The sequence below is a fragment of the Sulfobacillus sp. TH-112 genome (genome assembly GCF_057473405.1).
Genome location: NZ_JBYCKN010000108.1, coordinates 1 through 41179, shown reverse-complemented (window position 1 = coordinate 41179; position 41179 = coordinate 1). Strand labels below are relative to the sequence as shown.

Genomic DNA, 41179 nt, shown 5'->3' with positions numbered 1-41179 from the left:
GGGGGGGGGTACCCCCCATGGTTTTTTCCCCGTGTTCCCCCCATTTGTGTCGGGGGGGGGTGGGGGGGGCAACGGTACCATTACCGGACTCTTCACGGTGCTGCTGGATGGCGACGATCCGACCGACCCCATCGGAGACGCCGTGCGAGGCATCTTGGACGGGAACCTTTACCTCTCTCGGTATTTGGCAGAACGGGCGCATTTTCCCGCTATTGATGTTCTAAAAAGCTTGTCGCGGGTCATGCCGTTGGTGGTGAATGAGGAGCATCAAGGGTTGGCACGGCGTACGCGGCGGATTCTCTCTCGATTAGAGAAGAATGCGGACCTCGTGGCGCTGGGGGCCTATCACCCGGGAGCCGATCCTATCCTCGATGCCTCCTTGCGGGTTGAACAGCCGCTCAATCATTGGCTTCAGCAAGGGGTAGATGAATTTTTTGACCCATCGGACGCCTTGCAGTCGTTGGCGGAACTGCTCGCCAGTGAGCCCGGATTGGAACTGGCATGATAGGGAATTGGCATGATTGAAGCATTGGTTGACCTCATTAATCGTGATATGGATGAGTTATTGCGTCAACTGGCCGACTTATTGGAAGAACGTCATCGTTACGAAATGCAAGTGCAGTATTGGCATGAGCATTTGCATGGAAGAAATAGTGCGTTCGGATTTGCACAAGGGGAGCAAATTGCGGCATGGTTGCAATATGGGGAGCGTGCACAACGTGAACTGAAAATCTTGGAAGAAAAGGATTTTCTTGTTGTAGAGCGAATATCTGATTGTCGAGATTTGTTGCTCAGCCTGACGCGCCGAAAGGAGGCGTTGACGGAAGTCCTCAATCGCCGTCGCCTAGCAGCAGAGCGATTGGCTCAGCGCAGGCAGATGAGAGACATGATGCAGCGGAATGCAGCCCAGCGCATGTTGCAAGAGGGGGAAGAACCATGGGCCTAGAGCCGAACCAAATCATCCACATTGTGTACCAAAATCGGCTCGTCACCAGCCGGGTGATTCGCAGCGTACGCAATGAGGTCTACATCGATGCTCTGCATGACGCCGAGACGGAGCTGACTCCGATGCCCGGTCAAAAGGTTCCTTTTCGATGGAGCGAGGATGACGCTTTATATGAGCAAGAGGGGCTGATTACCGATGTTCTCGACCCTATTCCGATTATGGTTGTGCACATGGAAGGAAAGCCTCGGGTGGTGGAATTGCGTAAATCCTATCGCATCAAGGCGGTTTTGCCAGTCGAGTACGGTCTTTTGCGACCGGATTCGGAGCTTTTGGTGACTACCACCCTGGATATTTCATTGACGGGACTGCGATTTCGCAGTGGCGTGAAATTATGGAACGGGCTCGAAATGAAAATGAGAGTACGTATTGAACAACGGACTATCGAAATGGCTGCTAAGGTGGTGCGGGTTGCACCCAAACCCCGTGAAATACGGGGACGGGAAAGTTGGGAAACCGCTGTCCATTACCTACACATGAGTGCCAATGACAGGGCCTGGCTTGAACAGTATTTGCGCCGTCAGCATGCCCGCTCGCAAGTCACAGGTTAAGATTTTTTATCACGGCATTGAAAGGAGGTGAAAAAATGCTAGTAAGTCTCGTGTCCATTGATACTCCTACAACCAGTGCAGCAACATCGCTGCCATCCAGCGAGAGCGGTCAGTCGACGACCGCAAGATTTCATAAGACGCTCAAAGGTGCAACCGAGGCAGCGTCTGAAAAGGTTGGATCCTCAGACAAAAAGCCTGTCACAACGTCTAGGCAGAAGACAACAAAGGCGTCTAAGAAACAGCAGAAGAACACACCTCAGGATGCCATGGTTTTAGGTGGTGTACTCAATGTGTCCTCGAACCATACCCTATCCGCCCTTAACGAGGACACGGCGTCGGTGAAAACCACGCAGTCCCAAGTGACAGTGTCCACGATGTCCGGTTCGCGCTTAATATCTCGGTCCCCCAAGGGGGTAAAAACATCTAAAGGAACGGGCGTGTCTCTTTCCAAGATGACATTGGCAGAAAAACAGCCATCGCTGAAGTCGCCCGTGACCATCATGAAGAGTACCGTGAATGGCGTTCTAAAAGGGGCATCAAAGGGATCTGTTCCGACCTCTTCATCGAAACCTGCTGCGACGTCCATGACGCCACCAATCGAGGACACGCCTTCTCAGGATGCCGCAATGAGGGCCAAAATGATGTCAGAAACCCCAGATAAGAAGGCTCGCGCTGAGACGGTATCCCCAAAGAAGCCGTCGCTAGATAAAGGGAATGCGTCCACAACCAATAGTGGCACTCCGTCTACGTCGGGATCGCAAACCGTTACGGCACCATCGGGTAGTGGGACGCCAGTGGGGTCCTCGTTGGGACACGTGGGTAGTGTCGTGTCGCGCAGTCGATCGACGCAGGTGTCATCGGATCCCACGAAAGATGCCACTGCCGCGACATCGAAGCCTCCAGGTTGGACCATCCAATCGACGGGGGGGAGCAATCAAGGGGGAATTAAGCAGTCAACCTGGACAATTCGGCCGCCTTTGGCGATGGGACCGGCGATGAAAATGGATCTGACTCAACAAGGATCCAACCTCAAAGCGAATCTTACGGTCAATTCGGAAAGCCTCGGGATGTTCAATATGAGTCCGACAGCGCTTCCGCACCAGGCGGTTCATCTACCGGAGGGCGTTTCGACATTGCAGTTCTCGTTGACGGCACAGGGAGGCTCATCCCAGATGTCAGGAAATGGTTATACGCCATCGGGCGGTGGGTATTCGGGAGAGGGATCCGCCTATGGACAATCGGGATCGTCGAGTAGCGTGACCGATACGGTGGCCGGGAGTGGGGCGTTGCTGCAAGGCATCGACTATCGGGTGTAAAAGATTTTTAAGAGAAAGGAGAGAGTGTAGTGAGTGTGAGTCCTCTTTCAGCGAGTACCGTGAATAGCGTGAATACTACCCCATCGACCACCAGCCTTTTGAGCGGTTTGACGAGTACGAGCACGACGACTAGTAGTCAGTCTTCAACCAGTGCGACGTCGCAGTTGGGGGAGTCAGCATTTTTGACGTTACTGTCAGCGGAACTTCAATACCAAAATCCTCTACAACCCATGGACAATACCCAGTTTGTGGCCGAGTTGGCGCAGTTCTCGCAGCTATCAGCCACGACCAGCCAGACTTCGACGTTGAACAATATTTTAACGTCACTGCAAGGAAATTCCTTGGTGAATGCTAGTCAAATGATTGGAAAAACCGTCACCACTAGCTCCGGTACCGGAACCGTGACCGCGGTCACCTCGACGTCCGGAGGCCTTTCCTATGAAGTGAAAGGCATCGGTTCGGTGACATCAAGCGACATCACGGGAATCAGTGAAGCCTCGTCATGAGCACGATTAACAGCATTGGCGCGATTAGTGGGTCGAGCCCGGTCAATACCGAGCCAAAGGCGGCTTCGGGATTTCAGGAACTGGTGCAGCAGAAGGTGACATTTAGTCGTCACGCGGCAGCTCGAATGCAGGAACGTCACATTAATCTTTCGCAGAAGGACATGGCACTTTTAGAAGAGGCGATGGGTAAGGCACGGACCACTGGGGCGAATAAGGCAGCCATTGTGATGGATTCGGGGATTTTTATTGTCGCTCCGGGGAGCAATACGGTGATTACCACAGTACCGAAAGAGAGTGCACAACCGATGCAAGTGATTTCCGAAGTGGACGCGATGGTCTTAGTAGGCGGGGCCTCATCTGAGGGCGCTTCGTCCCCCCGACCGACCGACGGGGGACAACCAACGCCAGTCCACTGGAGTCTTATACAGAATACGGACCAATAACCAGAGGAGGCCAATATCATGGCAGGTAGTATGTACGCAGCGATTTCTGGATTAAATGCCAACCAATCGCTACTGGGTGTGGTGGCAGAAAATATCGCCAACTCGGAGACTGTGGGGTATAAAGCGAGTTCGATGAACTTTTCGCAGGCACTGCAGCAAACCGTGTCTGGCGCCTCGGCGCCGACAGCCAATCTCGGTGGTATTGATCCGGAACAGTTGGCCGCAGGAGGGGCCGTCAATGTGGCCGATGTGCAAGTGAATACTAGTGAAGGGACATTGCAGTCGACCGGCATTAACACCAATCTGGCGGTGCAAGGGAACGGATATTTTGTGGTCCAAACCTCCGGTGGGGGACTCGCCTATACCCGAGCAGGCGATTTTAGTATGGATGCGAACGGAAATATGGTGGACCCCTCAGGCGACAAGGTGCTGGGATGGAGTCCCACCACCGTCGCGAGTAACGGACAGACGGCGACGAACATGGTCCCGATTACGATTACACCCAATGAAACGCAGGCCGCTACCGCGACTAATGCCGGTACTGCCGCCGCACCGGCCGTGCCCATCGCCCTGTCGGGCAACCTGGATAGTCAGGACGCCAGTGATACGGTGCCAGTGACCATTTACGATTCCCAAGGGAATGAGATTCCGGTGACACTGACCTTTACCAATGCTAATCCTACGAGTGGGGGCACGAGTTGGTCGGTCAGTTATAGCTATCAGCTACCCGGTTCGAGTACCGCAACTAACGGTGGCCAGATTGGGACATTGAGTTTTGCCAGCACCCCGCCTACGTATACGAGTTCAGGTAACATCAGCATTACCCCTACAGATGGTTCAGCCGCTATTTCATTCCCTTTGGCGAGTTCGAGTTTCGCGAACCTCACCGGATTTGCGATGTCGACCAGCATCCAAGCGACAGCGAATGGCAACCCAGCCGGTACGCTTGAGAATTTTACCATTGGTTCTGATGGAACTATTACCGGGAGTTTTTCCAATGGCCAGACCCAGGTTTTAGGACAAGTGGCGCTAGCCAACTTTACCAATCCGGGAGGGTTACTCAATATTGGTAATACCTTGTGGCAACAATCTCCGGACTCCGGGAATCCGCAAGTCGGTACGGCGTCGACGGGCCAATTGGGGAGTATTGCGGCCGGGGAGTTGGAGGGATCTAACGTGAGCCTCGCCAATGAGTTTGTGAATATGATCATTGCCCAGCAAGGCTATCAAGCTAATTCTAAAGTTATTTCGGTCGCGCAAACCCTAGATAGTACCTTGGTGAACGCGATTCAAGCATAAGCACTTCATCACAAGCGGCCTCAAAGCCTTTTTGGGGCCGTTTTTTATTGCGTTTATCACCATGGGATAGTATGTAGCCCTATTGCAGGGTATTGGTAAAGGGCATTTGGCTATACGTTTCCGCTTTGTTTCCTTGGATATATTGACTGACCCACAGGGTATGAGCATTAATCGGCTGCAGAGAAAGATGCATTGGAATGGACTTGGTGGTTCCCGACAGCGTTCCTTCCTCGAGAGAACCACGAAGTTGTAACTTCTTAGGAGACGTGCGCGTGCCTCGCAATATGCCTTCATTAAGAGTGCCAAATTCGCTGACATAGACATCAATGGAAATGCGTGCTCCGTCAATCGACTCGATACTAAATTCTTCTCGGGGAGCACCTGAGCCTGGGCTATTGAGCTGCCAAGCGACGTTGGTTGATAACACGGTGGGCCCTAAAGAGAGAGTGTTGTGATGCGATTCGACACGCGTTTTGGCCGAATGGCGTGACACCGCCACAGGTGATGCTCCGCAACCCGCAATTAATACCGTTAAAGTCGTTAATGGAATCATCCACGACAGACGTCTCGTGTTCACGATGAAGTCACTATCCTTTCCACGCCCCATCATATCATGTTCGCTCCGAGGTGCTGTGCACAAAAATTTGCCGTGCTGTCATAGGAATAACTTATGACGATTAGTTACATGCTTCTTTTGCAGGGAGGCATGACGGGTGTCATACACGGCAAGTTTTTATTACGATGCACTGCTTTGGGCAGCCATCTTGTATGGCGCGGGTGTCGTCTTTAAGTTTGGCAGCGTATTTCTCTATGAAGCGCTCATGCCGTGGTTCTCAGACCACCCGAGTCAGAAAAAGGCCAAGCCTCAATTGTCGAAATCTCAAACCATTTTATGGTGGGGGCTCGGGGGATACCTCTTACTCTCCGGTTTGGTACAGATTCCACCCCAACTGGCACTAGAACACAAAGAGACTCTTCTAAAGATGCTAGGGATCATGCATGCCCCGGGAATCGGGGCAGGCTTAGAAAGGGCGTGGGTCGGTTTTTTTGCCCTTCATCCCATTACCTACAACATTTTAAGTTTCATGATTCAAGCGGTCTTGGGGATATTTCTCCTCACCGAGCGCGCAACCCTGCTCGGAAAAGTCACCATGGTCGCCACGGCACTCTGGGGGCTTATCATAGCCATATTTCCGGAAGGGCTGGGTTTTTTACTCGGTTCCCGCAATGCCATGGTGTCGGGGATTCCGGGAGGATTTTTGGTTGCGGCCGTCGCGATTTTGCTATTAATCCCGTACGACCGCTTTAGCGAGAGGATGTTCTTACGCCGCGGACGGCTGGTGTGGGGACTCATGTGGGGAGTCGGGTGTGTTTGGCAGGTCCTCTTTTTTCGTTCCCACCGGCAGGCAGCGCTTTATATGGTATCGCCCTCCTTTCCGCAGCCCGCGGTGATTACTAGAGTGATTGAGGGCATCGGACGATGGGCGACATTCGATCCGGTGTTAGCGAACTTGTGTTTGATGGTAGGCATTGCGGTGGTGGGCGTCACAGTCTTCTTTGGCGTGACGGGGAGCCGCTACTTTGTACTGGTGATTTTATTTTTATTTTGGTGGATTAATCAAGACTTTGGCCTTCTACCCCAATTCGGCCTGATGCTTAATACCGCGCCGCTTTGGATTCTGGTGGCGTGGGCGCTGGATGAGAGCTCCATCGCTAGAGCGGCTGCGGTGTAACTTCCACTGTCCAAGGCGCGAGGTTGTCTTCGCGGGGAAAGGAGATTCGTTGAAAAAGCCATCCAAGTCCTCTACGTTCAACCAAAAGGGCACAGCCTATAACGAAACATTAAAGGATTTGACGCAATCCAGTCAAAGCATGGTTCAGTGGCTTGATGCCCTATTAGAAGAAGAGGCCCAGACCGGATCGGTGGCATCTTATAGTGGTTCGCTTGATGAGGCGTATAATCTCCTTAAATCCACCCTAGGAGAGTCACCGGACATCATCATACGACGTTTTCAACTCGGGCAAGGCCGATGGCCGGCCATGATTGTCTTTGACGATGGCCAGGTGGATAACGCGATTGTTGATCGTGATACGCTCATGATGATGGAACTTGCCACTCCTCAAGAAGTGAGTCCAAAGGCGCTGTTTGACGCTATTCATTATCACTTTCTCGCCGTAGGTCACGTCAAAATCGGGACCAAATGGGCGGACATTATGCCCTCGATGCTATTAGGGATGACCCTTCTCTTCATTGATGGTGTGGCCAATGCTTAATGCTGGATTCCGTCAAATTTCCTTCTCGCAACATTGGTCGCTCGGAATCGGAGCCATCCATTAAAGGACCTCAAGAAGCCTTCACCGAAGTGCTGCTCACGCAGATGAATCAATTGCGAAGGCGGTTACCGGCACCTAGTCTGCAATTTGAACCCTTCACGATTGGTACGGAGAGTCATACCACCGTGTTAGTTTGCTATGTCAGGAATGTGGCCAATCCTGCCATCGTGGATGCCATCAAAAAGCGCATGGGCGCGATATCCCGGGCTTCGGTTCAAACCAGCAATGAAGTCGGGGAATATCTTGCGGATCGGCGCATCACCATTTTTCCGCAATTGCGGATGAGCGATCGGGTGGACTTAGTCGCTCGAAACCTCTCACAGGGCAAAGTTGCCATCTTAACGGCCAACGATCCGACGGCGTTGGTTTTGCCCAATACGCTGATGGATTTTTATCAGACCACCCAAGATTATGCGTTCCCCTTTTGGGATGCGACCTTGGTACGTATCGTACGACTGGCGGGACTATTAGTGGGCCTTTATTTGATGCCACTTTATATTGCCTTGAGTTCGGTGAATCCGGATCTCTTTTCATTAAAGCTGCTCCTAACAGTGACTGGGGCCCGTCAAGGGATGCCGTTTCCTCCCGTCATTGAAGTGATGATTATGTGGTTTATTATCGAAATTCTGCGAGAAGCCGCGAACCGCTTACCCCAGCAAATGGCGACCACGATTGGGACTGTGGGAGCGGTAGTCGTGGGGACGGCGATTGTGAAAGCGGGACTCATTGATGCCATAATGATTATCATTGTCACGATTACCGCCTTAGGACTTTATACCGTGCCCGCCATCGAATTAGCGTCGACCTGGCGGTGGCTGTTTTGGTTTTATATCGGTGCGTCGTGGCTCTTTGGGATTTATGGGATCGTGCTTTTTAGCGTGGTACTCATTACCCACCTCAATTCCTTAGAGAATTTTGGCGTCCCCTATTTCGCGCCGCTGGCTCCGATTCGCCTACGAGATTTGAAGGATTCTTGGATTCGATTGCCCTTCCCGGACCTTCTTTTACGCCCACGAACTCTGAGGACGTTGGACCCTCGGCAAGGGGTTTCTGATCCAGTGCACTCCAATTTTGACTTGCATCGTGTGCAACAGAGGTATCGGCGGTGAGGTGGCCCTCGAAGCTTGTCATAGTGTCTATGCTTTCATTGATGATGTCTCTTCTTTCGGGTTGCTGGAGTGATCGGCCCGTAGAGTATCGCGCACTGGCGCTGGCCATGGGATTTTCTCCGGCGCCCCAAGCGAAGATTCGCGTCACCCTGCAGTTTCCGACCCGATCCGGGCTCACCACTCTCACGGGTGCAGGAGCGTCTTCCGGGTCTAGTGGATCCACTAGTCCGCCGAGCTATAGCGTATCCGCTACTGGAATGACGCCCGGGAGTGCTCTCGCCCGCATTCAAGGACAGGTGCAAAGCGAAGTATACTTAGGACAAATTCAGATTTTGGCCTTTTCCCCGCGACTCAGCCAGAGTCAAATGGGGACTATCGACGATTTTTTGACCCGCATGGGACCGATGGATAAGACCGCCTATGTGGTGGGGACTCCTTCTGTGAAGGCACTCTTTTCGGTAAATCCCAGTAACGGGGCATTACCGGTCATGGATTTGGTGCAAGGATTCAGCTGTAATAATTGTGAAACCGTGACATATCGTCAGCACCAATGGGATCTGGAGGTGGCGCTTCCGACCCCTGGGGATAGTGCATGGATGCCATACGTCACGATAGGGCCCAAAGGGTTTGTGACCGATCAGATTATGGTGTATCGCGGACTCATTCCGGCCGAAATTCTTCCTCCAAGACAAAGCATGTTATTGGGATATACTCTTGGGCGCACCGGAAGGGGTTACGTGAGCTATATGGCGGGGGGCGATCGCATTGGCGTTCGCACGATGACGGCGTCACCGAGTGAAAAGGCCACTCTGGACAATGGGAAACTCACCCTCTGCATGAATCTAAATATCACGGGCACACTGGATACTTGGACCGGACCTGCGCTGACACCGGCGCTGGTGCAATGGATCCAGAGCCACACCAATCAATTTCTCTCGCAGCAAATTCTCTCGGCCTTGGTGAGTGTTCAGCAACATGGATCGGATCCCACGGACTTTCTTGGGCCGCTCATTTGGCGAAAGGAACCCCAGTGGCGGTATCTTCCAGTATGGGAAAAGGTCTATCGTACCGCAGACGTGGTAGTGCACGTGAATTTTCATTTGCGTAACGTCGGTGATTCGAACTAGGAGGCGCTCGTGGAAACCATTAACGCATGGCAATTTGCGACGGCCATGATTGCGAGCTATATTGGACTCGGAGTCTTTCAATTTCCACGGGAATTGATGGACTTTTCGGATGGCGAGGCGCTGTGGTCATTGCTTCTCTTGAGTTTGGTCTTCTTCGGCATCTTAAAGCTCTATATGCACCTCGCGTTGCAAATGGGAGACCAGCCGATTGGACCCCTGTTAAGTGACTTGTTTACTCCCGTGGGAGCCCTTCCCTTGCGACTGATCCGATTTAGCATTGGGGTGCTTTTGGCAGCCTCGGCACTGGCCAACTTCGGCCAGGTCATGCGTACCTTTTTTTTGCCGGGAACTCCCATATGGGCAATTGAAGCGGCGCTGATGCTCACGGCAGGGTACATGGCCTGGTATGGCGCTGCCGTTGTGGCTCGGACCATCGAGACGGTCTTTTTACCCAGTCTGGTAGGCTCGATCATGATCGGCTTCTTGGTCGTCCATGAACTGCACTTTCTTTGGGCGCTTGTTCCTTCGACTCATATCAAGGTCGATGCGCTGGCACTCGGCGCCTACCATAGTTCCTATATCTATTTCTCGTTTGATACCATTCTCGGTCTCTATCCCGTGGTACGACCGGAGCGTCGACAAGCCGCACTCACCTATGCTACCCGGATGTATCTTGGAACGGTTGGTGTTTTTCTTTTTGGGCTCGCGATTGTGGTCGGGACGGAAGGCCCATCTGCGGTGTCATTGATGCAATGGCCACCAGTTTCGGCGTTGCGCCTCGCTAATGCGCGGGGATTTTTCATTAGTAAATTGGGGCTTCTGGTGGTGGTCTTATGGGGGCTTTTCATCCTCGCATTTATCGGTCTTCGTCTTTGGTATGTCGCCTACGAGGTGTCTCTTCCGTCCAAACAACATGTGTTAGTCGGACGCTATCATTGGGTCGTCATCGCGGTGAGCGTTGCCATTTTCATTGTGGCACAAACCTTTGGCAATGTGGTGGTGCTAGTACACGTATTTCAAACCTGGGGCATCTTTGCCGTGACATGCTATCTTGTGATCTTTCCGTTGTTGGTACTTATGGCACTCGGCCTGCGTCGCCGCCACCAACGGCATTCGCCGGGATTATCGACGGACACTTAGTATCTTAAAACCAGAATCTTTAGCTCCCCGCATCAGCAGTGCGAGGCTTGGCTGTCCATTTAGGAAAAATCCTGGTGTCGGTGGCGAGGTGAATTGCTCCTGAGCCATGGTATAGAACCCGCGGGGTGATATCAAGAGGGACTACGGTGTACCAATGCTTTTTGGCAGGACATGCATTTTACTCATATTTCATAAACTACCACGGCCCTTCTTGGTAACTGTGCAAAGCGTGTTTCACATACCGAATCACGTTATCGGGGAGAGCTGACATGGCCTACCATGGCAACTGGTCACCTTGATGCAGCTCCTCAATGACGGTTCGCCTCCGTCAATGTGACCCGCTGGTACACGCTAGTAGCGGTCTTCGTATCCCGTATTCGATCGCAAGACGAGCAATGCGTCACGGTCGTGAACGAGAAAAATGTGAACTCTGGCCATCACTTTCAATCCTGTGATGGGTCGATCCTTCTCGATAAAATGCGAGGGAGTACCATGCGACGACACGGCTGCTGCTATTATACGGGCCGAGAAGACGCTGCTCTTGCGTCCGCCATGGCTTTCCTATTCAGGGTCAAATGGTGTTTTAAAGGGTATTCAACGCGGCCAGGGCTATTAAGTGAACGGACCTTAAGAGCGTCGTCAATTCTAAAAGCAGGAGATTTCTTGTTGATGGCGAATTGTCTCCTTCGAAGCGATTTGTATTATAACTATGGTAAATAGGACTTCGCAGAAAAGCATCACAATTACCGGAATTTGAGAGCGGTTTTTTTGAGATTTGGCCGATGGAGTGACAGGAATTATCCCGCCTGATCGCGAATACAGTGACATGCTTTAGGAAGGAAAAGAACTACTGTATCACTTCTTTTCGCGAAGACGTTGATGGTTTGACGGCCACCCGGACCAACTTGGTCCGGCGTGTTGATTCTTATACTAGGAGGGCGGTTATGGCGACAGCTGAGTTGAAACCCAGTCCCCCATCTTCGAAACTTATGGAGCGCCGTAGCGCTTCACGAGAATGGCGAACATTTTGGAAGAATCCTTTGGCGTGGTTCGGGGTTATTGTTCTTGTAATCCTCATTCTTTTTTCCTTTGCAGGCCCTATCTTCTACCATGTGAGTGCCTATGCGCCCAATCTCAATGATGCCTTGGCCGCACCGAGCGCTAAACATCTCTTGGGGACCGATAGTTTGGGACGAGATGTTCTGATCCGTCTCATGATTGGTGGCCAGCTCTCGCTCGAGGTGGGATTTGCTGCGGCTTTTGTGACCATGTTGATTGGTGTGGTCTTCGGGCTTACTAGCGGATTTTTGGGTGGCGCCACTGATGTCATTATGATGCGTGTGGTGGATGTCTTGTACGCTATCCCGAGTCTTTTCTTATTGCTCTTCCTGGATTCGGTCTTTCGACCGAGCGCGCTGTTATTGGTCTTCGTAATTGCCGCCGTGTCCTGGTTTGGTGTCGCCCGTCTAGTGCGGGGAGAAGTACTCTCTCTGAAGAACCGGGAGTATGTTGAAGCGGCTCGGGCGCTCGGTTCGGGTAATTTTCGTATTATGTTGCGGCATTTATTGCCGAACGTGCTAGGGGTAGTGATGGTGGCGACCACCTTGCAGGTGGCGAACGCTATTTTGACTGTCGCCGGACTGAGCTTCTTAGGGCTGGGACTTCCTCCGCCGACACCGAACTGGGGAGAGATGCTCTCCGATAGTATGACCTACATGTTTCAAAATGCCTGGTGGCTCATCTATCCACCGGGGATCGCTATATTATTGGTCGAACTTTGCGTGAACTTTATCGGGGTGTCTCTGCGGCAGGCCTACGATCCGCGTCTACGGAAGTAAGGAGGGATATCGTGGCACGATTTATCATCTACCGTTTCATTCAAGCCATACCGGCGATGATAGGTATTACCATCATCGGATTCTTTTTAGTCCACATTGTCCCTGGTGGGCCGGCGCAGGCAATGCTCGGCGCCCGGGCTACACCGCAGAAGATTGCGGAAGTGAATCGTATCTATGGGTTAAACAAACCGATTTTTGAACAGTATGTCATTTGGCTTAGCCAGATTATCCGTGGAAACTTTGGAGAGTCCTATTTTTATAACGAGCCGGTGTTAAAGCTTATTGCCATTAACATGCCGCGGACGCTCGCGATTGTAGGGATTGGGGTGCTGGTCGCTCACTTGGGATCGGTGATTCTCGGAAGTATTCAAGCCTACTACCACAACAGTTGGTTTGACTACGCGATGACCGCCGTCACCTATTTCTTTTATGCGATGCCGATTTTTTGGTTGGGCATTATCCTCATTTTGCTGTTCTCGGTCCACTTCAGTTGGTTCCCCTCGGGAGGGTTGAGTAATCCCATGAATCCCAATCCGGGAATTGGCTCATGGATTGCCCATACCACTCTTCCCGTCATTACCATTGTTATTGGGACCATTGCGGGATGGGCGCAGTATATGCGTAGTTCGATGGAAGAAGTGTTGGTTCAGGATTACATTCGCACTGCCCGTTCAAAAGGGGTCAAAGAGTCGCTGGTGTTGATGAAGCATGGGCTAAGAAATTCCATCTTGCCGCTTATTACGCTCTTAGGATTTTCACTGCCGAATCTCTTCGCGGGCGCTCTCTATGTGGAAGTGGTGTTTAATTATCCCGGAATGGGCCTCTTGTTCTGGAATGCGGCGAACCAACGCGACTACCCGATTATTCTCGGGATTGTGGTCATTACCGGTGTTCTTACGATTCTCGGCAACCTATTTGCCGACTTGCTCTACGGTCTCATTGATCCGCGCATTAAATATAATTAGCAACGACATCCGGGGAGGACAGCGGCCCTCCCCTTTGGTGTATCTTTCGGGGACTTGGGAAAAGGGGATTAGCTATGGAATTCGACCAGCATTTATGGGACGAGATTGAGCCTTGGATGATTGAGATTCGACGGACAATCCATCGGCATCCTGAGATGGGACTCGAGACCATGCAAACACAGCTCACAGTAGAAGCGGCATTGGATACAATCGGGGTTTTGCATTCGCGTCCAATTGCCTATGGCGTGAAGGCCGTGATCGGGCAAGAGAAAAAGGGGCCAGCGTTGTTGTTACGCGCCGACATGGACGCACTTCCGATTGCCGAAGAGAATGATTTGCCCTTTAAGTCTTTAGTACCTGGGGTGATGCATGCGTGTGGACACGATTGCCATACGGCCATGTTGCTAGGGGCGGCCCGTTACATTGCAGCCCATCGGAAGGAACTCAAGCGCCCAGTGGTACTCATGTTTCAACCCGCCGAAGAAGGACCCGGTGGCGCGGTTCCGATGATTGAGCAAGGCATCTTATCTGACCCGCCAGTCTCCGAGGCGGCCATGGTTCATGTCAGTTCCGAACTGCCTTATGGGGTGATTGGTCTTCGCGAGGGGCCGAGTATGGGAGCTTGTGATGATTTTGAACTCACTATTATTGGACGCGGTGGCCATGGATCGACGCCGCACGTCGGCGTCGATGCGATTTTTGTGGCGGCATCCGTGATTCAAGCCATACAAGCGATTGTCAGCCGTGAGCAAGACCCATTTGATGCCTTGGTAATTAGTGTGGGTACGATTCATGGAGGATATCGGGAAAACATCATTGCCGATCGGGTGACGTTGACCGGGACCATCCGTACCATGACGCCTCAGTCGCGGCAACGGGCAGTATCGCGCTTTCAAGAAGTGGTCCGTGGGGTTGTTGCCATGTACGGGGCACAGGTTGCACTGCATATTGAAGCGGGCTATCCACCTTTGGTGGCCGACGTTCCCTGGGCTCGGAGAGTCCGCCACACGGTGAGCACTCTTTTGGGGGAGGACGCGGTGCAAGAAATCCCGCCCACACTTGGGGTGGAAGACTTTGCGTATGTCGCTGAAAAGGTCCCGGGTGTGTGCTTGAATGTCGGAATCCAGGGGGAAGCGTTTACGACGGGCCTGCACTCAGCGGGGCTCATTGTGGATGAGCGTGGCTTAGCGGCAGGCGCTAAGGGGTTCATTGCACTGGCATTAGACGCCTAATCAGATCGTTTGGCCGTTCATCGCACCGGAGAACGGGGGGGCTGACCGTGCAGTTCTCGCATGACGTCATCTAACACCAGGTGGGTTGTGCGTTCCATGGCTTCTTGAGTGAGGCCCGCGATATGGGGCGTGAGGTAGACTTCTGGAAAAGCGGCTAGCGGGTCAGGTTGAAGCGGAGGTTCGATTTCTCGAACATCGAGAAACACCGCTTTGAGGACGTGGGCCATGAGGGCCTCTCGCAGAGCATTTTCATCAATGAGCGCCCCTCGGGCGGTATTAATGACCACCATTCCTGATTTCATTAACGGGATGGTGGTTTTGTTTAATAGATGATAGGTGTCAGACCGTAATGGGGCGTGCAGACTGAGGACGTCAACCGTGGCCAAGAGCGCTTCTAAGGTCAAAGAGGCTTGTACTGTGCCGTCAACAATGAGGGGATGAAATGGTGCGACGTGAGGATCATAGCACTGCACTCTCATCCCCAAGAAGCGAGCCATGCGCGCAATTCGGCTTCCGATGTCCCCGAGGCCCACAATACCGAGAGACTTCCCGTAGAGTTCTCGACCCCCGAGACTACGCTGCCAGTTCCCGGCTTTGGTATCGTCTGACCAGCGCAGCCATGGACGAACGCTGTACAGCAGGGCTCCCATTACGTATTCCACCACGGCAATGGCATTGGCAGAGCGCGCATAGACGACATGGATGCCGCGAGCATGGCAGGCGGCAAGGTCAATATTATCGAGACCGACACCAAGGCGCCCGATCACCCGGAGGTGGGGAGCTTGATCCAGGAGATCAGACGTGATGGCGGTGCGATTGCGGATCACGAGAGCGGTGGCCTTCCTGAGCATAGCCCCGAGGGCGTCCTGGTGCTGCCAAAGGTCCGGCGCATAGAGGCTTTCATAATGCAGCATTCGGAGCCTCTCTTGCCCGATTTGATCCATCCATTCCGTGGCGATGATCATGAATTCACCTCTTTGTCAAGTTTATTGGAAGAATAAACCTGCGCTTTTCTGCTTTAAAATAGCCCTTGAAGTTTCCTATTCCACAGGGACAGTTTTTATAATGGCCAAGAAAGATTGGGGGCTTTTCTCAATGTCGTCCGTTGGACTTTTCCTGCGGTTTCTTTGGGCCATGTTGTTGGTACTGGCCTTAGCGTATGTTGCTGTGCGCATGCTGAAGAAGATTGGCTTCGGCAAGTCGAGTCCATCTCGGTATATAAATCAGATTGACTACCTCAGTATGGGACCTAAACGGGGGATTGCTTTGGTACAAGTGGTCGATCGCACGGTGGTGCTGGGGGTCACTGATAACGGGATTTCCCTCCTTATGGAGGTGGAGCCGGGTGCCATGGCGGAACGAGCTTCTGCAGTGGCCGATCCGATGGCGTCTCCTCCCTCGATTTCCCAATTTGCTGAAGAGATGATTAAGCGATTGAGACGGGATGGAAAGCAATGAAGCGTCGCATCTTGCGTTGGTCTGTTCCATTTTTGGCCGTGGCGATGGTGTTCTTGGCGTCTTCTCCCGTTTGGGCACAGAGTATTGGAATTCCGTCGATCTCCATTAATTCGGGGCATAGTTCATCGCCCAGTCAAACGATTGGGGTGTTGGCGCTTCTCACTATCATTTCGTTCGTGCCGGCGATTTTGCTCACCATGACCGCCTTTACACGGGTCATTACGGTGCTATCCTTTGTGCAAAGTGCCCTCGGACTACAGTCCACACCCCCCAGTCAGGTGCTAGTGGGGCTAGCATTATTTTTGACCTTTTTTATTATGGCGCCAACTTTTTCAGCGATTAATCACCAAGCACTCCATCCCTACCTTGCGGGGCATATTTCCCTCACGGCTGCGGGCACTCGGGCGCTGAATCCCTTGAGGGTGTTTATGTATCATGAAACGCGAACATCGGATTTAGCCATGTTTTTGAGTATGGACCATGTGAAGCCGCCGCATAGTCTCAAGGGCGTTCCGACCATTGCGTTAATTCCGGCGTTTATCATTTCGGAGTTGAAGACGGCATTTGAAATTGGGGTCTATATTTACATTCCGTTTGTGGTCATTGATATGGTAGTGGCGACCATCTTGATGTCGATGGGCATGATGATGGTACCGCCGACCTTGATTTCTTTGCCCCTTAAATTGTTGCTTTTCGTCCTAGCGAATGGCTGGGCATTAGTGGTTCAGTCATTAGTGTTGTCCTTTCACGGAGGTTAATGATGTTCGATCATGTGTTGCAATTAAGCCAAGAAGCGATGGTGACGGCCGGCATTGTGTTGCTACCCCTTCTGGCGGTGTCGCTTATCGTTGGGCTCCTAGTGGGGATATTCCAAGCCACCACGCAAATTCAAGAAATGACGCTGTCGTTCTTACCCAAATTGGCGGCGCTCGGCATTATTCTTTATATCGGGGGCCCATGGTTTTTGAGGATTTTAGTGAGCTTTATGCATCAAGACCTGGCGAATTTTTGGCAGCCTGGCTTTCTTCCATGAGCATTTTCGGCATTAAAATGCGAAAGCGCCGCAATTTGTCTCGTACAATACACATACATCCTCCCATAGGGATGGATAGGGATGGTTGGGTTTGACACTCTCTTTACAACTGACCGCCTTGACAACGGCATTTTTTCTGGTCGCGTCACGGGTGGCAGGTATCGTGGTCGCAGCGCCGTTTTTCGGGTCAAGCTACATCCCGGCCAAGATTCGGGTGGCGATGGTTTTTGTGTTAGCCCTCATCTTGACTCCGGGGCTACATGTGGCCTCGGGAATGACGTTTGGGCTAACCATGGTGGTGGGCGTGTTAATCCAATTTGCGATTGGGACCATGATGGGGCTGGTACTAGCCCTCTTCTTGAGCCTTTTTGGGATGGCCGGAGAAATTATCACCTATCAGTTAGGGGTAGGATTGGCCGTGTCGGCCAACCCGGGGTTGCTCTCGGAGGGATCTTTTTTAGCGGAATGGGACACCTTGTTGGCCACCTACGTATTTGTGGTCGCGGGGGGCCCTGAGCTCGCCATCACGGCGTTACACGCGAGCTTTCAAGCCATCTCCATTAATGCGCTAGTGATTCCCGGTGCTTCGTTTGGGTTCATTGCCGGGCTTTTTCAAACCATTTTAGAAATTGCACTGTTGATTGCAGCGCCCTTAGTGATCACGGGGCTGGTTGTGAATTTAAGTGTGGGGATTTTATCGCGAGCGTTTCCGCAGTTAAATGCCTTCTTTTTCGCATTGCCGATTAATTTTGGGTTAAGTCTATTAATTTTTGTGGCAATCTTACCATTGATGTTGTCGGTGATGCCGAATATTTGGCAAGAAGCGTGGACCGACGTGAGTCGGTTGTTGGTGTATTTGGAAGGGCGCGGGTAAATGAGTCAAGCACAGCTATGGTCGATATCGGGTCCGTGGTTCATGGCCGAGCGCACGCATGCTCCCACCCCTCGTCGACGGGAGCGAGCCCGTCGCGAAGGGCAGGGATGGTTTTCTCCAGATTTCCAGGGGGCTGTGGCACTGGTGGTGGCGGTGCTGGTTTTGCGATGGTATTTGCCATTTGCTGGCCGTGACCTCGCTCACATGGAATCGGCCATTTTGGCTTTGAACATTGGTCCTGACTTTTCCGTGACCTGGTATAGTGCGGCGAGCGTGGCCGCCAAGACATTACTCAGTGTGCTCATGCCGATTGTCCTGCCGATTACTGGCGTGGGATTGCTCGCTGCGGTGGCTCAGCGAGGATTGCGATTCAATTTTACCAAGCTCGCCCCTGACTTTACACGCTTAGATCCCATCGCCGGACTCACCCGTCTTTTTTCGGTTCAGGGACTCTGGCTCTTGGCGAAAGGGCTACTCAAAATGGCCATTATTGGGGTGGCTGTGGGATTGAGCATTGCTGGGCAATTGGGTACTTATGCACAGATGTTGGTAATGCCGCTTGGCACGGCCTTAAAGGAGTCGAGTACGCTTTTAACCGGTGTCATGTTGCGAGCGGCAGCGGCGTTTTTCGTCATTGGAGTGATTGACATGGGCTATCAATACCGTTCATATCAGCAAAGTTTGAAAATGTCCACCGAAGAAGTGCGCGATGAAGCGAAAGAGTCCGAGGGAGATCCGAAAATTCGTAGCCGTCGACGCCAATTGCATCGCAAGTTCATCCAAACCGGGATGCGCGAGGTGAAGAACGCGTCGGTGATCGTGACCAATCCTACCCATTATGCGGTGGCCCTTAAATGGGATGAAAAGGCGATGGGAGCTCCCCAAGTGGCCGCCAAGGGCACCGATGAGATTGCGTTGGCCATGCGCGAAGTCGCGTATGAATATAGCATTCCGATTGTGGAAAATCCTCCCTTAGCCCGATCGCTGTATTTGGTACCCCTGGGCGATTCTATTCGTGAAGAGCACTATCAGGCGGTGGCCGATATTCTGGCCTTTATCATACGCCGACGAACGGGAGGCCGCGCCCGATGAAATTTAATCCGCAGGCCATCCTTAAAGAAGGGTTTGTCCCTCTTGCTGCTATCGTGGCGATTTTAATGTTGGTCATCCCGGTGCCCCCGTGGATTTTAGATTTCTTTCTTTTGGTGAACATCGCACTTTCGATCACGGTACTGGTGTCGACCATGTTTATCGATCAAGTCCTGGAATTATCGGTGTTCCCTTCGCTCTTGCTCTTAACCACGCTATTTCGCCTCGCGCTCGAGGTGACCGCCACCCGTCTTATCCTTTTAGAGGGGAATCCAGGGTCGGTAATTACCACCTTTGGTCGCTTAGTGGTGGGAAACAATGTGATTGTCGGGATTATCATTTTTATTATCTTGATTGTGATTCAGTTCATGGTGATTACGCGAGGTGCCGAGCGCGTGTCTGAAGTCGCGGCGCGCTTTACCTTGGATGCGATGCCGGGAAAGCAGATGGCGGTTGATGCGGAATTGAATGCCGGCCTTATTCGTGAGGCGGAAGCCAAGCGACGGCGCCAAGATATTGAACGCGAAGCCGATTTTTATGGCGCGATGGATGGAGCGTCGAAGTTTGTTCGCGGGGATGCCATGGCCGGTATTGTGATTGTCGTGATTAATATTGTCGGCGGCCTTATCATTGGCATGGTGCAACGTCATCTCTCGATCGGGGCGGCCGCCAGCACCTATACCATTCTGACCATTGGAGAAGGGTTGACCACACAAATCCCTGCCCTGTTATTGTCGACTTCAACCGGAATTTTGGTGACGCGGTCAGGATCGGCGGGATCGACCCTCAATAAGGATGTGTTGTCGCAACTGACAGCCCTTCCCAAGGTGCTCTACATTGTCGCGATTGTCCTCGGGTTGCTGGCAATTTTGGGCATTCCGCCCCTTGTTCCCTTGATTTTGGGGGGGACGGCATTTTACTTAGCCTGGCGATTAGATAACGACCAAAAGAAGGAAAAGGTGAACGAGGCGGAGAAACAGCGTATAGAGACCGAAAGCCAGAAAAATCGACCGGAATCGGCACTCAATTTGATTGGCAGTGATGCGGTGGAATTAGAGGTCGGTGTGGGACTGGTGCCTCTGGTCGGTGGACAAGCGGGGAAGGATTTGCGTGAGAGGATCTCGGCGTTGCGTCGGCAAGTGACCGTAGAAATGGGGTTGGTGATTCCACCTATTCGGGTGCGCGATAATTTGGAACTGCAGTTAAACCAGTATCGCATTCGTGTCCGGGGAGCCGAAGTGGCGCTCAATGAGGTGAGACCCGATCGATTTCTCGCCATGGGAGGTGGAGAATTGGGTATTGAGACCGCTGTGCCTACAACCGATCCGGTCTTCGGGTTGTCGGCATTTTGGATCCGTGAAGACTCTCGGGAACGGGCAGAAATGGCTGGCGCCACGGTGATCGATCCTGGTTCGGTGATGGTCACTCACTTGGCTGAAGTGATTCGCCGACATGCCTACGAAATTATTGGTCGACAAGATGTCAAACTTTTAATTGACCATGTCCGACAGAGCCATCCGGTCGTGGTGCAAGAATTGATTCCGGATTTACTCAGTCTGGGCGAGGTACAACGCGTGTTGTCCAATTTACTTCGCGAGCGCGTTTCTATACGGGATTTGCCCACCATTCTCGAAGCCTTGGCGGACCGCGCTCGGGTGAACCGGGATGTGGATGTGCTGACTGAGTCGGCGCGTCAGGCCGTGGGACGGCATATCACGCGGGGCTTGATGCGGCAAGGGGTGTTGCATGCGTTAGTATTGTCTCCCGAGGTGGAGGCTGAACTACGCGGATCGATTGAGCATACCGATCAAGGTAACTATCTGAATCTGGACCCGGCCAAGGCGCAGCAAATTTTTCAGAGTATCCGTGATTCCCTGGGCAATATGCCTCAGGGGGCACCGGCGACCATTATTACCTCACCCATCATCCGGGTGTACTTAAAACGACTCACAGAACGAATGTGGAAAGATATGGCGGTTCTGTCCTATGCAGAGTTAGGTAGCGATATTGCGGTGAAGACGGTTGGGGTGGTGTCATTATGATAGTGAAACGATTTACGGCACGGACAGCCGAGGAAGCATTGGCGATGGCCAAGTGGGAATTGGGTGAGGATGCCATCATTCTCTCTTCAGGGAAGGCCCGGGATCCCTGGTGGCGATTTTGGCAAAGTGGGTTTCAAGTGCTGGTCGCCACCGACTATACCCGGCGTTCAGCGGCCACCGCTGCCCAAGAGGCGGCTCCGACCATGACGGCAAGCGCCGAGGCCATCCCAGTCATTCAAGTGGGAAGCGTTTCACCCGTGCCGAGTCATCGCGAACCCGCCATCTCCAACGAAGCGGCGGACTATCGCATGGATGATGTCATTCATATGTTGGAGGGCTTAGGCGAGCGTCTGGATCGGATGCAGGGCATTGACGACCCTGAGGTGGAAGATACCTACCAATGGTTGCTTGAGCGCCACGTACAAGATGGCTGGGCAAGAAAACTGGCGGATTCCGTGCAAACCATGATGCAAGAAGGGGAATTCGGTCGTGACGAAGCTTTGAGTGAGGTGCTTGAAGAACGGCTAGGGCCTCCGCAACCGATCGCCTTGGCGGATCCGGCAACGGTCCTATTTGTGGGCCCCACCGGTTCCGGGAAGACCACCACTATCGCTAAGTTAGCCGCCTATTGCCACTTGGAACGAAAGAAGTCGGTGCTATTAATTTCCACAGACACCTTTCGGGTGGCGGCAGTGGAACAATTGAAAACCTATTCCGAAATTATCGGGATTCCTTTTCAGGTGGCACTGCGACCGCAAGACATTCCTCACATTTTGAAAGACCGCAAAGCGGATGTGGTGCTGATTGATACTGCAGGGCATAGTCTGAACCATGCGCTTTATATGTCCGAAATTCGTACCGTGGCGGAACTGTCTCGGGCCAATGATATCCAACTCGTTCTTCCAGCAAGCATGGATTCCTCATTGATGCAGGAAACCGCTCGCCGTTTTGCGGACGGGTTAAGTCCCAAAGTATGTTTTACCAAGGTTGATGAAGTCCAACACATTGGCGGCCTTCTCTCATGTGCTTTGACGCTAGGATGGCCTCTTTCCTATCTCACCGATGGTCAAAATGTGCCTGATGATATCCAAGTGGCGTTTGCAAAAACACTAGCCATGCTCTTGAAGGGCGGTGCCTAACATGGCCAAGCAAGGTGATAGCTTGCGGAGTTGGGTGAGGTCAAAGGCGGACGAAGCGACTCGAGAAGTTCTGCATGACCGGCTCGAGGGAGCGCGTGTCATGGCGGTCACCTCCGGGAAAGGGGGCGTGGGGAAGTCTAGTCTGGTGTTAAATTTGGCGATGGCCCTCTCGGATCGCGGCCAGCGGGTGGTTATTCTCGACGCAGATTTGGGTTTGGCCAATATCAATATTATGCTAGGATATGAACCCATTTATACTTTGTGGGATGTTGTGGAAAAGCGAGTAGCCTTAAGGGATACTTTGCAAAATGGGCCTAAGGGGATTCGGATTATTCCCGGTGGTTCCGGTATTACCGAGCTTGCGCGTATTGATAGCATTGAAGTCGGTCATATCGTAGAGAGCTTTCAAGAGCTCGAAGGAGAGTGTGATTGGCTCATTATTGATACCTCTGCCGGCATTTCCGAGGCGGTGTTGTCGTTCGTTCTGGCAGCGGATGAGGCGTTGGTGGTGACCAATCCTGAGCCGACGGCGCTGGCGGATGCCTATGGTCTGATCAAGGCGGTGTGGGAACAAAATGGCCGTGTTGCACTCAAATTGGTGATGAATCGAGTTCACTCCAGGGAGCAGGGGGAGCGACTGGGGCAACGGCTTAGTGATTTAGCCGATAAAGCCTTGGGCCAAGGTGTCGAATTTATTGGGCAGGTGAGCGAGGACGCTATGGTATCGCGATCAGTACTGCGACAAAACCCCTTCTATTTAGCCTATCCTAATGCCGCGGCTTCGTTCGACATCGGAGATATTGCGGACCGATTGTTGCATCGGGTGCCTCCGCCGCGACGCGGTGGATGGGGAGGATTTGTGAGACGACTCGTGGAAAACTGGCCTCGGGAAATCGATCGTGATCCCATTTGACAGGGAGTGAAGGAGGGTAGATATGGACGCATTATATATTAGTGCTGCAGGAATGATTGCCCAAAATCAGTCGCTCGGACTGATTGCCGGCAATATCGCGAACAGTCAGTCGGCGGGATATCTCGCGCAACAGGGCACGTTTACGGCGTTTCCTACCGGAAGCTTGGAGGATACCGGATCAGGCAAAGTACTGGGGCAAACCTCCAATGGTGTGGCGTTTAGTTCCAGCATTGCCACCGGGGGCGGTGGGGTCTCATCAACCACCAATCCGAATGACTTAGCCATTGTAGGACAAGGGTATTTTGTGGTGAGGACACCTCAGGGGTTAGCCTATACCCGGGATGGCCAATTTTCCGTGGACGGTAAGGGAAATTTAGTGACAGCTGAAGGAGACTTTGTCCTTAACCAGGCGGGAAAGCCCATTCAGTTGCAGTCCGGCCAGTCGTTTAGTGTTAGTCCGACAGGCGTCATTACGCAAGGGAATGCCACGATCGGTACCTTGGCACTGACGAATCTCTCGGCCACCGGCTTAGCCGCTCTAGGCAATAATCTCTATACTAGCCCGACTCGAACTCCATTCACGGGCCAAGTGATTCAGTCTTCCTTAAATACCTCGAATGTAAATGTCGAAAATTCTATGGTGGACATGATTGATGCTCAGTCTTGGTACCAGTCGCTGACCCAAGTGGTCAATGAAGAAAGTAAGCGCCTCGCCACGGCGGCCACGCTCGGGGAATTAACCTAGCATGAACCTCAATGAAGAAGGGGGATCATATGTTTAATGTTTTAGGAATTGGGGCGAATGGGCTTAATGCTCAAAATGATGTTCTTAATGCGGTGGCGGCTAACATTGCTAACGCCAATACGCCAGGTTATGGGAGTCGCGAAACGGCATTGGCCAGCACCGGAAACGCAGTGCAGCGTCAGCCGGGAGCCACCCTGTTGGGGCAAACGCTGAGTTCGGGTCTCGCGATGAATACCGGGGCGAGCCTGGTCTCCGATACGCCAACGTTTTCTCAGGGAATCCAGCCTACCAATAGTGCATCCAATATTGCGATTGACGGCAATGGGTTTTTTATGGTCTCGTCTCCGAATGGAATTTCTTATACGAGGGCAGGGTTGTTTCAAATTGATTCCGGGGGGGAACTGGTCCTTCCTGGAGGTGCCAAACTTTACCCGCCGGTGAATCTTCCCGTGGGTGAGAACTTCACCATTGCAGCGGATGGCGTGGTTACGGTGAGTGGCGTCAATGGTCCTCAGACGGTCGGTCAGGTCAAGATCGCCTCCATCCCCAATCCCCAAGGATTGGTGGCGCAAGGTAATAATCTTTATGGACTCTCAGCCAACTCTGGAACCCCAACGGTGACCGTTCCTGGTCAGGGTGGTACGGGTACCTTACAGTCATCAGCTGTGAATCAAAGTGGCACCAGCCTCGCCAGTAACATGGTGGATTTGGTCCAGGCGGAGACAGCATATAGCCTCAATGCCAAGGTGATATCTGTCGACCAGCAAGTGATTCAGTCCACCACAAACCTTCAGGCCTAGGAGATCTTTAGATCGTCTCGCAGGTGGGGAGTCGCGACTGAACAGATTGCTGGGGCTGTTGGTTGGGGAGACTTCTCCATATTAATGATCGGAAGCGGCCCGGCTTTCTACGCGGCTAAGACTAGGGAAAGATTCGAGCCAAGAGGGCGCATATAAGGGGTTCAAATATTTGATCTCGTCCAACACGGTTTGAGAGAGTGTGTGAGCATGGATGCGGCAGTCCTTGGCAGGAGAGCCTTGGGACCGAGATCCGAATCACCGGTGGCGACTAAGATATAGCGCCCGATGAGAGGGACTATGCACATCGGATGCAGTGGAATCTTCGACAATGGGTAATTCAGCGTCGGGGGCAGCGATCGCCTTAGTTTTGGAAGATATCTGAGGCGTCAGCACTTTTTGGCATGGAGTATTGGCGCAAGATCAAGACATGGATTCATTCCCTCACCGCCTGACTTTGAGTGTAGCGGAGCGGACGATGAACAATCAATTCTGAGCGGTACCACTGGGACGCTCTTGAAGAGGGGACTCATTTGAAGAAAATTCTTTTGTTTGTCATCATTTTTATCGTTGGTGCGGGGATCGGTGCGGGCGGTATTGTCTTTTTAGAACCGTCCCTCTTAAGTCATACGCCCGCACCGGTGATCGAGTCGACCCCCTTTTCGGCGAAGACAGCGGTCGCAGTAACGGAGTCTAGTATTGAAAGTAATTTGCAGGGAGACACGCACTACGTGAGTTTGGATTTAGAGTTTGAGGTCATGCCCGCCGCGTTGATTTCTGCCGGAGGCACGGTCGCTGGGGCCGCCGGGGGGTCGGGTACGGGCTCAGCCGAATTGGACGCGAAGATTCGCAATCAAATTATTGCGTTGGCGCGGTCGACCCCCTATAGTGAATTGACCAGTTCAGGTGGGTTGACCATATTCAAGGATCAGGTCTCCTATATTTTGCAATCGATTTTTGGGCCAGGCACCGTAGGGGGCATATACTTCTCTAACTTGCTCACGCAATAGGGAATTTGTTGTTGAGGAGAACAGGAGTTCTGGTCTCACGAGCCGAATATGGTCTCATTGATAGAACCGGATCTATAGCGCAAGAGGGGATGCCGCATGGGCTTAGTGCGAGATTATGAAGGCGTTCGAGCCTATGACTTTCAACGGTCACACCAGTTAAGTCGAGCTCAGCTCGACGCCGTGATGGCCACGATGACGATGTTTTGGCGGAACACCGCCAACTTTTTGTCATCGTATCTGCGAACGCCATTGCAGTTGCAGCACTTGTCAGTGGAGCAAGTGATGTATGAAGATATGATTCAAACCATCAAGGCCCCTACTGTATTGGGCATATTCACGAGTTCTCCCAATGTCGGTAACTCTCTATTTGAATGTTCACCGATTATTGCATTGGCTATGATTGATCGTGCCTTGGGAGGGCCGGGCGTGGGAGACTGGCCGGGCCGCCGCTTGACCCAGATCGAACAAAGCATCGTACGCCATTTGCTGAACCGCATGCTGCGTATTTATGCGGATGTCTGGAATCCGATGATGGCGATTGAACCGGTGGTGACCTCCATGGAACACAGTCCAGCATTTTCGCAAATTGCTGGTGAGGGGGACCTGGTTGTCGTGGCACGGCAGCAAGTCACCCTGGACGGGCACCGTGGTCAATTAACGATGGTTTGGCCATATACGAGCATTATGCCTCTGGCAGAAGCGAGCATCAAATTTCAACTCACCCGGGATGGATCGTTAGATAACGTGCAGGTCATGACCAAAGAGATGAAGCGCCACGTAGAAATGGCACCGATTCGAGCCGCGGTGGTGCTGGGTAAAACCGATATCACGGTATCGGAGTTCAGTCAACTGAAGGTCGGGGATGCGTTAGTCCTCAAGAATCGTTATGATCAACCGCTCACATTGCGTATGGGCAACCGCAATAAGTTCCAGGTATTGCCGGGAAAGAGTCGAGGACATTTAGCGGTGCGTGTGATATCACGAACGGGGGATGAATGAAATATGCCAAAGAAGGCCTCACGACTGACGGCTGAAGAGATTGAAGCGCTGGTGGATGCCTCGGACGAGGCCGACACCGAGGTGGACGAATCGGGCGTGGAAGTGAAGAAAGTGGAGTTTATGGAATTGGAAGATCCTGCCGCGCGCAGTAGTCTGCCGGATTCGGTCAACTTTGTGCTGGATGTGCCGATGACGGTCGAGGCGGTATTAGGCACGACTGACCTGACCGTCAAAGATGTACTGGAAATTGGCCCCGGATCGGTCATTGAGCTTGAGCGCGCCTATGGTGAACCGGTAGATTTGTTTCTCAATGGGCGGTTGGTCGCCCGTGGTGATGTCGTGATTATCGGCGAACAGTTTGGGGTAAAAATCACCGAGATTTTGGTGTCCGAGGCGGAAGTGGAGTCGTTGTCGGATTCTCCGCCAGTTTCGTGAGGGCATCAGGAGAAATGGCGTGTGAGGCTTCTTGGTTCTGAGCCTCTGCTTGGACAATTTCTTCACGCATAATGGTAATACTCTTCGGCGCCTCGATTCCCAATTTTACTTGGTCCCCTTGCACCGAGAGGACCACAATGCGGATTTCACCCTCGCCAATCAAGAGGGCTTCATTGACTTTACGGGTGAGTACCAGCATGACTGGGAGCCTCCGACGTTGTTCCCGAGGGCGAGAACAAGGGATATTGAAGCGAATACGGCAAGGATAGCACAAATTGCCCCCCATGGCGGGTTTGCCGATTAAAAATGAGGGGACTCTTGAGATTCATGCTGGGCGGTGCCCCCGTGCCAATGGTGCACAACACTAAAACGGCCCAGTCTTTCGGATCCCCGAGGGCATCCGGTAATTCGTGTACCGGTAATTGATAGTCTTTCACCCGTAATAGCGGATCAATACAAATGAAGGCCAAATCGACGGTACGGATTGACTGCAGATAGAGAAAGGGACTATCGGCTTGGTGCGGCAAAAGAACAAACTGCCGTTCCTGCGGGAATCCTAAAATTTCGTGATCGGCACGGAGAATATCCTGTGGGTGAATCTCGATAGAGCCGTGAAACCGTGTGTCTATTGTGCTCATGTTGTCCCTCTTTACGGATTAATGAAATTCAATAATGACAGTGAGAGAATTTGCGATCCGCTTTGCAAGGCGGCTTGATAGCTATCTTCTTCTTGGGCCAACTGGGTAGTGACTTGCGCCATATTCGCTCCCGACACACTAGCCACACTGGTGCTGAGGTCCGACGACGCATTTTGTAGCTGGGTTATGGAATCTTGTATGCGATTGAGGCGTCCTCCAATGAGGCCTTGGGCACTAGTAAGATTGGTATAGTCTTGCTGGATATTGCTCATCGCTGACTGAATAGAAGACGAGTTTCCCGACTGTAGCGCCGAGGACAGTGCGCCTAAGTCGTTATAGGCCGTTTCGAGATAATTGGTGCCAGAAGCTTGTCCTACTGACTCATAGCCCGTTAAATTCACCGTAATCGTTGTTCCGGCATTAATCGTGTAGGTTTGATTTTGGGATGCGGTAGCATTCCACGAGGAGAGCGTGGTGGGATAGGTGCCATCACTATTGGTGGGGACAGGGGGGGTCTCGTTGTCATACCCTCCAAACAAATAGCTGCCTTCATATTCCGTATTCAACATCTGTCCCAAATTAGTTTGATCCGACGTAATGCTTTGCGCCAGTTCATTCAGATCACTTTGATTGTTAGTGCTATTTTCAGCTTGGGTCCCCGTTTGGATCACTTGATCAAAGAGGCTAATCATATTAGTGAGAACGCCATTGGTCTGGTTGAGCGCGGCTTGTGCGCTATTAGCAGAAGTGGTGTATTGGCTCACCGCCGAGAGGCTGGTATTCAACGAAAGCGTGGTCTCTGCGGCAATGGGATTATTCTCAGGCACGCTGAAGGACTGGCCCGTTGACTCCTCTTGCTGCAAGGTTTGAATCTCCGACTCTTGGTTTTGAATGTTTTGTAATAAGGTGTTAGACAAAATGGTGGGCGTAATCTGCATGGAAAAGGACTCCTTTCAATTAGTTTACCGCTGCTAAGAGACTCGAAATGACAGACTGTTGGGTGGTGATCAGTTTCGCCGCAGCCTCATAACTTTGTTCTTCCTGAATCATGTCGATCGATTGCTGGTTCACATCCACCCCGGTCACTGATTGTAGCTCATTATTCAATGAGGTCAGCGTGTTTTGTCCATTCGTTTCGGAGTTGGTGGCATTTTGGCCGTCTAACCCCACTTGACCGACGAGTGATTCGTAGTATCCCGAAAATGACGTGTTGGACGACGAACCAATGGTTAAGTTCGAGTCATTCGTCAGGGTATTGTAAAGGCTCTGCGCGTTACTGCCGTCGCCAGGGGAGTTCGCCGTGCTTCCGGCGGCAATGTCATCGGGGGTCAAGGCGGGATTAACGGTAATGGTGCCGGCGGTGATGGTGCCAGAACCACTGGATCCCCCCGCGGTAAAAAAGGGGGTGGTGCCCGCTGCCGAGCCGGAGAGCGTATAGCCTGATTCCTGGGCAGTATTGACTTGTTGGGCCAATTGCGACGCCAAGGAGTCCAAGCTCTGCCCGTAACTGGTGAGGTACCCCGGGCTGGTGCTGACGACGGAACTGCCACTTGTGGTCTGCTGATATAAGAGGGCGATATTTCCCGCGAGGGAGCCGGATTGCGACTCCACCGGACTTCCGGTATCCGCCCACGTAGGCTCATTGGCGGTCAGGGTACTCACCCCAGAGGCATTAGTCACGGGGACCTGTTGAACGTTAATTTGATAGGTGGTCTCACCAGTGACGAGCGGATGGGAGCCAATATACACGTCGAGCGAATCCGCCGACCCGGTGGTGTAACTGACATTGGTCAGTTGGCTTAACTCATCGAGCAATTCGCCCCGTTGATCGAGAAGGTCATTCGGTTGCTGTCCTGACGTGCTTACGGTGGCAATCTGCTGATTCAGTTGACTAATCTGAGAGGCATATTGATTAATTTGACTCACGTTGGTGCTAATGTTTTGGTTGATTTGTGTTTCCTCATTCGCCAACGTGGAGGACATACTATTAAATGTGGACGCTAGGGTTTGCCCATCTTGAATGACCGACTCACGCGCGGATTGATCCTCCGGGCTTTCTGATAGCGCAAGTATGCTTTGGCTAAATTGATCCATCATCTCCGCGAGACCGCCCGACTGAGGCTCTTGAAAAATACTCTGCACTTGATTTAGCCCTTGGCTGAGTGCCGTGGCATATCCGACCGCGCTGGTTTGATTGCGAACGCTAGATGACAAAAAGGTGTTGCTAGCTCGAGTCACCGCAGTGACGGTGACCCCATCGCCAATCAATGTGGACGGCATGCTGGCATTAGGAGCTGCAGCGTTTTCAGTGAGGTCGACCGATTCCACATTATATCCAGGCGTTGTCGCATTGGCCATGTTGTTGCCGGTAACTTGTAAAGCTAGTTCTTGAGCCGCAATGGATTGGGCTGCGATACCAAGGATTTCAGATGACATGGTATGCCCTCCTTTCTAGAGATCTATACTGAGCCCCGTGCGCTCGGGCCCGATGCCAAGGAGAGATTTAAGGTAGGAGATATACCCTAAATTTTTCTCTATCAGATCACTCAAATATTTCTCTCGATTGTTCCACAGCACGATGTGACTCTTCAAATCTTGTTTTTCCGCGTCACTCAGCAAACTTAACTCCAAGGTATGCGTTTGCAACCGATTCATCGGGTCAATTTGTTTTTGTAGCAACTCTACCAGATAGGGGGCGTCGCGGCGAATTACGGCACCGATCTTTTCTTCGGTCAATCCTTCTAGTTCGATAAGGTCACCTTTGACCTTAGAGAATATCGTGTTAGCCATGGTGGTCTTCACATCCATAAGTCGACCAACAGGCCACGTATCGCATCAAGACGGCGCGCAATGTGCGTTGCCGGATGCTGCAGCCGAATATCGGTCAAGAGGTCATCCAAGGCCCGATTGACCTGAACAATGTGGACCATCTGTCGAAATCGTCCCTTCGGTGACCAGTACGTTGACGACTTGGCTTGATGACGCTTCAGGGCTTGATTCAACAAATCACGCACGGTATCTAAATATTGGGTGATGAACGAGTCGGTAGGATTATCTAAAACCGCACTCTCTACCGACGATAGCCGATCCCAGAGCAGTTGATCGCTTTGCAAAAGGGTCGACGCCGTGGATTTGACACTGCTCTTATTTAGAGTGATCGCTGGCGTTTCTCTTGTTGTGCTTTCACGTAATGAATTGAGTTCGATCGACATATAAACGCACCACCTTATCCATATTTTACGGTAGGGGTGCGCTTTTTAGGGACTATTAGCGTTGATTTATCCACTTTTTGTCACCCTGTTTGGGTGCTTGCACACGGATTTTTAATCCAATACTGTTGAACGGAGACGATATATTCGTCAATATCCTGACTTATGCGAATGACATCGGGGTCAAGGTTGCCCTTGTGCTGGGCGAGAGCCCACATCTGATACTTCAGCAAGCGGATCTGTTCGATGCGATGTTGGTATTCGGATAGAGTATGAATTGGCGCCATAATAACATGTCCCTCCTTTATGACAGCAGAGACAGTTTATCGTACTTTTAGCTGAAAATACAACAATTTCCATAAAAGGAAGTTTCGACTATTTTCGGGGTGATGTCCACCGTTTCACCCGGTGGCCAACCCAATGCGCGAGGATTTCTGGACTGGAGACTCCGGTGCGCCGCGCTTCGGTTCGAAGTTCGTCGAAGAGCGCGAAAACTTGTTCGCGAGCCGCATCATGTTCGGGGGTGCTTTCGACGCGCAATTGGTATCCGCGATCGGTTCTATCAAGGGCAAATTCGAATCCTGCTAGTCGTGCCTTGCGTTCCATTTAACGACCTCCTCGAACAACTCAAGAGAATGACGATTCTCTATTTAGTGTATCATAGCCGTACGGGCAAATGTGTCGGCAAGAAATCGCCAATGGAGAATTTTTGTTCTTGACACCATCTAGCCAGCCCGATATCATATCTAATGTTCCCAATGACGAGAACATCGCGGGGTAGAGCAGCCAGGTAGCTCGTCGGGCTCATAACCCGGAGGTCGCAGGTTCAAATCCTGTCCCCGCAACCAATGGCGGCGTAGCTCAGTTGGTTAGAGCACACGGTTCATACCCGTGATGTCGGTGGTTCGAGTCCACCCGCCGCTACCACGTAATTTCACAACATGGGCCATTAGCTCAACTGGCAGAGCAGGGGACTCTTAATCCCAAGGTTGCGGGTTCGATTCCCGCGTGGCCCACCATTTGAACCCCGCACCGCACAAGCGATTGCGGGTCTTTTCGTTTTCTGAGGTTATATGGGGAATATGAGGCCATTTTGAGGCCAAACCCTCCATCTTCTGTCTTGCCCTTCCTCCCGGGAGGCTTACTATCTCAGATAGGCAAGATGTTGCAGTGCGTTACGACTCCACCGAGGCATGCACATAGGTTTGCAAAGCAAGGCTGACTTGGTTTGACTCAGCACGTCGGCGATAGCCAGGATGCTGGATCCCGACTCCAGCATGACGATCGCGTGAGTGTGTTGCAAGCTCTGAAGCGGTATATGCTGAAACTCGGCGGCCGCGATCCCTCTCTTGAAATCGCATAGGTTTCGGGGCCGCACCGGGCGGTCCTGCTACGTCGCGACCACCAAGTCCAGGTCTTCTGTATGTAGTCAAACAGAAGTGGTTCACTTTCGCTGACCAAGAATAATATGGTATTTCCATAAGCGAACGTCTGTGGCGCGGATTACCGGTTCGCATGGAACTCGAGGTTCCGGCTTTCGCTGTCGCAATCTGTTCTCCGACTGCTAGATTTTTTGCGAACGGTTGGATCCATGGGTAGGGCTCCCCTTTTGAGGATAGCCACGAGTTCCTGGAAGCGTATAAAATCCCATGGTTGTAGTGCGTGACCATGCGCTCGCCATGCCCCGCTCTTTTTGAAGGACACCGGGAGGATTACGGTCGATATCTACGTGGCGCTTGTACTGTGGCAATGCATGCAGGCCGTGATGCGCCAGAATCAGGCCCGATTGGGGAACAGCCTCCCCTATCCCAATAAGGGGCTGCAGCCCGCTCAGACCACCAAACGCCTGAAAGAAATCCTCACGCCGATTCAAATTCTCCATTGGCGGGACACCCATGGCGAGAAGCACTACAGTCGGAGCGAATTCACCCTCACGCAGCGCCAAGCGCTATTACTTTTAGGCATGGACAGCCGCCAATTTGCACAGGTACCCTGTGGCTAGCAAGCCCAGAATCAGAGGTGCGAAACGTGGGGTGATGGAAATGCCTGAAGCTTCGTGCTGTGATGTGTGGGTAGCAGTACGTCGCAGATGTTCGCGCTGTTAGAGTTGATTACCCGAGTGTGTGGTGTATGGTAGTGAGGAGGAGCGTAATGGTAAGGGTGAATATTATTGGGAGGGAACAGGATGTCCATCTATTGGGCTCACTCGGCTCCTGAGGGTGGAGGAGAACGACAACCGTTGGCAGACCATCTGCGGACAGTGAGTGCCTTGGCGCGTCAGTTTGCCGAGGTTCTCAGCTATGGAGACGAAGCGTCATTGGCGGGCCTCCTGCACGATTGCGGTAAATACGGCGACTTATTTCAAATGAGGTTGGAAGGCAAGGCCCGCAAGGTGGATCATTGGTCGACCGGCGCCTATATTGCGGGTCAGGCCGGAGCGGCCGCGGCGGCGGCTGCCATAAAGGGTCATCACGTGGGTTTGCCCAGCCTTTCCCATCAATTTTTTGCGAGTCTTAAAGATTCCGTCGAGGAACGGGTGGCCCTCCCCGATGGGCGGAAACTGGCTGGACCCCTTATAGACACTATGGACAGGTTTCAAAGCGATGGACTGCATTGGGAGCCGCTGGTGGAAAGCCGACGGGTAATCAATTCGAGTCTTCATCCAATGCAACAAATGCTCGGTATTCGCTTTCTGTATTCTTGTCTCGTTGACGCGGACTTTCTTGACACGGAAGCTCACTTTCTCCAAGACAGGCAAGGTAACAAACAGTTCCGAAATCCGGCACCGTCTTTGGACCCTGACTACTTGTTGACATTGTTAGAGAAGTATGTGGCGAAGCTGGCCCAAGAAGACCAGTCCAGTGCCCAGATGAAGGAACTGCGGCGGACTGTCTATGAAAAAGCAGTGGATGCAGCGGGCTCAGAGAGTCGATTGCGAACCCTGACGGCTACTACAGGGTCGGGGAAGACAATGGCGATGCTGGCGTTTGCGCTCCATCATGCCAAGAAATACGGAAAACGGCGGATTGTGGTCGCCTTGCCGTACTTAAACATTATTGAAGAGACTGTGAAAGCATATCGGGAGGCACTGCCCGGGTTGCCGTGTCAATATATCCTTGAGCATCACTCGCTCGCTGAACGCGACACGGTAGATGACGACGGTAACGCCCGCCTAGCCATGGAAAATTGGGATGCCCCTATTGTCGTGACGACATCAGTTCAACTCCTTGAATCACTCTTTTCGAATCGACCAGGGCGGGCGCGCAAGTTGCACCAGCTGGCAGACAGCGTGATGATTTTGGACGAAATTCAAACCTTGCCGCTACATCTGGTGGTCCCTACGGTCGCCATGCTGGCTGCGATAGGAGACCGGTACCACGCGACTGTGGTATTGGGCACGGCTACCCAGCCTGCATTTGACCTTCTAAGCGGCTCTATCAAACCGTTAACCGGCATTGGATACCAGTCCCATGAGATTGTGCCGACCATTCTCGCACCACCGCTCCGGGTCAACTATTCGTTTCGTGATGCGCCGCAGTCATGGGAAGAGTTAGCCGATGAGCTCTCTCTGCAGCCCACATGGCTTGCCATCGTCAATTTGAAACGCCATGCCCGGGACCTTTCGGAAGCGGTGCAGCACCGCGACCAAGGCCCTCTGTTTCATCTTTCCACCAACCTTTGCTCTAAGCACCGCAGTAAAGTCCTAGAGACGGTAAAAGTCCGCTTCGCCTGCCATCAGCCGGTGCGGTTGGTGGCGACTCAGTGTGTGGAAGCTGGGGTGAATCTTGACTTCCCGGTGCTCTATCGGGCATGGGGACCGCTGGACTCGATCATTCAGGCGGCAGGGCGCTGCAATCGGGGGGGAGGAATGCCAAAGCCCGGAGACGTCGTCGTCTTCCAGCCGGAAGATGACGCCTACCCTCCAGGGCCCTATCGTCAGTTTACGATAGAGGCGCGTAATCTTTGGAAGTCTCGGCCGTCGTTCGATGTGGATGACCCCGAGACCATCCGCTGTTATTGGCAGAGAGTCTATGATACGGTTGGGCTTGAAGATGCATACGGCGACTTAATCAGAGCGGTCCGTACCCTCGACTTTCCTGTCGTCAATGACCTCTATCGGCTGATTGATCAGAAAACGGCTCAGGTCCTGGTCCCGTATCGGGCCGAGATGGGTCTCTACGATGGCCTGGTGACCGAGGCGCGGCAGAGTGGACTTAGCCGAGATTGGATACGGCGGGCGCAACCGTTGTCGGTCGGCGTGTACCTCCCCAAAGATGACGCCGGCGTGAGAAGCCATCTGGAGAACGTGCCGGTCGGCCATGGGGCTGAGGCTAAGGACTCGGATTGGTGGATCTGCCGTGACTCGGAAAACTACGATCCGATATTTGGCCTGACATTGCCGTCAACACTCGGCTTGCTGCAGGGCTAAGGATCTCGTACCATAACATTGCGGCACTGCCGGGGATTGAAATACCTTACTTTATGAAGACACTCCCAATATTATTTTGCGGGAGTGTTCTTTATTGATTGACAATTCGGTTTGGGCGAGTGAAAATATTATAGGCGTCACCTTACTTTATAGTGAAAGGAGTACATGTATGGAGCGTGGTAGTGTTGGGCTCGAGATCTGGGGAGATTTCGCGGTTTTCTCGAGGCCGGAACTAAAGGTCGAACGCTTTTCTTATCCTGTCATCACGCCATCCGCTGCCCGTGGCGTTTTCGATGCCATATATTGGCATCCGCAATTTCGTTGGATTGTGGACCGAATCGAACTGCTGGCCATCCCGCGATGGCTAGGCTTGCGCCGCAACGAGGTAAAGGACAAAGGGCCCAGTGAGAGAACTATTCGGCAATGGAGTGAGGGTCTTGCACCTATTGAGCCACAGTGGGCGGACGGGGACAAGATGTTATTGGGAACCGACGAGAAAGGGCGAACGCAGCGCCAGACCATGGCTCTCGTCAATCCTCACTATCGTGTGTTCGCCCACATTGAGCCCTGGCCGAGCTTTAAGGAGTTTTTGCCGAAGTATGTGGCACAGTTCAGTCGCCGAGCGGAACGGGGACAGTGTAGCTTTCAGCCCAGTCTGGGGTGTCGGGAATTCCCGGCCTATTTCAAACCGGCCCAGCGATCGGACGTACCTGCGCCGATTGCGCTCGACGCCGACTGGGGACTCATGTTGTATGATGTGTTTTCACTGACAGAACCCGGCACTTCGTCCTCCGAGGCTCAAATTCAGATGTTTCACTGCACAGTGCGCCAAGGTGTCATCGAGGTGCCTCACTATACCTCCAAGGAGGTGTTGAGGCGTTGATCCGCGAATTGGTTGAATATGCGGCGACGCATAATCTAGTTGTGCGTCCTGGCTATGCTCCGAAGACAGTCAAGTGGGTCATTGACATCTCGTCCGGCGGCCAGTACTTGGGAATCAATCGCCTTGGAGATGCCACCAATCCCAAGAGCCCTGGCCGATCCTTTCCTGTGGCGCCACACCTAGAGCAACCGGAATTGATTGCGGGAGGGCAGACGCGAACACAGTTTCTGATTGAAGCGGTCGCGATTGTGACGAACGGGCCCGATGACACTGGCAAGATGGCTGCTAAGCACGCCGCCTTTGTTGAAATGCTGGAGTCTGCGGCTGCGACCGTGCCTGAACTGGAAGCGTGGTACTTGTGTCTGGATAATCCCAGCGAGCTCGACCGAATGCGAGAGGACCTCAAGGCGCAAAATGCGAAGTCGAACGACCGCATCACAGTGCGTTGCGGGGACGCATTTTTGGTGTCGCGAACCGACTGGCATGGTTGGTGGGACCGGTATCGCCAAAGCATTCGACCGACAGCCAAGAAAGATCTTGCCGGGCTGTGCATCATCACTGGGGAAACAGGCCCGATTGCGAATACACATCCGAAAATTTCTGGCCTGGTGCCTGTGGGCGGCAGTTCCATGGGAAGTTCTCTGGTGAGCTTTGATAAGGATGCCTTTAGCTCCTATGGCCTCAATCAGGGTGCTAACGCCGGTATGCTCGAGACGGTGGCGGTTGCTTACCAAATTGCCCTGAACACCCTCATTGCTCAGGGCATGACGTTGGCAGGCATACGGGTCGCCTATTGGTACCGGGGGCCAGTAGACCCTGAAGACGACGCAATGGCTGATTTGGGATTCCGCCGTGACGATAGTGCACGTGAGGACCAGGACCTGCAAGAGGCACAGCGAACCCTCTCGTCCGTCAATCGTGGGACGGAGGCGGGAGAGATGGTAACGTCCCAGTCCGTCAATCGATTCTATGTGCTGCTGCTTTCGGGAGTGGCGGGGCGGGTCATGGTGAGAGGATGGTACGAAGGGGCCTATGAAGACCTCAAGCACAATGTGGAGCAGTGGTTTTCGGATTTGAGCATTGTCCGCCCGGACAATAGTACACCACAGAGATTGCCATTGTTTACCTTGCTGGGGCATCTCATGATCGCCGATCGTTCTGTGCCAGCTCCACAAGTGCGACAACTCTGGGAGTCGGCAATTTTGGCTCGCGAGATCCCACGGGCGGTGGCCTACGGGGCGTTGCGTCGTGTCCAGCACGATGTGGTCAAGGGCAACGTGCCGTCGGAAGGATCGTTTTCTCTACTGAAGGCCTACCTTATCAGAAAAGCGAAAGGAACGGTGAGCCCTATGCTCAGCGCATTGAATCCCGATGAACCCGGGGTGGCCTACCAGTTGGGCCGATTGCTGGCGGTAATTGACTCCTTGCAGTCCGCAGAAAATCAGGGATCTAGAGGGATGCTGTCGAGTCGGTATTTCACTGCAGCCAGCACGACACCACTGGTGGTCGTCGGACGACTAATGCGGATGGTGCCCTATTATTTGGCACGGATATCGTCCGATGGTTTGAAATACTGGTACAACAACCATCTGATGGAGATCACGAGTCGCATTCCTGCGGGTCAGATACCGCAGCGATTCGGTTTTGAAGAACAGGCGACATTTGCATTGGGATACTACCATCAAATGGCCGACTTTCGCTCAGGACAGAAAAAGGAGGATAAGAACTAATGGGAACGATCACCAACCGATATGATTTCTTGTATTTGTTCGACGTAGAAAACGGCAACCCGAATGGAGATCCTGATGCCGCGAATATGCCTCGACTGGATCCAGAAACTCTTCAAGGACTGGTGTCCGATGTCGCGATTAAAAGGCGGGTGCGAAACTATGTACAAATCGCTCGTGGCAATCAGCCGCCTCATGCCATTTTTGTGGAGCACGCAACCAATTTAAACACCAAAATTATGCGGGCTCATGAGGAAACAGGCGATGGGGCAGTGCCAGAAAAGAGCGCCTCCAAACGCCGCGTATTGGAGGCGCGTCAATGGATGTGTCAAACCTTTTATGACGTACGCACGTTTGGCGCGGTGATGAGCACAGGCCCGAATGCTGGACAAGTCCGTGGCCCCGTTCAACTTTCTTTCTCGCGATCGATTGAGTCAATACTGCCGTTGGACATTACCGTCACGCGTGTTGCCGTAGCAGATGATGTGACTGGGAAAAAGTCGTCCGCAGAATTGCAGCAGTGGGAACTTGATCACGAGGAGATCAAACTGAGGACGATGGGTCGCAAGTCCATCGTGCCTTACGGACTTTATGTCGGGAAGGGCTTTGTCAGTCCCCACTTTGCAGATACATCGCATGGCGGTACAGGCTTTAGTGAAGATGACCTCGAACTCTTTTGGGAAGCAATGCTCAATATGTTCGAACAGGATCGGTCGGCTAGCAAGGGAGTGATGACCCTGCGCCGCCTATTCATCTTCAAACATGTGGGAACCGATTCCAATCTCGACCAGCGCAAGCGTCAGGCAGCGCTAGGATGTGCTCCGGCACAGGCACTGTTAGAATTAGGAGAAGTGGTGTCGATCGCACGAAAGGACGCGGTCGAATATGCGCGTCGGTTTAGCGACTATCGTATTGAGGTTCGTGAGGATAAGATGCCACGCGGGGTTGAGCTTATCACCATGGGGGCGTAATGGCCAGTCAGAACTTGTGGGTGGCCATTTCGGCTCTGAATCACTTTGTCTATTGTCCGCGACGATGCGCCCTGATCCATCAGGAGCAGGTGTTTGAAGAGAACCGATATACCACTGAAGGACGACAAGTGCATGTGCGCGTCGATGAAGGCATGGCACGGGACGTCGGGCTGCCGATGGAGGCATCGGTGCGGATTTGGTCAGACACACTGAGACTGACGGGAATCGCTGATGTTGTCGAGTGGCACGGCCCTGTTCCCTATCCGGTGGAATACAAGCATGGGCGGCGCCAACAGTGGGTCAACGACGATGTGCAACTCTGTGCGCAGGCGCTGTGCCTGGAAGAAATGTTGGGAATGGAGGTGCCGGCCGGAGCTATCTATCATGCTGCCAGCCGGCACCGGCGAGAGGTGATCTTTACGAGCGAGATCCGCGATGTGACGCGAGATATGGTTGGGAAGGTCAGACAACTGATGGCGTCGGGCACGATCCCGGCTCCCACATCTCACAGGGAGCGTTGCCCCCATTGTTCACTGATCGATATCTGTCTTCCCGATGCGTATGGTCGCGCGGAATTGCCATGGCTGATCGATTAGCAAAGGACTATCGTGACAGTCTTCGAGAAAAGGGGGACAGCCGTATTGATGATCCAAAACACGCTGTACTTGACCACCCAAGGCGCTTACGCGCACCTTGACCACGAAACGGTTGTGGTAGAACAGGGTGGCACAGTGCTCATTCGTGTACCGCTGCACCATTTGGGATCTTTAGTGGTTCTTGGTAATGTGCTTATTAGTCCGTTCCTCATTCATCGCTGCTCTGATGATGGCATCTCTATTAGTTGGCTCACGGAGTACGGGCGGTTTAAGGCACAGATGCGCCCTTCAACACGAGGCAGTGTGCTATTGAGGGCTGTTCAGTACGAGACCATGAGGAGTAGAGGAATACCGATTGCTCAAAGGATGGTGTGGGCAAAGATCTTGAATCAACGGCAAGTCTACATGCGCGCGGCACGAGAAGCCTCTGACCTGTCGTTAAAAGAACATTTTTCTCGGATTGCGCGCGGTCTCTTAGTGCTGTCCCGGATGATACCGAAAACCACAGACATGAATCGATTACGGGGGCTGGAGGGGATGGCGGCTCGGGCATATTTTCAGTCCTTCAGCTTACTTATTGGCCGCAATGCCGAGGGGTGGGCAATGAGGGGACGTAATCGCCGACCGCCGCGGGATGGCATCAACGCATTGTTGTCCTTTGGATACGCGTTGCTAAGGTCGGAGTGTCAAAGCGCGTGCGACACAGTAGGCCTGGATCCTCAGATAGGCTTTCTGCACGTGTTGCGCCCAGGTCGATCGTCTCTGGCCCTCGATCTAATGGAAGAGCATAGGGCTCACTATGTGGATCGGCTCGTATTATCTCTAGTCAACCGTGGCCAAATTCGCCCGTCAGATTTCCGTGCAACTATTGGCGGAGGTATGGAGATGGAGGACAAAGCACGCAAGACCTTTTTGGCGGCCTACCAACAGCGAAAGCAGGATACACTTCGTCACGAGGCTATCCAACAGACTATTCCATTGGGGGCCATACCCATGGTACAAGCCAAGCTGTTGGCTCGGCACTTGCGTGGAGACATGGCTTCCTATGAACCATTTGTGTATCGATAGGAGGGGTTGGCGTGGATATTGTAGTTGCATACGATATTCGGACAGACACAGCAGCAGGACGTCGTCGCCTTCGAAAGGTGTCTCAACAGTGTCTCAACTATGGGCAGCGCGTACAGTATTCTGTGTTTGAGTGCCGGGTGGACGATGTTGCGTTCGCTCGCCTTCGCGCAGGCCTAGAAGATATTGTCAATCCTCGAGAAGACAGCTTGCGCATTTATCGTATTGACACCAAAGTTACATGGACGCACGGAATTGACCGTT

Annotated in this window: 44 protein-coding genes, 3 tRNA genes and 2 pseudogenes; 38 read left to right on the top strand and 11 right to left on the bottom strand. The window is 52.7% G+C overall.

What is annotated here, in order from left to right; genetic code table 11:
• From ACOJWD_RS07140 to ACOJWD_RS07130, 3 genes and pseudogenes are all read left to right on the top strand, one after another.
• Positions 1–505: pseudogene (locus tag ACOJWD_RS07140) on the top strand (FliI/YscN family ATPase); the annotation flags it as partial.
• Between the two features lie 12 nt (positions 506–517).
• A complete protein-coding gene (locus ACOJWD_RS07135) occupies positions 518–946 on the top strand; it encodes a hypothetical protein (protein ID WP_486992534.1) in 429 nt (142 codons plus the stop codon).
• Positions 937–1554 (top strand): PilZ domain-containing protein, encoded by a 618-nt coding sequence (locus ACOJWD_RS07130; protein WP_486992533.1) that lies wholly within the window; start codon positions 937–939, stop codon positions 1552–1554. The genes ACOJWD_RS07135 and ACOJWD_RS07130 overlap by 10 nt, the downstream gene beginning before the upstream one ends.
• Positions 1555–1810: 256 nt before the next feature.
• On the opposite strand, the gene ACOJWD_RS07125 is transcribed toward ACOJWD_RS07130, so the two are convergent.
• Positions 1811–2161, bottom strand: a complete 351-nt coding sequence (locus ACOJWD_RS07125; protein WP_486992532.1) for a hypothetical protein — start codon at positions 2159–2161, stop codon at positions 1811–1813.
• A 31-nt stretch (positions 2162–2192) separates the two neighbouring features.
• Here ACOJWD_RS07125 and ACOJWD_RS07120 point away from each other — a divergent pair, with 31 nt between their 5' ends.
• Genes ACOJWD_RS07120 through ACOJWD_RS07105 form a run of 4 tightly spaced genes read left to right on the top strand, consistent with a single transcriptional unit; the run spans position 2193 to position 5118 of the window.
• The gene (locus ACOJWD_RS07120) at positions 2193–2870 is read left to right on the top strand and encodes a hypothetical protein (protein WP_486992531.1); all 678 of its coding nucleotides are present in this window, start codon (positions 2193–2195) and stop codon (positions 2868–2870) included.
• A gap of 29 nt (positions 2871–2899) precedes the next feature.
• Positions 2900–3376, top strand: coding sequence for a flagellar hook assembly protein FlgD (locus ACOJWD_RS07115; RefSeq protein WP_486992530.1), 477 nt, complete (start codon positions 2900–2902; stop codon positions 3374–3376).
• Complete coding sequence (locus ACOJWD_RS07110; protein ID WP_486992529.1) at positions 3373–3819, top strand: flagellar hook associated protein; 447 nt, start codon at positions 3373–3375, stop codon at positions 3817–3819. Before ACOJWD_RS07115 ends, ACOJWD_RS07110 begins: the two co-directional genes overlap by 4 nt.
• 18 nt (positions 3820–3837) lie before the next feature.
• On the top strand, positions 3838–5118 hold the full coding sequence (locus tag ACOJWD_RS07105) for a flagellar hook protein FlgE (RefSeq protein ID WP_486992528.1): 1281 nt from the start codon (positions 3838–3840) through the stop codon (positions 5116–5118).
• Between the two features lie 79 nt (positions 5119–5197).
• On the opposite strand, the gene ACOJWD_RS07100 is transcribed toward ACOJWD_RS07105, so the two are convergent.
• Positions 5198–5695, bottom strand: a complete 498-nt coding sequence (locus ACOJWD_RS07100) for a hypothetical protein (protein ID WP_486992527.1) — start codon at positions 5693–5695, stop codon at positions 5198–5200.
• Between the two features lie 136 nt (positions 5696–5831).
• On the opposite strand from ACOJWD_RS07100, the gene ACOJWD_RS07095 reads away from it, so the two are divergent.
• The 7 genes and pseudogenes from ACOJWD_RS07095 to ACOJWD_RS07065 all read left to right on the top strand — a co-directional run bounded on the left by ACOJWD_RS07095 (position 5832) and on the right by ACOJWD_RS07065 (position 14863).
• Positions 5832–6851 (top strand): hypothetical protein, encoded by a 1020-nt coding sequence (locus tag ACOJWD_RS07095; protein WP_486992526.1) that lies wholly within the window; start codon positions 5832–5834, stop codon positions 6849–6851.
• Positions 6817–8561: pseudogene (locus ACOJWD_RS07090) on the top strand (spore germination protein). The gene ACOJWD_RS07095 and the pseudogene ACOJWD_RS07090 overlap by 35 nt, the downstream one beginning before the upstream one ends.
• Entirely contained in the window at positions 8558–9688 is a 1131-nt protein-coding gene (locus ACOJWD_RS07085; RefSeq protein WP_486992525.1) for a Ger(x)C family spore germination protein, read from the top strand. Before ACOJWD_RS07090 ends, ACOJWD_RS07085 begins: the two are co-directional and overlap by 4 nt.
• A 9-nt stretch (positions 9689–9697) precedes the next feature.
• Positions 9698–10828 (top strand): GerAB/ArcD/ProY family transporter, encoded by a 1131-nt coding sequence (locus ACOJWD_RS07080; protein ID WP_486992524.1) that lies wholly within the window; start codon positions 9698–9700, stop codon positions 10826–10828.
• 944 nt (positions 10829–11772) lie between these two features.
• Positions 11773–12666 (top strand): ABC transporter permease, encoded by an 894-nt coding sequence (locus ACOJWD_RS07075; protein WP_486992523.1) that lies wholly within the window; start codon positions 11773–11775, stop codon positions 12664–12666.
• An 11-nt stretch (positions 12667–12677) separates the two neighbouring features.
• A complete protein-coding gene (locus ACOJWD_RS07070) occupies positions 12678–13631 on the top strand; it encodes an ABC transporter permease (RefSeq protein WP_486992522.1) in 954 nt (317 codons plus the stop codon).
• 74 nt (positions 13632–13705) lie between these two features.
• A complete protein-coding gene (locus ACOJWD_RS07065; protein ID WP_486992521.1) occupies positions 13706–14863 on the top strand; it encodes a M20 metallopeptidase family protein in 1158 nt (385 codons plus the stop codon).
• A 17-nt stretch (positions 14864–14880) separates the two neighbouring features.
• Here ACOJWD_RS07065 and ACOJWD_RS07060 read toward each other — a convergent pair whose 3' ends face one another.
• Entirely contained in the window at positions 14881–15828 is a 948-nt protein-coding gene (locus tag ACOJWD_RS07060) for an NAD(P)-dependent oxidoreductase (RefSeq protein ID WP_486992520.1), read from the bottom strand.
• Positions 15829–15958: 130 nt separating this feature from the next.
• On the opposite strand from ACOJWD_RS07060, the gene fliO reads away from it, so the two are divergent.
• From fliO to fliN, 13 genes are all read left to right on the top strand, one after another.
• Positions 15959–16321, top strand: coding sequence for a flagellar biosynthetic protein FliO (fliO, locus tag ACOJWD_RS07055; RefSeq protein WP_486992519.1), 363 nt, complete (start codon positions 15959–15961; stop codon positions 16319–16321).
• Positions 16318–17079, top strand: coding sequence for a flagellar type III secretion system pore protein FliP (gene fliP / locus ACOJWD_RS07050; RefSeq protein WP_486992518.1), 762 nt, complete (start codon positions 16318–16320; stop codon positions 17077–17079). The genes fliO and fliP overlap by 4 nt, the downstream gene beginning before the upstream one ends.
• 2 nt (positions 17080–17081) lie before the next feature.
• Entirely contained in the window at positions 17082–17354 is a 273-nt protein-coding gene (locus tag ACOJWD_RS07045; RefSeq protein WP_486992517.1) for a flagellar biosynthetic protein FliQ, read from the top strand.
• Positions 17355–17445: 91 nt separating this feature from the next.
• Positions 17446–18228, top strand: a complete 783-nt coding sequence (locus ACOJWD_RS07040; protein WP_486992516.1) for a flagellar biosynthetic protein FliR — start codon at positions 17446–17448, stop codon at positions 18226–18228.
• Entirely contained in the window at positions 18229–19320 is a 1092-nt protein-coding gene (locus ACOJWD_RS07035; RefSeq protein WP_486992515.1) for an EscU/YscU/HrcU family type III secretion system export apparatus switch protein, read from the top strand.
• Entirely contained in the window at positions 19317–21359 is a 2043-nt protein-coding gene (flhA, locus tag ACOJWD_RS07030) for a flagellar biosynthesis protein FlhA (protein ID WP_486992514.1), read from the top strand. The genes ACOJWD_RS07035 and flhA overlap by 4 nt, the downstream gene beginning before the upstream one ends.
• The gene (gene flhF / locus ACOJWD_RS07025; RefSeq protein WP_486992513.1) at positions 21356–22498 is read left to right on the top strand and encodes a flagellar biosynthesis GTPase FlhF; all 1143 of its coding nucleotides are present in this window, start codon (positions 21356–21358) and stop codon (positions 22496–22498) included. Before flhA ends, flhF begins: the two co-directional genes overlap by 4 nt.
• A gap of 1 nt (position 22499) precedes the next feature.
• On the top strand, positions 22500–23411 hold the full coding sequence (locus ACOJWD_RS07020; RefSeq protein WP_486992512.1) for a MinD/ParA family protein: 912 nt from the start codon (positions 22500–22502) through the stop codon (positions 23409–23411).
• A 22-nt stretch (positions 23412–23433) separates the two neighbouring features.
• The gene (locus ACOJWD_RS07015) at positions 23434–24156 is read left to right on the top strand and encodes a flagellar hook-basal body protein (protein ID WP_486992511.1); all 723 of its coding nucleotides are present in this window, start codon (positions 23434–23436) and stop codon (positions 24154–24156) included.
• Positions 24157–24185: 29 nt separating this feature from the next.
• A complete protein-coding gene (locus tag ACOJWD_RS07010; protein ID WP_486992510.1) occupies positions 24186–24956 on the top strand; it encodes a flagellar hook-basal body protein in 771 nt (256 codons plus the stop codon).
• A 530-nt stretch (positions 24957–25486) separates the two neighbouring features.
• Complete coding sequence (locus ACOJWD_RS07005) at positions 25487–25963, top strand: flagellar basal body-associated FliL family protein (protein ID WP_486992509.1); 477 nt, start codon at positions 25487–25489, stop codon at positions 25961–25963.
• Positions 25964–26059: 96 nt separating this feature from the next.
• Positions 26060–26962 (top strand): flagellar motor switch protein FliM, encoded by a 903-nt coding sequence (locus ACOJWD_RS07000; protein ID WP_486992508.1) that lies wholly within the window; start codon positions 26060–26062, stop codon positions 26960–26962.
• Between the two features lie 3 nt (positions 26963–26965).
• Positions 26966–27397, top strand: a complete 432-nt coding sequence (gene fliN, locus ACOJWD_RS06995) for a flagellar motor switch protein FliN (protein ID WP_486992507.1) — start codon at positions 26966–26968, stop codon at positions 27395–27397.
• Here fliN and csrA read toward each other — a convergent pair.
• The 8 genes from csrA to ACOJWD_RS06955 form a co-directional block, all read right to left on the bottom strand.
• Entirely contained in the window at positions 27333–27596 is a 264-nt protein-coding gene (gene csrA / locus ACOJWD_RS06990) for a carbon storage regulator CsrA (protein WP_486992506.1), read from the bottom strand. The two genes, fliN and csrA, sit on opposite strands and share 65 nt — an antisense overlap.
• On the bottom strand, positions 27577–28035 hold the full coding sequence (fliW, locus tag ACOJWD_RS06985; protein ID WP_486992505.1) for a flagellar assembly protein FliW: 459 nt from the start codon (positions 28033–28035) through the stop codon (positions 27577–27579). The genes csrA and fliW overlap by 20 nt, the downstream gene beginning before the upstream one ends.
• A gap of 11 nt (positions 28036–28046) precedes the next feature.
• Positions 28047–28973 carry a flagellin N-terminal helical domain-containing protein gene (locus tag ACOJWD_RS06980; RefSeq protein WP_486992504.1) on the bottom strand — a complete coding sequence of 309 codons (927 nt, stop codon included), beginning with the start codon at positions 28971–28973 and terminating at the stop codon, positions 28047–28049.
• A 19-nt stretch (positions 28974–28992) separates the two neighbouring features.
• Positions 28993–30471: a flagellar hook-associated protein FlgK gene (gene flgK, locus ACOJWD_RS06975; protein ID WP_486992503.1), complete on the bottom strand. Its 1479-nt coding sequence runs from the start codon at positions 30469–30471 to the stop codon at positions 28993–28995.
• Positions 30472–30486: 15 nt separating this feature from the next.
• Complete coding sequence (locus ACOJWD_RS06970; RefSeq protein WP_486992502.1) at positions 30487–30825, bottom strand: hypothetical protein; 339 nt, start codon at positions 30823–30825, stop codon at positions 30487–30489.
• Positions 30826–30833: 8 nt separating this feature from the next.
• Positions 30834–31247, bottom strand: a complete 414-nt coding sequence (locus ACOJWD_RS06965) for a DUF327 family protein (protein WP_486992501.1) — start codon at positions 31245–31247, stop codon at positions 30834–30836.
• Positions 31248–31327: 80 nt separating this feature from the next.
• Positions 31328–31531, bottom strand: coding sequence for a Spo0E family sporulation regulatory protein-aspartic acid phosphatase (locus ACOJWD_RS06960; RefSeq protein ID WP_486992500.1), 204 nt, complete (start codon positions 31529–31531; stop codon positions 31328–31330).
• 88 nt (positions 31532–31619) lie between these two features.
• Positions 31620–31850, bottom strand: coding sequence for a hypothetical protein (locus ACOJWD_RS06955; RefSeq protein ID WP_486992499.1), 231 nt, complete (start codon positions 31848–31850; stop codon positions 31620–31622).
• 165 nt (positions 31851–32015) lie between these two features.
• Here ACOJWD_RS06955 and ACOJWD_RS06950 point away from each other — a divergent pair.
• The 11 genes from ACOJWD_RS06950 to cas2 form a co-directional block, all read left to right on the top strand.
• Positions 32016–32092 (top strand) — tRNA-Met (locus ACOJWD_RS06950).
• Between the two features lie 2 nt (positions 32093–32094).
• Positions 32095–32171, top strand: a tRNA-Met gene (locus ACOJWD_RS06945).
• Between the two features lie 16 nt (positions 32172–32187).
• A tRNA-Lys gene (locus ACOJWD_RS06940) sits at positions 32188–32263 on the top strand.
• A gap of 734 nt (positions 32264–32997) precedes the next feature.
• Complete coding sequence (locus ACOJWD_RS06935) at positions 32998–33246, top strand: hypothetical protein (protein WP_486992498.1); 249 nt, start codon at positions 32998–33000, stop codon at positions 33244–33246.
• Positions 33247–33429: 183 nt separating this feature from the next.
• Entirely contained in the window at positions 33430–35673 is a 2244-nt protein-coding gene (locus ACOJWD_RS06930; RefSeq protein ID WP_486992497.1) for a CRISPR-associated endonuclease Cas3'', read from the top strand.
• A gap of 169 nt (positions 35674–35842) precedes the next feature.
• Positions 35843–36556: a type I-C CRISPR-associated protein Cas5c gene (gene cas5c, locus ACOJWD_RS06925; RefSeq protein WP_486992496.1), complete on the top strand. Its 714-nt coding sequence runs from the start codon at positions 35843–35845 to the stop codon at positions 36554–36556.
• Positions 36553–38286, top strand: coding sequence for a type I-C CRISPR-associated protein Cas8c/Csd1 (gene cas8c / locus ACOJWD_RS06920; protein ID WP_486992495.1), 1734 nt, complete (start codon positions 36553–36555; stop codon positions 38284–38286). Before cas5c ends, cas8c begins: the two co-directional genes overlap by 4 nt.
• A complete protein-coding gene (gene cas7c, locus ACOJWD_RS06915; RefSeq protein WP_486992494.1) occupies positions 38286–39254 on the top strand; it encodes a type I-C CRISPR-associated protein Cas7/Csd2 in 969 nt (322 codons plus the stop codon). The genes cas8c and cas7c overlap by 1 nt, the downstream gene beginning before the upstream one ends.
• Complete coding sequence (gene cas4, locus ACOJWD_RS06910) at positions 39254–39850, top strand: CRISPR-associated protein Cas4 (protein WP_486992493.1); 597 nt, start codon at positions 39254–39256, stop codon at positions 39848–39850. The genes cas7c and cas4 overlap by 1 nt, the downstream gene beginning before the upstream one ends.
• Before the next feature lie 48 nt (positions 39851–39898).
• Entirely contained in the window at positions 39899–40918 is a 1020-nt protein-coding gene (gene cas1c / locus ACOJWD_RS06905) for a type I-C CRISPR-associated endonuclease Cas1c (protein WP_486992535.1), read from the top strand.
• A gap of 11 nt (positions 40919–40929) precedes the next feature.
• Positions 40930–41179: CRISPR-associated endonuclease Cas2 (gene cas2, locus ACOJWD_RS06900; RefSeq protein ID WP_486992492.1), on the top strand; the 250-nt coding region annotated here is incomplete at its 3' end.

Excerpts from the sequence above, each read along its gene's own strand:
- ACOJWD_RS07110 (WP_486992529.1), top strand. The coding sequence starts at position 3,373 with ATGAGCACGATTAACAGCATTGGCGCGATTAGTGGGTCGAGCCCGGTC.
- ACOJWD_RS07075 (WP_486992523.1), top strand. The coding sequence starts at position 11,773 with ATGGCGACAGCTGAGTTGAAACCCAGTCCCCCATCTTCGAAACTTATG.
- flhF (WP_486992513.1), top strand. The coding sequence starts at position 21,356 with ATGATAGTGAAACGATTTACGGCACGGACAGCCGAGGAAGCATTGGCG.
- ACOJWD_RS06930 (WP_486992497.1), top strand. The coding sequence starts at position 33,430 with ATGTCCATCTATTGGGCTCACTCGGCTCCTGAGGGTGGAGGAGAACGA.
- ACOJWD_RS06980 (WP_486992504.1), bottom strand. The coding sequence starts at position 28,973 with ATGCAGATTACGCCCACCATTTTGTCTAACACCTTATTACAAAACATT.
- ACOJWD_RS07045 (WP_486992517.1), top strand. The coding sequence starts at position 17,082 with ATGTTCGATCATGTGTTGCAATTAAGCCAAGAAGCGATGGTGACGGCC.
- ACOJWD_RS06965 (WP_486992501.1), bottom strand. The coding sequence starts at position 31,247 with ATGTCGATCGAACTCAATTCATTACGTGAAAGCACAACAAGAGAAACG.
- cas1c (WP_486992535.1), top strand. The coding sequence starts at position 39,899 with ATGATCCAAAACACGCTGTACTTGACCACCCAAGGCGCTTACGCGCAC.
- ACOJWD_RS07015 (WP_486992511.1), top strand. The coding sequence starts at position 23,434 with ATGGACGCATTATATATTAGTGCTGCAGGAATGATTGCCCAAAATCAG.
- ACOJWD_RS07000 (WP_486992508.1), top strand. The coding sequence starts at position 26,060 with ATGGGCTTAGTGCGAGATTATGAAGGCGTTCGAGCCTATGACTTTCAA.
- ACOJWD_RS07105 (WP_486992528.1), top strand. The coding sequence starts at position 3,838 with ATGGCAGGTAGTATGTACGCAGCGATTTCTGGATTAAATGCCAACCAA.
- fliP (WP_486992518.1), top strand. The coding sequence starts at position 16,318 with ATGAAGCGTCGCATCTTGCGTTGGTCTGTTCCATTTTTGGCCGTGGCG.
- ACOJWD_RS06970 (WP_486992502.1), bottom strand. The coding sequence starts at position 30,825 with ATGGCTAACACGATATTCTCTAAGGTCAAAGGTGACCTTATCGAACTA.
- cas7c (WP_486992494.1), top strand. The coding sequence starts at position 38,286 with ATGGGAACGATCACCAACCGATATGATTTCTTGTATTTGTTCGACGTA.
- ACOJWD_RS06955 (WP_486992499.1), bottom strand. The coding sequence starts at position 31,850 with ATGGAACGCAAGGCACGACTAGCAGGATTCGAATTTGCCCTTGATAGA.
- ACOJWD_RS06960 (WP_486992500.1), bottom strand. The coding sequence starts at position 31,531 with ATGGCGCCAATTCATACTCTATCCGAATACCAACATCGCATCGAACAG.
- ACOJWD_RS07130 (WP_486992533.1), top strand. The coding sequence starts at position 937 with ATGGGCCTAGAGCCGAACCAAATCATCCACATTGTGTACCAAAATCGG.
- ACOJWD_RS07010 (WP_486992510.1), top strand. The coding sequence starts at position 24,186 with ATGTTTAATGTTTTAGGAATTGGGGCGAATGGGCTTAATGCTCAAAAT.
- ACOJWD_RS07035 (WP_486992515.1), top strand. The coding sequence starts at position 18,229 with ATGAGTCAAGCACAGCTATGGTCGATATCGGGTCCGTGGTTCATGGCC.
- fliW (WP_486992505.1), bottom strand. The coding sequence starts at position 28,035 with ATGAGCACAATAGACACACGGTTTCACGGCTCTATCGAGATTCACCCA.
- fliN (WP_486992507.1), top strand. The coding sequence starts at position 26,966 with ATGCCAAAGAAGGCCTCACGACTGACGGCTGAAGAGATTGAAGCGCTG.
- fliO (WP_486992519.1), top strand. The coding sequence starts at position 15,959 with ATGTCGTCCGTTGGACTTTTCCTGCGGTTTCTTTGGGCCATGTTGTTG.
- ACOJWD_RS07135 (WP_486992534.1), top strand. The coding sequence starts at position 518 with ATGATTGAAGCATTGGTTGACCTCATTAATCGTGATATGGATGAGTTA.
- cas5c (WP_486992496.1), top strand. The coding sequence starts at position 35,843 with ATGGAGCGTGGTAGTGTTGGGCTCGAGATCTGGGGAGATTTCGCGGTT.
- cas4 (WP_486992493.1), top strand. The coding sequence starts at position 39,254 with ATGGCCAGTCAGAACTTGTGGGTGGCCATTTCGGCTCTGAATCACTTT.
- ACOJWD_RS07020 (WP_486992512.1), top strand. The coding sequence starts at position 22,500 with ATGGCCAAGCAAGGTGATAGCTTGCGGAGTTGGGTGAGGTCAAAGGCG.
- flhA (WP_486992514.1), top strand. The coding sequence starts at position 19,317 with ATGAAATTTAATCCGCAGGCCATCCTTAAAGAAGGGTTTGTCCCTCTT.
- ACOJWD_RS06935 (WP_486992498.1), top strand. The coding sequence starts at position 32,998 with ATGCAGGCCGTGATGCGCCAGAATCAGGCCCGATTGGGGAACAGCCTC.
- ACOJWD_RS07060 (WP_486992520.1), bottom strand. The coding sequence starts at position 15,828 with ATGATCATCGCCACGGAATGGATGGATCAAATCGGGCAAGAGAGGCTC.
- ACOJWD_RS07065 (WP_486992521.1), top strand. The coding sequence starts at position 13,706 with ATGGAATTCGACCAGCATTTATGGGACGAGATTGAGCCTTGGATGATT.
- ACOJWD_RS07120 (WP_486992531.1), top strand. The coding sequence starts at position 2,193 with ATGATGTCAGAAACCCCAGATAAGAAGGCTCGCGCTGAGACGGTATCC.
- csrA (WP_486992506.1), bottom strand. The coding sequence starts at position 27,596 with ATGCTGGTACTCACCCGTAAAGTCAATGAAGCCCTCTTGATTGGCGAG.
- flgK (WP_486992503.1), bottom strand. The coding sequence starts at position 30,471 with ATGTCATCTGAAATCCTTGGTATCGCAGCCCAATCCATTGCGGCTCAA.